Here is a 56,695-nt window from a genome sequence, read left to right as displayed (position 1 = left end):
TTCTGGAAGATGGGCAGGCCCTGCGAGAACAGGCCAAGGCTCCACAACACCAGCGGCGGATTGAGCGATACTGACGCAAAGGAGTTGCAGGTGACGCCATATGGCCTGCCATCCGCGGCCATTGCCGTGACGATCGTGACGCCGGTTGCGAATGTGCCCAGCGCACTGCGTAAATCCCGAGGATCGATCGGTGAGTTGCCGCTGGCAAATTCATTGGCCGGATCGGCCGGATGCTTGGGTACATCAGACATCCGGTGAACCTCAGAGCGTCAGATTTTCGGACGGCAAGCCCAGCGCCACACGTCCATAGTTGGTCCCCGCCGCGTCGAAATTGAAGGCAAGGTGTGAATTGACCGCATGGGCGTCGCGGAACTGCCGCTGCAACGTACCTGCCGTGAAAAGGCTGCGCGCCCCGCTCGCGGCAAACAGCAGCGACACCGCCTCGCTGCAGAGATTGACCGAGAAAGCACCATCGCGCCGCAGCCTGGTCTTGGCGGCGATAGCGGGGATATGGCCGCTCCGTGCGTCCGCCATCGCGCCGATGCAGTTCGATCGCATGATCAGGCGCGCCGCGTCGATCTTGGCGGAAGCCTCCGCGATCTTGATCTGTGTGCTCTGCATGTCGCCAAGCTTGGCGCGATTGGAGGTCGAAACGCGGTGGCGCGCGATCTCGACATAGTCGTCGAGACAAGCCTGTGCATTGCCGAGGGCGACGCCTGACAGGACATATGGAAACAGCGCGAACACCGGCAGCGCGTAGAGCGGGTTCGGATTGACCGAACTGCCAGGCGTCGGCCCGCCCGTGAGATCGCTCACCGCGATCGACATCGCATTTGCGACAAAGGCTCCCTCAACCTCGACCTCGTTCGATCCGGTCCCACGCAGGCCGGTCGCGTTCCAGATGTCCTTGATCCTGTAGTCTCGCCGGTTGAGCAGGAAAATCCGATATTCGACTCCATCGGCCTCGTCATCGGAGGAGACCACGCTGCCAAGCATATTCCATTCGCAGGATTCGACACCCGACGAGAACGGCCAGCATCCGGTCAACACGTAGCCGCCGTCGACCTTCCGCGCCCGGCCGGCGGGGAATATGAAGGAGGACGCAATCAGGGTATTCAGTTCCTTGCTCCAGACCACATCCTGCGCCTGTGGATCGAACATCCCAAGCATCCAGTGGTGGCTCGCAAGATTGGCGAAATTCCACGCTGCGGAAGCATCGCCCTGCCCCAGCGCATCGGCACAATCGATCAGCGCGACATAGTCGAGCTCCGCGCCGCCGACGCGCCTCGGCTGCAGAATCCGGAACAGGCCGGCGTTATGCAGGTCGTACTCGGTCTCCGCCGGCAGACGCCGTAATTCCTCGGTCCGTGCCGCCCGCTCGCGAAGTGCCGGAATGAGGGCCCTGGCGCGCGCGACCATGGCCACATAGTCTTCTGCTTGCCGCTCGATAGGCGAGCTTCCATCGGGCCTGCGGCCGTCCGTTGCCATTGGCGTTTTCCCGCTCGGCCTTTCTGATCCCAAAGTGGCCAAGACTGTCGGCAGTTTATCCCTTGAACACCAGGGATCAAGACGCCTCACCGCATCCCGTCGTGAACGAACTGCCGCCTGGAATCAAAATAAGCCCGGCGGCCAGAACGGCCACCGGGCTTATTCGGAACTTCTCGCGGACCTGCAGGGTCTAACCTCCCGCGGGCCCCCATTCCGCCAGCTCGCTTCCAGCATCACCCCATGGTTTTACGCCAGTACAGGGTGTGCGGCCACGCCCAGGGAGCCTGCGGCTGATACAGCCGATACCCCGCACGGATGAAGTTGTTGGCGGAGGCGATATTGTCTGTCGTATCAGAAACGATCGAATGCCATCCATTGCGGCGTGCGCGAGTCTCCAGGGCGCGCATAAGGCGCAGTTGAAGACGCCGGCCAAAGTGCTCCCTCAATACGCCCACCCGGCAAAAGTAGCCGGCGTTGTCGACATGTGTCGAAGGAACAAGTCCAGCAAACGCCACCGGCTCCGCTCCGTCGAAGGCAAACCACCAGTGTCCCTGATCGAACTGAGGAACGCGCGCCCGGTCGAAGAACGTCTGCTGATGCAGTTCGGCAAGCGTGTCCGCGACGTCTTCATCCTGGCCGTCGACCTCGCGAATTCGATACATCGGTTGGTTCCCTCCAATCACTTGTCATTCACTTGGCGAGGGTCGCCTTGATGCCCAGCCAGATTGCCCCAAGCAACCCGGTGGCGATGACCGTGATCACCGCCTTGAAAGTATAGCTCTGAGCCTGCTCCACGCTCCGGCGCCAGCGCCGAAGGTGCTGGAAATCGGCCCGCAGTTCGCAACGATCCTCCTCTTCGATGCCGAAGGAAGTCAGGATTGTCGCAACCGTCTTCAGGACTACGGCGTCGATGTCCTCGTGATGGATTCTCTGTTGTTCGGCCAGCGTCTCGATCACGATGGCCCGGATGTCCGCTTCATGCATCTCGGTCATCGCTTGATGATGCGCGCTACGTTTTCGAATCCGCGCTTTGCAAAGTAAAACGAAACCACGAGATTCGAAGTGACCGCAGCAAATCCTGCCAACGGGTCGGTCGTGCCAAGGCCAAGAACTTTATCCCAGACCAACAATTTTCCGAAATAGACGACCACGCAATATGCGATCAGCTTGTCGGGCTCATACCAGTGCCCGATCTCTGCCGTTTCAGGATGGACAATGACGCGCTCTATTCGGTGGACGAGTTCTAGCTGGCCGTCGCCGCCGTTCTCGATCGCCTGCGGGGCCTTGCCCCAGCCGCGGTCGAGAATGGCGTTGGCGGCGGAGACGCGTGCGGCCGGGGTCGCATCTTTGCTGCGCATGATGCCCACCAGGACGTTCAGCGCCGTCCTGGTATGACTGCGGGCCTGCGAGCGGATCTCGGTAAGGGTTTTTGCCACTTAAGTCTCATGCAGATCGGGTGGTTCGTATCGCTTCGCTTGCGTGCGACGGCATATTGAATTTGCGGCAGATCGCTCGGAGACAGCGATCATTTCGGCGCGAACCTTATCCCCTTGACTGTCGGGGACCGCATGCGGCGGCGGCACGTTGGCGCCGCGCCGCGGGCCGGCGCGTTCGCGCGCGCCGGCTGATCGATGGTGAAAGTGGTTCGGACGACGGACGGCGCGGTTGCGACGCGCGGCGTCGGGCATACAGATGTGGCGTCGTGACGCGCGGCCGTCGTCCGATTCGAAAAACGGAAAAGAAAAAGCCCGCGGCGGATTTCTCCGCGCGGGCTTCACAATGTCTGCGATGATGTCCTTATGCCTCTGATTTGCCCGACGTGTCAATGTCCGAGTTGACGTGGCACAAAGTCAGCGATCCGGCTGCGCATCATCGGTGGTCACATGCCGCGACAACAAAATGCCCGCAGCGTTATTTCCGCTGCGGGCATTCACTAACTCGACGATGATGTCCTTATGCTCCTGATTTGCCCGACGCGTCAATGTTTCTGGAGCGTACTTCCTGCATGACCGCGGAAAGCGAAACCAGCCTCGAGGCTCATTGCGGGACTGTAGAGTTGGCAGGGTGCGCGGGCCGCGGTCCGGGCGGAGCAGGCTCGATCGGCGGCTTCGGCTCCGTCGGCATGACCGTGGCGCCGGCCGCTCGCGCAGCTTCCCCTGTTGTGGAGTAATTGGCCGTCGCAGCCGGCTGTACCTTCGGCTTGCTCCATGGACCGTGATCGACCACCAATATGCCGAGCACGCCGGCTGCTGCTACCGCCAGTGCTACCAAGAGCGGCGCCCCGCCGTTCCGGTCCGAACGATTTCCGATCAAGGACTCTTCTCCATCGAATGCGTCTGGCCTGATGAACAAATCCTCCCGGGCTCCGAGGTTCCGCGCCCGCCAGAGCGAACGGACTGTCCGCAGGTGGAACAAATTGGCCGCTGATGCATTTGGTGGACTAGCGGCCGAAGATGACCCTTCGGCGCAGTGTGCGCAGCCAGACCAGATCTCGTGAGGTTCGAGCCGTGAACTTCGAAACACCCGAATCCCCGCTGCAGCCCAGCCTTGGCGAACGCGCGATCGATACCGCAACCGATGTATCGCGCACGATCACGGAAGTGTCCGATGGACTTCGGGCTGCGATCGACCGGCTCAGCGACGCGATCAAGACCTCGCGTCAACCCGGCGGCACGCTTTCCACGATCAGTGCGATCACCCGCGAAGCGCCGCTAACGAGCCTGTGCGTCGCATTCCTGTTCGGCGTCGCGGTAGCACGGCGGCGTTGAGTGCACCGATCAGCTACGGCTATCGGCACCTCCCTCGATAAATATTTTCTGGCCGCATCCACCTTGCGCGGATTCCAATGGTGGCAGCAATGTGGCACAGTGATTCGGTGGGTTGTTCGCCCACAGGTCAGTGGCGTTGCGTCTCTTTGGGCGAGAGGGGATTCAATGCTGCGCACATTCCGGCCAACGCCGACCTGCACGCGATTCAAGACCGGCATCGAAATGCCATGCATGAAGTGCGGCGCGCAGATGCGCCTCGCTTCGATCGAGCCGCGAGATCAGGTTTACGACGTGCTGACCTATCGCTGCACGCCGTGCGACTCCGGCGAGAGCTTCCTGCAGGCCCGCTAAACGGTAGGCTGCGGGCACAAGCTTGCATCAGCCGCTCAGCACCGCCATGCCGGCCTGGGTCAGAACGGGACTCTCGTCCTGTAGCTCGACCAGACCGAGCTCGCTCAGGACACGCAGGTCCTCGTCGCTGACAGGGGATATCTTCAGGCGGCGAGCCTGGATGTCCCGCAGCGCCCAGCGGAGCGCAATGGCTCGTTCGAGAGAGAAATCTGCGAACGGGTTATCTGCCATTCGCGTCGACCATTCCGGCATTCTCGTTTCCCGCTTCTCGGATGCGGCGGCGATGGTTGCGATAACGCGACAGGCGCCTTCGCGTTCCCTCGTCCCTTCGTCGATGGGAAATCGCTGCCGCTAATAGCGATACGGGTCAATGTCCAACAGCGGAAACGCGCTGAACACGCCCGGCGGGTTGGTCGCCGTCGCCGGATGCAGGTAGGACTTGTCGAGTTCGGCGAAGCTGGTCACGCCGAGCAGGCCGAGGCAGCGGATCACCTCGTCTTCCAGCAATTCCAGCATGCGGGCGACGCCCCTCTCGCCATCGGCGGCCAGCGCCCAGCATTGCAGGCGACCGATGCCGACGAGATCGGCGCCCAAGGCGATCGCCTTCACGATGTCAGTGCCGCGGCAGAACGAGCCATCCACCATGATCTTGGCGCGCCCCCTCACCGCCTCGACGATTTCCGGCAGGACGTGCATCGCACCGCGGCCGTGATCGAGCTGACGGCCTCCATGGTTGGACACGTAAATCCAGTCAACGCCGTGATCGAGTGCGATGACTGCGTCCTCCGCGGTAGCGATCCCCTTGACGACCAGCGGGATCCTGAACTTGTCCTTGATCAACTTCACTGTTCGCCATTCCAGCCCTTTCTGGAAGTCGCCGCCGGTGGCGCGAATACGGCTTTCCCGGACGTACCGCTTGGCAATGTCGCGCTCGCGACGGCTGTAATGGGCGGTGTCGACGGTGAGGCAGAACGCGGAATAGCCGTTGGCAACACTGCGGCTGACGACGTCCTCCACGAAGGCATCATCCCCGCGGACATAGAGCTGGAAAATGCGCAGCGCGTCGGGCGCGGCCTTCGCGGTATTCTCGAGCCCGGGCTCGGACACCGAGCTCAGCATGTGCGCCGCGCCGAATGCGCCGGCACCGCGGGCGACCGCCGCTCCCGCCGCAGGATCGAAGATCTCGAGCGCACCGACCGGCGCAAGCATGACCGGCAATCGCAATTTGCGCCCGAACACCTCCGTCGAAGCATCGACGTGAACGACATTACGCAGCACGCGCGGCCGGAACGCGATCTCATCCAGCGACATCCGGTTGCGCCGCAGCGTGGTCTCGGTCTCAGCGGCGCCGACGATGTAATCCCAGGCATTCTGGTTCAGCCTGGCGCGGGCTTTGCGGACAAATTCGTGCAGGTTCTGGTATTCTTCGCCGCTGGCCCCGAGTTCGACATTGCGCGTCGGCCGGATGGAGGTCCCGTCATTCATGGTGGTTTCTCTCCCGTTTTGGCCGGCACATTAGCCGCAGATGAGCGGCAAAAGCTACCGCCTTGAAGGGATAAACCCCGGACGCGAACGAAAGGCTGCCATTCGCTTACGACGACCCGTCTGCCGACAGCAAAGAACTCCAGCGCTCAACCGCCCGAAAAGCGGTTTCTATATTCGGTCGGCGATACGCCGAGATGCCTCAGGAAGGCGCGCCGCATCCGCTCGTCGTCACCGAAGCCGGCACGTTTTGCGACCTCCACGACACCGTGTATCTGCCGGCTCTCCAGCAGCAGCCGGGCGGTTTCGACGCGGAGGGCCTCGACGCCGCTTGCCGGGGTCATGCCGGTGCGGCTGGCATAGGTGCGTGCGAAGGTGCGCGGCGTCATGCCGGCCTTCGCGGCCAACGTCTCTACCCGGAGATCGCTGGCGATGTTTTCGATGATCCAGGCGTGCAGCGCGCTGAAGCGCCCTTCGACGTCGGAAGCCTGCGCCGCAAGCACTGTCGAGAATTGGCTCTGACCGCCCGGCCGCTTCAGGAACACCACCAGTCGCCGGGCGACGTCGAGCGCAATCGTATGGCCGAAATCCTCTTCGATCATGGCGAGCGCGAGGTCGATGCCGGCGCTGACGCCAGCCGATGACCAGACATGCCCATCCTTGACGAAGATCGCATTGGGTTCGACGCGGACATTTGGAAAGGTGTCCTGCAGCCGCGGGCAATAGCGCCAGTGCGTCGCAGCGCGCTTGCCGTCCAGCACACCGGTCCAGGCGAGCGCGAAAGCTCCGAGACAGACCGAGGCGATCCGGCGTACCTGCGGGAGCGCCTGCGAAATCCATTTCATCAGGCGAGCGTCCTTGCGGATCTCCCAAATGCCGGGGCCGCCCGGAATCACCAGCGTGTCGATCTGGTGCGGTCGCACGCTGCTGATCGGAGCCGTGTCGATCATCATCCCCACATCCGTCGAAACCAGTCCGCCCGAGGTGGACAGATAGGAAAGCGAATATCCGGGGCCCGGTAATTCGATCGCCTCCAATTCGGCGAACACCTGCGCCGGTCCGGACATGTCGAGCAGCGTCACGCCGGGGAAAGCGACAATCGCAATCCGCCGCATCGCGGCCTGCGGGCGCGGGGGGGGCCGTCGGGATTTGGCAGATTTCGAGGGCATATTGTCCTTTAAGCCATTCGAGCCTCGCCTGTATAGCTGTCTATGGACAGTGGAGTTCTGCCATGGTGCGAAAGCTCGGCAGCCAATACCAGGCGATCAGCTCGCCCTGGACCGGTTATGCAGTCTACAGTTTTCCGGATGCGTCCTGCATCGGAGCTTCCGACCGCCAGCCGCTGATGGATGCCATGAATGGCATCATCGCCGTAAACTGGAAGGCGACCGAACCGCACTGGACAGCAAGCTCCTCCCCCTTCGACGGCAAGTATAGCCTCATCCTTGTGTTTGACAGCTTGGGACTGGCGGCCTTTTCCGTCTATCGCATGCTGCAGATGTCATGCGGACCTGCGGTGTATCGCAGCGGCACCGAGGTACTTCCGGCCCATCAGGGGCGCGGTCTGTACGGCTTCTTCACCCAGGAAGTGCTGACGCGCGCAAGCTCTGCCGCAAAGGGGATTGGCGGCCTGTTCTACGGATGGCGGACACGCAATCCAATCGTCTGGGCGGCCAATGCCAAGATCTGCGAGAAAGTGACACCCTCGCTGCTCGACGACATCAGGGATTCCGCGCTGCAGGCAGCCTGCGTCGAGATGTGCGCAACGCTCTATCCCGGCAAACCACTCGAGGTGCCGGAAATGATCATGCGCGGCGCCTACGGCCACATTAAGCACCACCGGCAGGCTTACCGTGGCACCGCATCACTGGTCGATGCGGCGATGTCCCGCACGATTCCGGATTCAGCGGACGCGTTATTCTCGGTTGGATATGCGAGGGTGTGATGTCGATGCTGGGTCAGCAGACCGCATACGCCCAGACGGCCTCTCGGCTCGGTGACCGCGCCTATTGGGCCTGGGCGACGGTAGCTGTCGCCTACGCCATCGCCTTCCTGCAGCGCGTCTCGCCGCAATCGGTCAATCTGAGCCTGATGCATGACTTCGGCACCGATGCCGCCGGCGTCGCGATGCTCGCCTCCGGCTACTTCTGGGGCTACACGCTGATGCAGATTCCGGCCGGCCTTCTGGTCGACCGTTACGGCGTCAAGCGCGTGGTGCTGGCCAGCATGGTCGCTTCGTCGCTGGGCAGTGCAGCCTTTGCGCTGGCACCGAACCTGCTTGATGTCTTCGCCGCGCGCCTGATCGTCGCCTGCGGCGATGCGCTGGTGTTCACCGCGCTGTTGAAGCTGGTCGCGCAGAATTTCTCCGACGAGCGGTTCGGCATCATGTCGGGCATCTCGCAGGTATCAGGCTATGTCGGAGGCGTGATCGCCACGACGCCGCTTGCAGCCGCCGTGACGGGCTTCGGGTGGCGCGCCTGCTTTCTGTTCATCGCCGCGATCGGCCTCGCCAATCTGGTTGCCGCCAAGTTTGCACTGAGGCCAAATCCGGTGTCATCCAGCAACAAGACGCTGAAGAGCGTCATCGGCGCCGCGCGGCAATCGTTGTCGCATGTGGCTAATTGGGGATGCGCCATGACCTTTGCGTCCCACTTCGCAGTGGTGACGACGCTGTCGGGCGTATGGGGCATTCCGATGGTGGCGCACTTTTTCAACATCTCGCCGACCGCCGCCGGAACGCCGCTACTTGCCTTCATGGTCGGCAACGCCATCGGCTCCATCTTCCTCGGTCACGCGGCTGACCGCGCGGCGGCACTCGACACAGCACTGATCCGGATTTGCGTGCTGCGCATGATCCTCATCGCGATGCTGCTGCCGCCGGCCGCCAAGGCATTCGGTCTTGTTTACGTTACCGTGGTGTTCACCACGCTCGGCCTGGTCGCCGGCGGGACAGTCCCCCTCGTGCTCAAATGCACCAAGCGGCTTTACACCGCCGATCTCATCGGGGTCGGTGCATCCGTAAATACGACGGCGGCCGGGATCTTTGCCGGCATCGCGCAACCGATCATCGGGTTCGCCATGCTTGTCGCGAGCCAGTTCGCCGGAACCGATACCGCACACGGTGCAGGTGCGATCGGTGACGCCGGCTACGGCACCTTGATCGCAATTCTGCTGCTCATGTCGCTGCCCGGAATTGCCGGACCGCTGTTGATGAGAAGCAAACTGATAGTTCAGTAGTCGCGTTAACCGTATAGGGGGCGTTATGGAGCGTTTGTTCTTGAGACGAGGAGAGGTCGCGTCGAAATTCGCGGTGAGTAGCTGGCAAAGCGTGATGTTCGCCGAGTTCGAGGCCCAGATGAGCAGCGAAGCGAGGCCGTTCCCCTGCGTGTTCGGCGTAGCCGGTTATCGCCAGGATCAGCTCCGCTACCTGTTCCTCGATCCCTACGATGTCGAAGTGCTCGGAGAACAGCTAGCGCATTATGCCTCGGAGGCCCGCTCGTTCGGCCCCAACACTTCACTGATCATGTTTACGCGGCCGCGCCCGGTACAAACGCTTGACGCCTATTATCGCAAGATGTGGTCGACGCTCGACCAGCTTGCGCGGCTGGACAAGTCTCCCTGGCCAACCGACATCCCCGAACAGTTGGACGATCCGATGTGGGAATTCTCCTTCGCCGGCGAACCGATCTTCGTGGTGTGCACCACGCCCGCGCATGTGATGCGCCAGAGCCGCCGCTCCAGCGCGTTCATGCTGACCTTCCAGCCGCGATGGGTGTTCGAGAAGATCCTGGGAACGGAAAAAGCGGCCAATGCGGCATTCGCGGAAGTGCGCAAGCGGCTCATTCCCTACGACAGCACAAGTCCCTCGCCTCTGCTCGGACGCTACGGCGCGACCGACGGGCGCGAGTACCAGCAATATTTCCTGCAAGACGACAACCATTCTGTCGGGGGCTGCCCCTTCGCCAAGCTCGCGCAGAACAAGTCGGCTCACACTGGCAACACGGAGCAAGCGGCATGACCAGGATTGTGACAGGTCAGAAGACCGAATTCGCGATCGATCCGGCGATCCTCAACCTGCTTCCGGAGCAGGGCTCGATCGAACTGCAGCATGACGTTGCGGGCAAGGTCCATAGCTTCCACACCCATCCGGTCGACGAGATCCTGATGATCATCAGCGGCAGGCTCAATTTCACCTGGGATGGCGGTCAGCGCATCGTCAGCGCCGGTGACACCATCTTCCTCCCGGCCGGCACGGTCCACCAATCGGAAGCGCTCGAAGGCGGTGCGGTCTATGCAATCGCGACCCAGCCACCCGCCAATATGGCGCGAAACTGATCGTTTCGCTCGATGGAGCTCCGAGCTATCTACTGCAGCTCCGCAACACAACTTGGATTGTTAATCCACTTATTAAGAGAGGAAGAATTTATGGCATATCCAGGCAAACGCGACGGCTTGGCGAAGAAGGTTGAAACCGCAGCCCAAGAGGCCGAACGCCTCGGTCTGACCACGGCCACCTTGATACTCCGGATGGCGCGTCTCGAGATCGATCGGGCCGAGCACAAGGAAGCGGACGAGAGGCCAAACAACAAACTCCACAGCAAGCCGAACTGAAGCTATAGCTTGGCTGGTTTGCGGAGCCGAGACCGGTAAAAGAATAGAGATCGCCGGCGGAGCGTGCCCAGACCGATCCGCCAGACGATGGTCCGCTCAGTCCGTATTCCCCGTCTTCCCGAACGCTCCAGCTTCCTTCAGCGCCGCGATACGGCCGTCGTCATAGCCGAGCGTGTCGCGCAGCACCTCCCTCGTGTGCTGGCCAAGCAGCGGCGCGGCGACTGGATCGACCGTCGGCGTAACGCTCATCCCGATCGGCGTCTCGATATTGGGAACGAAGCCCGCGGTCGGATGCGGAATCCTGCTGAGGCGATCGCGGTCGCGCACTTCCGGCGCATTGAACCCCTGCTCGACCGTGCGCAGATAGCCGACGGGAATATTGGCCTTCTTCATCTTCGCCATCCAGTTTTCGAGCCGGTCGGTGGCAAAGATGCCGGCAATGATCGCGCGCAGCTTCTCCTTGTTTGCGGTTCGGTCCTTGCGGTGTGCAAAATCGGGATGGGTGATGAGATCCGGCCGGTCGAACACTTCGGTGACGAGGCGGCGGTACAGCCGATCGTTGGCGCAGGCCATGTAGAGCGGACCATCGGCGGCCTGGTAGAGACCGACCGTTGGCGAACCGTTCGGCGAATTGCCGAAGCGACCGGGATTCTGGCCGCTGATCAGATAGGCCATACCATAAAATCCAGTCATGGCTACCGCCATGTCGATCAGCGCGATCTCGACATGCTGGCCGCGGCCAAGCCGGTCGCGTGCCAGCAATGCAAGCAGGATCGCATTGCAGGCCGACATGCCGGTTGCCATGTCGACGATCGGCGGCCCGGTCCTTACCGGCTCGCCGTCGGGAAAACCGTTCAGCGACATGAAGCCGCTTTCGGCCTGCGTGATCGGATCGAACCCCGGCCGCAAGGCGAGTTCGCCTTTGCGGCCATAGGCCGAGATCGAGCAATAGATCAGCCGCGGATTGCTCGGCGCGACCGAAGCATAGTCGAGGCCGAACTTCTTCATCACGCCGCCGGAAAAATTCTCCACCACGACATCCGCCTTGGCGATGAGCTCGCGCACCACCTCGCGTGCGGCGAGATTGGTGAAGTCGAGCGCAATACCACGCTTGTTGCGGTTGAGGCTGAGATACGCCGCGCTCTCGCCGCCGATTTCCGCATGTTCATAGGCGCGCGTGTCGTCGCCGCCATCCGGGTTTTCGATCTTGATGACCTCGGCGCCGAAGTCGGCAAGCGTCTGCGTACAGGCGGGACCGGCGACCACACGGGTGAAATCGATAACCAGCAGACCATCGAGGGCGGTCGGTTCGCCCTTTGCGCGCAGCGCGCGCTCGGGCAGTTGTGGTCCAACGGTCATGGTTGGGCGCTTCCTTTTATTATTGTCGGTTAATGGGCAAACGCCCACCGTTGTCGCCAGAAGCGACGTCACCACTTTCTAGCGGAAGCACCAAGGTGAGGCCAAACCCGGATTTTGCAGGGCGGGATATCAGGCTGACATGGCTACCGGCCCAGATCGGCGATATTCCGCAGCAAGAAAGAGCACCACGCCCGAACGAGGCTCACTGTTGCTTTTCCCAGAACTGCAACAGTCCCTGCGAGGCCGAGCCGCCGATCACGCAGGGGATGCCAATAGCGACCTGCCCGAGCGCCGCAGCCGAGACGCATCCGAGTGAAAGCGCGCCGACGCCAACCTGGCCCCAGAAGTCCAGATTGCGCCGGCTATCGGATCCCTTGGCCTTGAGTTCGTCGACGGCACCAAGGGCATCCTTGCGCAGTGCCGCGATCTCCACCGTATCGGCCGCGTCGACGACCTCCGCGAGCGGCGCCTTGATGGGCGGCTTCTGCCGCGCCAGTTCGTTACGAAGAAATTCACGCAGGCTGGCGTCGCGGATCGCATAGCTCGCCAGCGTATAACGCGCCATGCTGCCGACGGTGAGCTTGTCGACCGTATCGCGGCTCCTGCTCCACGGCAGCATCTCGATGATGCGCTGGATCGGAACATGAGAGCCGGTGGCAAAATAATATCCCCACAGCGTATCCAGGAGATCCTGATTGGTGGCAAAGGTCAGCTTCGTGTTCAGCTTCCTCTCCTCGTTGGCGAACGGATTGCGCGCGAACGCGACGCGTAGCTTGTCCATCATCCCGGGCGTCGCCTCCTCGAGCGGAATATCGTTGAGTGTCGGCAGCCTGCCGGAAAGGTAGCTGTCGATCATCACCCTGCGCCCCGGCATGCGCGGCGCGAGCCTGCGCAGAATATTCCGCCAGTCAGCCAGCCCGGAATAGGCAACGGCGCGCACGATCACCCATTCATCTTCCGGCGCGACGGGGAAGAAACTCGCAACCAGTTGCTCGGCCTTTTCCGGATTGGAGCCGATCGCGCCGGCGATGAAGCCGAGATAGATGCCGGCATTTTCCGGCTCCTTGAAGCTTTGCGAATGGAAGAGAATGCGCACCGCGGCCGGCACATGGGCGTAATCCGGCTTGGCGCGATAATTGTAAATCCACTGCTGGACCACGGCGAGCGAGGCGCGCGGGTCAATGTCCGGCGTCTTCTCCGCATGCGCCGATTGCATCAGCAACAGGGAGCTTACGACGAGAACTGCGTAACGCATCCGGCACTCCTGGCGAGCGTTGATGCATCACCGCACCAACATCTCGGACTTTGTGCTGCAAAGCATGATGCGGCCATTGCGACAATTCTGAGAACGCGCAGGTTAAATAAGCGCGCTTAAATTATGGCGGGCGGCCGATTCCGGCCTGCAACTCACCCCAGATGCGACATCCTTTTGCCCGGCGCCGGCAATTCGATATCGCCGGTCAATGGGAGACCGTAAGGGAAGTGAAGCTCGAGCGCATCACGCTGCGTTGGCGGCCGTCGAAGCCGCGCATGACCGGCTTGTCACTTGTCGCCACTGCAGTTCTGTTGAACGCGGTCGCATCACTTGCCGCAGAGAGCGTGCCGGTGCCGACTGCGACGATCATCGTCGAAGGCAACCGCCGGGTCGAGGCCGATACCGTGCGCTCCTACTTCCATCCAGGGCCAGACGGCCGGCTTGATGAAGCCGCGCGCAATGAAGCCCTGAAGGCGCTGGTCGCAACGGGTCTGTTCGAGAAGGTCTCGATCGAGCCCGCCGGCGATCGCCTGACCGTGCATGTGACGGAAGCTCCAACCCTCGACCGCGTCGCCTTTGAGGGCAACAGGAAGATCAAGGATGCCGATCTGGCCGCCGCGATCGAATCGAAGCCGCGCGGCAGCCTGCAGCGCTCAACGGTACAGGGCGACATCGGCCGTATCATCGAAGCCTACCGCCATGTCGGACGCGACGATGTCCGCGTCGCGCCCGAGATCATCGACCGCGGCAACGGCCGCGTCGATCTCGTTTATGTGATCACAGAGGGTACCAAAACGCCCGTACGCCGGATCAGTTTTGTCGGCAATCGGGCCTTCGGCGCACGCCAGCTCAATGCCGTGATCAAGACGTCGGCCACCAATATGCTCAGTTTTCTGACCGGCGGCGACGTCTACGATCCCGACCGCATCGCGCAGGACCAGCAGCAGTTGCGTCTCTACTATCGCAGCAAGGGCTATGCCGATGCCACCGTCCGCTCGGCAACGGCCGAATACGATCCAGCGGCCAAGGGATTTGCAGTCACTTTCGCGATCGATGAAGGCCCGTTGTATCACTTTGGAGATATCAGCGTCGCCTGCAATATTCCCGGGCTCGATCCGCAAAAGCTGCGCGGCGTCGCACTCGCCCACGTCGGCGCGGTGTTTGACGGCAATGCGCTTGACAAGAGCACCGAGCTGCTGGCCATCGAGATGGCCAAGCTCGGCTATCCCTTTGCGCAGGCTGTGCCGCGCATCGCCCGCGATGCCGCCGCACAACGAATCGACGTCGCATTCGTCATCGACCAGGGCCCGCGCACCTATGTCGAGCGTATCGAGATCCATGGCAACACGCACACCCGCGACTACGTGATCCGGCGCGAGTTCGACATCGCCGAGGGCGATCCTTATAACAAGACGCTGATCGATCGCGCGGAGCGGCGGTTGAAGAACTTGAACTACTTCAAGACCGTCAAGATCACCAATCGGCCCGGCTCGACGCCCGATCGCGTCGTCCTCGATGTCGAGACCGTGGAGCAGGCGACCGGCGAGTTCAACATCTCCGGCGGCTACTCGAGCACTGACGGCGCGCTGGTCGAGGTCAAGGTGGGCGATCGCAATTTCTATGGGACCGGAAAGAACGTTCAGGCCTCTGTGACCTATGGCCAATATGCCCGCGGCATCGACCTCGCGGCATCGGAGCCTTATTTCCTTGGCACCAAGGTATCGGCCGGGATCGAGCTGTTCGGCCGGCAGAGCGAGGCGAACAGCTACCAGTCCTACAACAGCACGACCTATGGCTCGACGCTGCAATTCGGCACGCCAATCACCGAGCAGCTCGGCGTGCAATGGCGCTATTCGATCTACAATCAGGACATCTCGCTTGGCCCGACCAATTCCGGCTTGACCCCTTCCCTTGCAGTCCAGCAGGCGGCCGCTAACGGACCGGCCTGGGTCTCCGCCGTTGGCTCCACCTCGACCTACAGTACGCTCGATAACGCCAAGAGCCCGACCAGTGGATTCAGGTCGCAACTCAGCCAGGATCTGGCCGGCCTCGGCGGCGACGTGAAGTTCCTGCGGACCAGCGAAGACGCGCGCTATTATCAATCACTCACGGGCGACCTCGTCGGCATGGTGCGCGCTCAGGGTGGCTATGTCACCGGCTGGGGCGGTCAGCAGGTGCCGCTGATGAACAGCTTTTTCGGCGGCCCGACCATGGTCCGGGGCTTTGCCACCAACGGCTTCGGCCCACGCGATCTGACGCCCGGCACCACCATGGATAATATCGGCGGCAGTGCCTATTGGGCGACGACGGCGGAACTGCAAAGCGGAATTCCCGGCGTGCCGGACGAGTACGGCCTCAAGGCATCGGCCTTTGTCGATGCCGGAAGTGTGTTCCGTTATACTGGTCCGACCAGCGTGGGCGGCACCGCGCTGCAGGTCGCCGGCAAAAACGTCGTGCGCTCCTCGGTCGGCATGGGCCTTACTTGGGCCTCCCCGTTCGGCGCCCTCACCGTCGACTATGCGGTGCCATTGACCAAAGCCGCCTATGACGTGGTGCAGCCGCTCCGCTTCAGCGCTGGAGGCTTTTGATGGGAACGGGATGCGGCGTCGCAAAGCCGTAGATCAGCGCCAGCCGGTCGAGACATTCCTTGAGCCGCCGCGCAAAGTAATCGTTCCAGCGCTGGGTCCGCAGTCCCCGCCGCTCGCCGACCTGCTCCATGGTCATGCCGAGGATCAGGACCTCATGCACCAGGGCCGAACCATCGGCGCCGAGCTCGCGCTCGACCCGGTTGAGCCGCGATACCGCCCTGCGCTGGGCCTCCGTGATCGGCTCGCGCCGCGTGCCGCCATCGACATACTCTCTGGTGGTATCGACCGCGCGCGGTCCACGCTCGGCCTTCTCCCAATCACCCTGGAACGCGCGGCCGCCCTGCAACTGGGCGTCATCGATCTGACGATGCGAATGCAGGCGTCCGAGCGGATCGTTGCGGATCGAGCGCAGCGCAACGACTTTGTCCCCGGGCTCGAGCGCAAGGGGATCGTCGACCTCAACGGTGGCGACCTCGGCGTTGTACGGCAGATCCTGTGCGCGGCGGTCATGCGCTCTCGCGGGGTGATACGGTTTCTTGCGTTTGGCGCGCGGCATGGCTTGGCTCCTTCAAGACAGAATTCGACCGGGGACCATCTCACCAGTGGCAAGATGTGTCGTTTGCAAGATGGATGAGGTAGGAGGCGCGTACGCCGCTATGCCGGCTCGCCCAGGGACAGCGGTGTGGTGCTCGGTGACGGCTCCGTCTCGAGCTCCGGATTGCGGCTCAAGTGGAAATGAGGCGTGCAGTAGCTTGAGCCTGGCCGCCTCCGATGACCGCAGAAGGTGATCGGTTCGCCATCGCTGTCACCGCCATAGGGATATCGGCAATCTTCATATTCAAGCTCCACCAGCGAAAGGTGGCGCGGCTCGATCTCGGCGCAGCGAAGCTGAACCTGCGGCGCCTTCTCGAACACGGGCATCGGCCAATTGAATTCGATCGACCTTGGCTCGCGCGGCTCGTTCGACCGGATCAACTGCGGCACCGGCGTCAGCCGCGGCGGTGCTGGCGGCGAGCTATCTGACATCGTCAAACCGAGCCGCCTGGCACGGCCGATCGCGGCGCTTCTCGTATAATCGGTGTTGAATCTGGCGTTGATCGCCTTGGCGATCTTCGCAAAGCTCATGCCTTGGGCAATATATTCCCGCAGCGCGTCCGAATGTTCGGGCGCCCAGCCTGTCAGTTCCATTGTTGATTCTTGTCCTTCCCTTCGGCGCCCGACGCCTCACCATCAATTTCTGATATTCCGAAATGAAAGTCAAGCTTGATTTCTGATTATCCGAATTGCTATGCTTTCTGGGGATTCGAAAGAGGGATGCGCCATGCTGGACACCAGATTGATCGAGCGGGGCCTGCAGAAGCCGGGCAAGACCAAGGGTGGGCTCGCGCACGCGATGGGTGTTCGCCCCGGCGCTGTTTCCGAAATCCTTTCCGGGATACGCCAGATCAAGGCATCCGAGATTGCGCCGATCATGGAATATCTCGAGCTCAACTCGGTGCCGGTCATGGGCCGGGTCGGCGCCGGAGCCTCGATCGAGCCGGAATATGAGCAAGTGCCGCCGGAAGGACTCGGTGAAGTCGAGTTGCCCTTCCCGATCGCGGAAGAAACCATTGCATTTGAGGTATCGGGCGATTCGATGCTGCCGAAATACGAGAATGGCGACATCATTGTCGTCTATCGCGAGCAGCGACACCCCCTCTCGAGCTTCTATGGCGAAGAAGCGGCGGTTCGTTTGAAGACCGGCGAGCGCTATCTGAAGACGATCGAGCGTGGAAAATCGCTGACACTGGTCAACCTCACGAGCTTCAACGCCAAGCCGATCAACGGGGTGAAGCTCGAATGGATCGGCGAGATCTGCGTGACCCTGCCGCGAGGCCAGATCGAGCGGTTGCGCAGCAAGGCGGCCGCGCGGTCCCGCAAAGCCGCCAAGGCGCACGGTCCTCGGACGCCGGAGAAATAGGCAAGGCCCCGACTTCTGATTTTCAGAAATTACACTTGACAAATTTCCGATTTTCGGAAATTATGCGGCCATCCGACTCCTGTCGAGAGAGGTGGCCGGTTTGGCCGACATGCAGTATTTCGTCGTGATGATCGATTACGGCCGGCGCGGCCGCGAGGCCGTGGTTGATCCCGAAATCACAAGGCGCGGGGTCATCGCGCGGGTTGTATCGGGCGAATACAGGAACATCAGTTTCATTCACGAAATCTCCGATTCGGCTGTCGAGGACGTGACGGCCGATATCCTCGCCGAGGCTGCCCTCCCCGGCATCAGCGCGGCCGAAGCCGACCTGCAAGCGAGCGTCTTCGACCATCGCCGCGATCTGCGCAAGCACGAGCAAGCATGATCGGCCCTTTACATGAATCGCGGTGAATCACATTTCAATTTCGAAAACGTGATCGTCGGCGGCTTTAATTCATCAGCAGCGGATCAAATATTCTCGGCGAAACGTCTATTCGGAGTGGCGGCGGGGCGCGATGGATTCGCGATTCGCTGCTCCGAACTTGGGAAGTTTTGCTCTCAATGAATCCATGTGTGAAGGCTGAGGTCGCGGCGCGCGACGGCGATCTACGCATCTTCCTTCTGCTCGGCATCGCGACTTGGTCCCTGTTCCTGGATCACATTCCGCACAACGCCGTCAGCGTGTTGACCTTGCGGAACTTTGGATTCAGCGGGGCGACCGAGCTGTTTGTATTTGTCATCGGCTATGCCGCGGCGATCATGTACGGGAAGATCGTTGTGGAACGCGGCTTCGTCGTTGGGGCGACGCGTGTCTTCAAGCGGGTATGGCAGCTCTACGCAGCCTATATGGTGCTGTTCGTCGTCTACGTCGACCTGATCGGATATGTCGCGGCTCAATCCGCAGCACCCGATCTGTTCGCGGAATTCAATATCACCGACTTCATCGAGCATCCGATTCGCGTAATCGTCCGCGGCCTGCTGCTGCAGGCCAAACCGCTCAACCTGGACGTATTGCAGCTCTTCATCGTCCTCATGGCGTTCCTTCCCGCCGTGCTGTTCGGCATGATGCGCTGGCCGCGCCTGACCATGCTTGGATCCATTGCGCTCTATCTGTTGGCGCGGCACTTCGACTGGAACCTGACCGCTTTTCCGGACGGGGGCTGGTATCTCAATCCGTTCTGCTGGCAATTGCTGTTCGTGCTGGGCGCCTGGTTCGCGGTCGGTGGTGCAGGAGACGCGCACGTGGTTCGCGCGATGCAGAAGCTTCCGGCCTTGCGCGTCACCGCGTTGATCTACCTGCTCGTCGCCCTGACGATCATGTCGGCTGGGAAATCGCCTGCGCTGGCGGAGATGATACCCAGTTCGGTGCTCGATGCCTTTCCGGCCAACGACAAGGAGAACCTTGCTCCCTATCGGGTGCTGCACCTGCTCGCACTGGCGTTCTTTTTCACCATGCTGATACCTCGCGACTGGTACGGACTTCAAATGCAGGCCATGCAGCCCCTCATCAAATGCGGCGAGCAATGGCTCGCGGTGTTCTGCTCCGGCATCTTCCTTTCATTTGCCGGGCACCTGGTTCTGATCACGGGCCCCAAGTCGCTGGCGATGCAGGTGGTCGTCAGCGTCGCCGGCATTCTCGGCATGACATGTGTCGCCTATTATGTGTCCTGGTCCCAGCGGCAGGACCACAAATCCGCGGTCGGCGCGCGATCCTGAAACCGCTTCAGGGGTCGTGCAGCGCTAGCGCTGCATCTGCATGATCTGGTCCATCGGCATCATATTCTGATTGAGGTTCGCCATGATCCATAGCGAGCCGCCAATCACCAGGAAAACGATGAGCACGCCGAAGGCAAGCGCCATCACGTTGTTGGTGTTGTCAGGCCCGGTCGTGATGTGGAGGAAGAAGACGAGATGCACGCCCATCTGGGCGATCGCCAGCACGATGATGGCAACGGGAATGCTCGGCTGCCAGACCAGGTCGGTGCCGGCAACAAAGAACGAGGTCGCCGTCAACAGGAGTGCAAGGCCAAGGCCGGTGACATAGCCGAGTACGCGCAGGCCGACGCCGCCCTCGCCTTCGTCGCCCGGTGCCAGATCGATACGGTGCTGTTCCAAAGCTTGATCGCTCATGGCTTGCTCCCGAGCAGGTAGACCACCGAAAATACCGCGACCCAGATGATATCGAGGGCGTGCCAGAACAGCGCAAAGCACATGATGCGTCGCCCAATGTCGGCCCGAAAGCCCTTGGCGACCACCTGCGCCATCATCGTCAGCAGCCAGAGGATGCCGGCAGAGACATGCAGGCCATGGCAACCGACGAGGCTGAAGAAGGCGGTCAGAAACGCGCTGCGCGTCGGCCCCGCACCGCGTGCGACCAGGTCCGCAAACTCGCGCGCCTCAAGGTACAGGAAGGCCAGGCCGAGAACGCAAGTCGCCGCCATGCCCACCTGGAACCAGAACCTGTTTCGAATATCGGCCGCGATGTTGGCGAGCCCGCAGGTGAAACTTGACAGCAACAGGAAGACGGTCTCGACCGCGACTCTCCTGAGATCGAACAGTTCGGCCCCCTTCGGCCCCCCTGCGGTCTGGTCAACCAGGACCGCATAGGTCGCGAAGAAGCACGAGAACATGACGATGTCGCTGAGCAGGAATATCCAGAAACCGAAGCCTGTGACGATCCGCTTCGGCGCCGGTCCCGCGTGCGCGACCGCGGCATGCGCGATCCCGCGCAGACGGTGCGGATCGGCTTGAGCATATGCCAGCGTCGTGTCGGCCATGGCTCAGGCTCCCGCCAAGCTGGTCAGGGCGCGCCGCTCTTCGATATTGGCGCGGTCGATGCGCGCCACCTCCTTCGCCGCGATGACGTATTCGTCATGGTCCCGCCATGCGAATGCGACGAAGGTGGCGAAGGCGCCGATCACACCGGCCGCGACCATCCACCAGATGTGCCAGATCAACGCAAAGCCCATGATGGTCGCGAAGAAGGCGCACACGAAGCCGGTCGGGGAATTGCGCGGCATCTCGATGTCCTTGTAGTCGAGCTCGCGCTTCTCGAGACCCTGCTGCTTGGCATGCGCCTTCAATGACCAGTAAGCGTCCTCCCCGGTCACATCAGGTGGAATCGCGAAATTGAATACCGGCGGCGGCGAGGCCGTTGCCCATTCCAGCGATCGCCCGTCCCACGGATCGCCGGTGCGGTCGCGCAGCTCTTCGCGACGATGAATGCTGACGGTGAGCTGCATGATCTGGAAGATGATCCCGATCAGGATAATGACGGCGCCAACCCCTGCGATCAGGAGCCACGGGCGCCATTCCGGGACATCGTAATGCTGCATTCGCCGCGTCATGCCGAGAAAGCCGAGCGCATAGAGCGGCATGAACGCGACGTAGAACCCGATCAGCCAGCACCAGAACGCCGCTTTGCCGAGCCCCTCATGCAGGCGGAAGCCGAACGCCTTCGGAAACCAATATGCATAGCCCGCGAAAGCGCCGAACAGCACGCCACCGATGATCACGTTGTGAAAGTGAGCGACCAGGAACAGGCTGTTGTGAAGCAGGAAGTCCGCGGGCGGCACGGCGACCAGCACCCCGGTGAGGCCGCCGAGGATGAACGTCACCATGAAGCCGATCGCCCACAGCATCGGCGTGTCGAACCGCACCCGTCCACCATACATCGTGAACAGCCAGTTGTAGATCTTCACGCCGGTCGGCACCGCGATGATCATGCTGGCGATCCCGAAGATCGCATTGACATAGGGACCGGCGCCCATGGTGAAGAAATGGTGCAGCCACACCATGAAGGAGATGACGCAGATCGCCATGGTGGCGAGCACCATAGACCGATAGCCGAACAGCGGCTTGCCCGAAAACGTCGAGACCACCTCAGAGAAGATTCCGAACGCAGGCAGCACAAGGATGTAGACCTCGGGGTGACCCCACGCCCAGATCAGGTTCATGAACATCATCACGTTGCCGCCGGCCTCATTGGTGAAGAAATGGAAGCCGAAATAGCGGTCGAGAATCAGCATCGCCAGCGTTGCCGTCAGGATCGGAAACGCCGCCACGATCAACAAACTCGAGGCGAGCGTGGTCCAGCAGAACATTGGCATGCGCAAATATGTCATGCCCCTGGTGCGCAGCTTCAGCACCGTGGTAACGAGATTGATGCCGGCAACCAGCGTGCCGACGCCGGAGATCTGAAGCGCCCAGAGGTAATAGTCGACGCCGACACCCGGCGAATAAGTGAGTCCCGACAGCGGCGGATAAGGCAGCCATCCGGTGCGCGCGAACTCACCGACCACGAGCGAGATGTTGACCAGCAGCGCGCCTGTTGCAGTGAGCCAGAAGCCGACGGAATTCAAGGTCGGAAACGCCACGTCGCGCACGCCGAGCTGCAGCGGCACCACCAGATTCATCAGCCCGATCACGAACGGCATCGCCACGAAGAAGATCATGATCGTGCCATGCGCGGAGAAAATCTGGTTGTAGTGCTCGGGCGGCAGATAGCCTTGCGACTGGAAGGCAACTGCCTGCTGGGACCGCATCATCAGCGCGTCGGAGAAACCGCGCAGCAGCATCACCATCGCGAGCAAGGTGTACATGACGCCGATCCGCTTGTGATCGACGCTGGTGATCCATTCGCGCCAGAGATATGGCAGGTGGCCGGCAAGGACGACCCAGGCGAGGACCCCGAGGATGACGAGCGCGACCACGCCCGAGGCGATCATCGGAATCGGCTGATCGATCGGAATGGCGGACCAGTTCAGCTTACCGAACATCTTGGCCTCCGATATGCGACTGCGCGCTTTCCGACGTCAGCTTCGGTCCCGGGCCCGGGGGGATCTCCTGGGTCACGATGGCGTGGAACAGCCGCGGATCCTCGAGCCGATAGGTGGATGTCACGGTCTCGACCGATTGCTGGGCGAGCTTTCCGTAGCTTTCCGCGTTCAAGACACGATCGGTCTGGGCGGTGCGTGCCACCCAGTCAGGAAACTGGAGCTGCGGTACGACCTGGACGTCGAACTTCATGTCGGGAAAGCCATCCCCGCTGAAATGGGACGACAGGCCCTGAAGGGTGCCCTGATTGTCGGCACGCAGCTTCAGCCGCGTCACCATCCCGTTCATCGTGTAGATCATGCTGCCAAGCTGCGGGATGAAGAACGCGTTCATCACGCTGCCGGAGGTCAGTTCAAGATCAAGGGGAGAGCCGACCGGCACCGTCAGCGTGTTGACGGTCGCGATCCCCTGGTCCGGATAGATGAAGAGCCACTTCCAATCGAGCGACACGACCTGGATGCGGACCGGCGCGCCGGTCCCATCAATGGGCCGGGCAGGATCGAGCTGATGCGATCCGATCCAGGCGACCCCTCCGAGCAGAATGATCGTCAGCGTCGGGATCGACCACACCACGAGCTCGAGGCGGCCGGAATAAGCCCAATGAGGCTGATAGGTCGCCCGTGGATTGGACTCTCGAAACCAGAATGCAAAGGCAAAGATTGCCGCGATCGTCGGCAGGACGATCGCGAGCATGATCCCGACCGAGTCGATCAGAATCGTCTTCTGCGCAGCGGCGATCGGACCTTGCGGATCGAAGATGTTCATCGCGAAGCCGTGACGGTGTTGTTGCTACAGCGGGGTGGCGGAACGACACTTCAGCGGACAAGATCGGCTCGGTCGGAAGCCAGGCAACGGCGCCCGGGTCCCGACGGGAAGACTGATACAGTGACTTTAGAGGTTCATCCCCGGATTGTCCGATCAAATTTCTCACCCGCCCCGCGGCCATCAGCGGGCTCGATCGTTCATTTTTGAAAAAAAGGCGGCGCAGTTTGCTGTCGCAGCATCTGGGCTCGTTCCGGGCATCTGCGTCGCCCGCGCCCCACGGACGTCCTCAATCTCCCGGAAATGCGCGTCTCAAGCGCGCCTCGCTTTGGCGGAGCATAGCCGGATCCAGCTTTCCTTGTCGGGATGCGTCCAGCGCGCAGGCAAAGATTCGATAAAATTGCGCGCCGTCGAATGCGACCAGGAGCATGTCGACGCCGGCATTGAGCGCCTCGACGACGGCATCGCAGACATTGTGCTGGTAAATCGCTCCCATCACCAGGTCATCTGTCATCACGATGCCCTGGTAGTTCCACTTGTTTCGGATGATCCCGTCGATGACGCGCTTTGAGTGCGAGGCCGCGTGATCCGGATCGATCGCGGTGAGAGTCACATGGCCGACCATGAGCTGCGCCTTTGAGTGCGTCAGCACATCCCGGAACGGACGCCAGTCGGATGCTTCCAGTTCGTCCACTGATGTTCCGAGCTCCGCACTGAAGTGATGGGTATCGGCACGCACCCGGCCCAAGCCGGGAAAATGCTTTACGGTTGCGCCGACGCCGAACGCTTCGAGGCCGCGAACATAGGCCTGCGCGATCTCGCCGACGATGGCGGGATCGGCTGAGATTGCCCGGCGGCCGATCAGCGTATTGAAATCAAATCGGTTACGCCCCGACTCGGGCCGCAGGTCGAGCACCGGGGCAAAATTGAGATTGACCCCGAGCGCCGCCAATTCCTGTCCGTGAATACGGCCGAATTCTTCGGCCTTCGCCTTCCGCAGGTCCGGCGTCATCTCCGCCAATGTGGCCAGCGCCGGCAGTTTGGTCAGTGGCGGCGACAGATGAGAAACGATGCCGCCTTCCTGGTCGGCCGCGACGATCAGGGGCGGGAGCCCTGCAGCACGCCGCTTGTCCTGAAGCGTTGCGATCTCGACTTTCAACGCCTCCGCCGACTTTCGCCGCAGATTGTGCTTGCTGACATAGATGCCGCCGATCAGCCCCTCCTCCGCCAGCACCGTCACCGCTGAGACCGACGAATAGCCGACCATGAAGTGCGGCCCAAGGCTGCGCGCCTGCGCAGCGTCGGCCCGCAGCACCTCGCGCTTGCGCAGCTCGAACGTAAGATGCGCGCCCAGCATCAGAAGCGGCGGCAGGCACCACACCAGGACCAGCAGTCTTCTCGAAAGCCCTCGCCGCCAGGAGCCGCGAAGCAGCAGGACGACGACCAGCACGCCGCTCATGACCACGAGCCCGATGTTTCCCGTCCCACGGAGCACAGCGAGATAGGGCTCGTTCTTGTTGGCGGCGACAAGGGCGAGCACCAGCCCGATGAACCAGAGCCCGATGATAACGACACGATTTCGAAATTTCATGGTTGGCGACGCCGCGTGTGAAACGAGAGACCTCGCCCCTATCAAATGCGCACACGCCGCGCGAGCACTTAAACAGGCCTGCACGGAAACTGCACAAAACTCCTGAAGTCGTGCAGACGACCATTTCGAGATTTGCACAACGTCAGTTCAAGGTCCGCCGCGTTCGACATCCGCAAAGGAATTGACATGACGAGTCTCGCTTCGCCGGCCGCCGATATCCGGCCCGTCCAAAGCTTATCCCTGTCGGCCAAGCTCGCGATCGCGGTCGCGCTGGCTGCACTTGCCGACTTCCTGTTCTACGGCGAGCGAGTCGGAATATCGGTTACTGTTTTCGCCCTCGCGCTGGCCTGCGGTTCGCTGCTTGCCAACATCGCCAAGCTGGACAAGCGTCGAGCGATGCTCGGCGGCCTCCTCGTGATCGCCGGCCTTGTGCCGACCGTGGAGGAAGTAAATGCGGCGTCACTTGCAATCATCTTGCTCGCGCTCGGCGCTGGTCTCCTGCTCACGACCAACCCTGGTCTCACCGGCTTTGGCGAACGGGCGGCGGCGCTTTGCGACCTCTTCCTGGTCAGTCCTTTCAGGTTCTTTGTGGACGCACTCGGGATGTTCAACCTCCCGGCGCTGACCAGCGGCTTCATCCTGTGGTTCGTACCGGCCTTGCTCGGAACAGTATTCCTCGCCTTATTCGTCGCTGCCAATCCTGTGCTCGAAAAATGGATCAGCCTGATCAACCCCGGCAGCGCCGCTTCGCATCTGAGCGTCGCGCGGGCGCTGTTCTGGATCGTGGCAATATCCCTTGTCTGGCCGTTTATCCATGTCAGATGGCGACGCAAATCGGGCTCGGTCACTGCCGCGGCAGAATCCCCCACGCCGGCCGCGGACACATCTTCCGATGTCGTCGACTTCCTCGGCGCACCGACCATCCTGCGTTCGCTGATCCTGTTCAATCTGCTGTTCGCGGTTCAGACGATCCTGGACGCGGTTTATCTCTGGGGCAATGCGGCGCTCCCGGCCGGCGTCACCTATGCCTCATATGCCCATCGCGGGGCCTATCCGCTGATTGTCACGGCCCTGCTGGCAGCGGGCTTCGTTCTCGTCGCAATTCGGCCTGGTGGTCCGGCCGAAGGGTCCAAGGTGATACGGCCCCTGGTCTATTTGTGGGTGGCGCAGAACGTCCTGCTGGTCGCTTCCGCCATCTACCGGCTCGACCTCTATGTGCAGATCTATCTTCTGACCTATTGGCGCGTGGCCGCTTTCATCTGGATGCTGCTGGTCGCCATCGGACTTCTATTGATCGTCGCCCGCATCATGCTGGACCGTTCCAACGCCTGGCTGATAGCAGCAAACCTGGTCACGTTGACGGCCGTGCTCTATGTCTGCTCGCTCGTCAACTTCGCTGCAATCATTGCCGACTACAATGTCACCCACAGCCGGGACGTGTCCGGCAAGGGCTTGCAGCTCGACATAAACTACCTGGCTCAGCTCGGGCCGCAGGCGCTGCCCGCGATCGAGAAGGTCCTCCAGCTTCGCACCAGCGATCCGTGCCTTGTTTTCCGCCGGGATTCGCTTGTAGAACAGCAGCGGCAGGATATGGCGTCCTGGCGTTCCTGGGGTTTTCGAAGCTGGCGCCTGCAGCGCTATCTCGATGGCGAACAGAAGAACAAGGTCACGGGTTGACGAGCGGGCTGGAGAGACGTTTGACGCACCGTATTCTTATCGTCGACGACGACCTGCACATCCGCGAAGTCATCCGCGTCGCCCTCAAGAAAGCCGGCATGAACGTTGTCGAGGCGCGCGACGGCAAGGAGGCGCTCGCCCGATTTGCGAGCGACCGGCCTAACCTCATCGTTCTCGACATCGGGATGCCAGAACTCGACGGGCTCGACGTCTGCCGGGAGGTACGAAAGACTTCCGACGTACCGATCCTGTTCCTGTCGGCGCGCGACGACGAGATCGATCGCGTGCTGGGCCTCGAGATCGGCGGCGACGACTACGTGACAAAACCGTTCAGCCCGCGCGAGCTCGTCGCCCGCGTCAACGTCATCCTGCGGCGCATGAACTCGCGCAGCGGCGACGCCAAAGCCGGCACCACGGTTCTCACGCAAGGTAGACTGACCGTCGATCCAGAGCAGCACGTTGCATCATTTGCCGGCACAGCGCTCCGGCTGACCGCAATCGAGTTCGGAATCCTGCGTGCCTTCCTGACGCGGCCGACGGCCGTCTTCAACCGCGAGCAGCTTATGCGCGCGGCCTACCAGCTCAACATCCAGGTGTCCGACCGCACCATCGACAGCCACATCCGCAACATCCGCGCTAAGCTCGCCGCGCTGAATTGCGACAACGTCATCGAGACCATTCACGGCGTCGGCTTCAAGCTCGGGCGATGCGAGCCGCAGGCATGAGTGGTCCGAATGCGCCAGACAAATGGCGGCCATCGCTCGGCCTGGTCATCTTCACCGTGCTGGCGACCGTCGCCATACTGCCTCTGGTCGGCCTGTTCTTCTTCCGCCTCTATGACAACCAGCTCATTCGCCAGACCCAGGCCGAGCTGATCGCCCAGAGCCGCGTCCTGGCGGCAATCTTCGCACAGGAGGTGCAGGCGCGGCTTGACCGTGGGATTCCTCTCGGCGCCGAGGTCCCGCCCGGCGTCTTGCCCGATCCTGGCGATCAGGTCACGCCGATCCGTCCTGCGCTCGATCTGGCCGGCAATGATCTGTTGCGAAGGCGGCCCGCCGCCTTGCCCGCGAGCGCGCCGGCCGACCAGGCCTATGTCGAGATCGGCGCGCGACTGCTGCCGATCGTCCGCGAGACGCAGAAGGTGACGCTTGCCGGATTCAGGATCCTCGATCCGCAGGGCGTCGTGATCGCCGGACGTCAGGAAGTCGGACAGTCGCTCGCCCATATCGAAGAAATCGCCGCGGCCCTGCATGGCGAATATCGGGCCGCGCTGCGGATCCGCGTGCCGGACAAGCCTCCGCCGCCGATCTATTCCATCAGCCGCGGCGTCGGCGTACACGTGTTTTCCGCGATGCCGGTGATCGTCAACAACCGCGTGGCCGGCGTGATCTATACGACCCGGACGCCGAGCAACATTTTCGACCATCTCTATCAGGAACGCGTCAAGTTCGTGCTTGCCGCGCTCGCCGTGATCCTTGCGACGATGGCGATCGGGCTGTTTTTCTCCCGCACCATCACCCAGCCCATGCACGAACTGATCGGCCGCGCCGCGCGCATCGGCAAAGGCGATCGCACCGCATTCCGCCCGTTGCGGCACTACGGCACGCGCGAATTCGCACAGCTCTCGCACAGCTTCTTTGGCATGGCCGAACAGTTGGCGCGGCGTTCGGACTACATCGCGACGTTCTCGGCACACCTCACGCACGAATTGAAATCGCCGCTCACCTCGATCAAGGGTGCGGCAGAGCTGCTTTTGGATTCCCTGGACGGCAAATCGGATGGCCTGACCCGCGCCGAGCAGAAGACCTTCGTGTCGAATATTCTTGGCGACACCGAACGCCTCGAAACGATGGCTCAGCGGCTACGCGAACTGGCGCGTGCCGAAACCGTGCCGCAGAACGAGCGCACCGAACTGGCGCCCGTGATCGGCGATCTCAAGGGCCGGTTCCCGGCTTGCGTTATCACGGCGGCAGGCAGTCTCGACCGGCCGATCGGGATGTCGGGCGAAAAGGCGCTGATCGTCCTCTCACACCTCGCCGACAACGCCGTACGGCACAACGCCAGGACTATACGGCTTGACGCCGTGGACGAGCGTACGGCCGTCAAACTGATCGTGAGCAATGATGGCGATCCGATCTCGGAAGCCAACCGGGAACGGATCTTCGACGCCTTCTTCACCACCCGCCGCGATGCCGGCGGCACCGGCATGGGCCTTGCGATCGTGCGCGCCGTGATGACAAGTCACGGCGGCTCGATCCGGCTCCTGCCGACCAGTGAAGGCGTGACCTTCGAACTCAGGTTTCCCGCCGCTTGAACCCTACCATCACACCCGCTCGATGATGATCGCGGGCGCCATGCCGCCGGCGGCACACATCGTCACCAGACCACGCTTGAGGTCGCGCCGCTCCAATTCGTCCAGCAGCGTACCGATCAGGATCGAGCCGGTGGCGCCGATGGGATGACCGAGCGCGATCGCGCCGCCATTGACGTTGACCTTCTCGCGATCGAGCTTGAGATCGCGGATGAACTTCTCCGCGACTACGGCAAAGGCTTCGTTGATCTCGAACAGGTCGATGTCGTCAAGCGTCAGCCCGGCCTTGGCCAGCACCTTGCGCGCCGCCGGCACCGGCGCGTTCAGCATCAGGGTCGGCGAGTCCCCCATATTGGCCATCGCGACCACGCGTGCGCGCGGCTTCAGTCCGTGCTTCCTGGCGTAGTCGGGCGACGCCAGCAGGATCGCGGCGGAGCCATCGACCACGCCGGACGAATTTCCCGCGTGGTGGACAAAGTCGATGTCGAGATCGGGATATTTTTCCAGGATCAGCTTGCGATAGGTCGTGCCCTTGTCGTCGAGCGCGTAGTCGGCGATGGCTGGGAAGGCCGGCTTCAGCGCCGCGAGCCCTTCCAGCGTGGTCTGCGGCCGCGGATATTCCTCCTTGTCGAGCGCGAGCGTGCCATCTTCGCGATAGACCGGAACCAGGCTTTTGTCGAAATGGCCGCCCTTGATTGCGGCCGCCGCTCGCTTCTGGCTCTCCAGTCCGACCGCATCGACATCCTGCCGCATGATGCCCTCGAGCGTCGCCACCGCGTCGGCGCAAACGCCCTGGTGCGATTGCGGATGCCTTGCGCGCAGGCGAAGATTGCCGGCGTCCATCATAAGCGGCCCCTCGCCGCGCCGGCCTTCCATCGACATCACCTCGGTGCCGCCGGCGATCACGAGATCCTCGGAGCCCGACATGATCGAAGCGGCGGCCATGTTGACGCTGGTGATGCCGGACCCGCAGAAGCGATCGAGCGTCACGCCACTCGCCTTCACGTCATAGCCGGCGTCGAGCGCCGACATGCGGCCGAGATCGCCGCTCTGCGCGCCGCGCTGGGAACTGGTGCCCCAGATGATGTCGTCGACATCAGCGGTATCGATGCCGGTGCGATCGGCCAGCGCCCGCAGCACGGTGGCGCCGAGCTGCTGCGGATGAATGCCTGACAGCGCGCCCTTGCCGGCCTTGCCAATGCCTCGCGGCGTCCTGCATGCATCGATGATCAGCGCGTCAACCATGGTGTGTTCCTCAGACAATGTTGCTTCGGCGCATTTGCAGCCGATCATCCGGCAAAGTCAATTCGCGCCCGCGCAAGCCGCGCTCTCCGGTTGTGGCGCCTCGCGGCTTCAGCCTGCGCGCCGTTCTTGACGATCAATTTCGTTTATGCGCAGCTACCTCCAACAACAATACGTCCCAGGGAGGATCTATGGTCGCGATCGGGCGGACCCTTGTCGGCTGCGCTTTTTTGGCTGCATCGACAGTTCTGGCGCAGGCCGCCGAACCGCTTCACCTGCGGGTGGCGGATTCGTTTCCGAAGGGCCACTATCTCGTCAAGCTCGTCCTCGAGCCTTGGATGGAGGAGGTCAAGAAGCGCACCAACAACGCGGTGACCTTCGACCACTATCCGGCGCAGCAGCTCGGCAAGGCCGCCGACATGCTGAAGCTGACGCAGACCGGTGTTGCCGATATCGGCTATGTTGCGCCGGCCTATGTCTCCGACAAGATGCCGGTGTCCGAAGTCGCGATGCTGCCGGGCGCGTTCGAGCATTCCTGCCAGGGGACGCTGGCCTATTGGAAGCTGGCGCGGAACGGTGTCATTGCGCAGCAGGATTATACCGCCAACAATATCCGCCTGCTGCTCGCGGTCAGCCTGCCGCAATATCGCATTTTCACCGTCAAGCAGCCGGTCAAGGATGTCGGCGATGTCACCGGCCTGAAGCTGCGTTCCACCGGCGGCGCGCAGGATCTTACGCTGCGCGCGATTGGCGCCGTGCCGGTGCGCATGGCAGCGCCCGATGCCTATGAATCGCTATCGCGGGGCACCATGGACGGGCTGTTGTTCCCGCTCGAAAGCGTGGTCGCCTATGGTGCCGACAAGCTCGTGAAATACTCGACCGATGGACTGGGCTTTGCCAGTTTCATCGTCGCCTATTCGATCAGCGAAACCGCCTGGAAGAAGCTTTCGCCCGAGGTGCAGAAGGCGATGGTCGATGTCGCCGAGGAAATCATCCCCTCCGCCTGCCAGCAGGTCCAGAAATCGGACGACGAGACCAAGAAATCGATGGAAGCCACAGGCGTCAAGTTCGAGACGCTGTCACCTGACGCCAATGCGAAATTCAAGGACCTGATGAAGGGCGTCGCCGAGACCTGGTCCGAAGGCCTCGACGCGCGCGGCAAGCGCGGCAGTGACGCGCTGAAGGAGTTTGACGCGGCGGTGGCGGCCATTCCGGCCAAGTAAACTGTTCAAGTGAACTGGGGGAGCTAATTTTGCTTGACGGAATATTGAAGGCGCTAGCGACGATCGAGAAGATCGCCTCCACCGTGGCGGCGGCGTTCATGTTCGCCATCATGATCATCGTGTTCAGCGATGTCATCATGCGCTACGCGTTCAACAAGCCCTTCTCCTGGGCCTATGACCTGATCTCGCTCTACCTGATGGCAGGCATCTTCTTCCTGGTGCTGTCGGAAGCCTATGCCAGCCATGCCCATGTCAGCGTCGATATCCTGCAGCAGAAGTTTTCGCCGGCGATGATCCGCGTCTCCGAGATCGTCACCTGCATCGTCGGGATCGTCGTGTTTTCCCTGATCGCCTATCTCGGCTTCCTGCGTGCCGTCGACAGCTTCCAGTCAGCCGACGTCATGGCGGGCGCCATTCCGTGGCCGATGTGGCCGTCGATTGCGCTCGTTCCTTTCGGGGCCGGGCTGATCACGTTGCGCCTTGCGCTGCACCTGATCGGCCACCTCCTCTCGCTGGCCACCGGCCGCGCCCTGATCGCGCTGCCGTCGTCGCATGCCACGGGGGAGACCTTCGAATGATACTCACGCTTGCAATGGTCGTGCTGTTCGTGCTGCTCGCGATCGGCACGCCGGTTGGCTTCGCGATGGCCGGTTCAGGAGTGCTCGGCCTCTATCTGATCGGCGGCATGCCGATGCTGTCGGGCATCCTGCAGACCGCGCCCCTATCGGCGGTGACCTCTTACGAGCTCATCACCATCCCGATGTTCCTGCTGATGGCGGAATTCGTGCTCGTCAGCGGGATCGCCGACGATCTGTTCAAGGCGACGGCCGCCTGGGTCGGACGGGTTCCGGGCGGGCTCGGCATGGCGACCGCGCTCGCCGGCGCCGGCTTCGGCGCGATCTGCGGCACCAGCACCGCTTCTGCCGCGACCTTGTCGGCGACCAGCCTACCGGCGATGCTGAAGCAGGGATACGAGCCCAGGATGGCGGCCGGCGTGGTAGCGATCTCGGGCACGCTGGCGATGCTGATCCCGCCGTCGGTGGCGCTGGTGATCTACGGCCTGCTCGCGGAAGTGAATATCGGCGCGCTCCTGATCGGCGGCGTAATCCCCGGCATCCTCGTCACCTTCACCATCATGGCGACGGTGTGGTTCCTGGCCTGGCAGGATCCGTCGCGCGCGCCGTCAGCGCCATCGGTCTCGCTCGCGGAAAAATTCCGGATGCTGCGGGTGGTCGGCCCGATGCTGCTCTTGTTCGGCATGGTGACGGGCGTGATCTATACCGGCGTCGCGACGCCGACTGAAGCCTCCGCGCTCGGCGCCTTCGGCGCTTTCGTGCTCGCGCTCTGGAAGCGCAAGATCAACTGGAAGAGCCTGCGGGCCGCGCTGCTGCGCTCGGCGCATGGCACCTGCATGATCGCGATGATCCTGTTTGGCGCGTCGATCTTCGGCTACTTCTTTACGTTGACGCAGGTGACGCAGAGCCTGGTCGCCTGGGTCGGCGGCCTGCAGGTGCCGCCGTGGCTGATCCTCACCATCATCCTGTTCGGCTATATCGTGCTCGGCTCCTTCATGGACCAGATCGCGATTCTCGTGTTGACGGTGCCGATCGTGCTGCCGCTGATCAAGTCACTCGGCTACGATCCGCTCTGGTTCGGCGTCATCAAGATCGTCACCGCCGAGGTCGGCATGATCACGCCGCCGGTCGGGCTGAACTGCTTCGTGGTGGCCCGCTATTCAGGGCGCCCGGTCGCCGAGGTGTTTCACGGCGTCCTGCCGCATTTCATCGCCCATCTGATCGCGATCGCGATCCTGGTGATCTGGCCGATGATCATCCTGTGGCTGCCGATGAAGATGGGCTACTAGAGCGTTTTCGAGCGAAGTGGACACCGGTTCGCATAGCAATCAAGTTTACGCAGATTGCGTAGACTTATCTGCGCAGAAAACGCGTCAAAACGAGAATCTAGAGCTTCGGTTCTGATTCGATCAGAACCGAAGCTCTAGCGTAAAGAAACAAAAGGGAGAGGAAACAAAATGAACGTTCGTCTGCGGAGACGCTTCGTCCTTGCTGCGCTACTGGCCGCCGCCGCGACGTCTCCAAGCGCCGCTCAAGAAAAAATCACGTTGCGCCTCTCCGACAGCCTGCCTAACGGCCATGTCATTCACGAGCTGGTCGGCAAACCGTTCTCCGAGCTCGTGACCAAGATGACCAACGGCCAGGTCACCTTCCAACACTTCCCTGCCGAGCAGCTCGGCAAGGCCAAGGACATGGCGCAGCTCACCGTCGCCGGCGTCGCCGACGTTTCGTATGTGGTGCCGTCCTATTCGTCGGACAAATATCCGCTGACCGCGGTCGCCGAGCTGCCCGGCATCTTCGAGACGGAATGCCAGGGGTCGATCGCGTTCTACAAGGTCTCCCACAATGGCGGCATCCTCGAAACCAAGGAATTCGCGCCGAACCAGCTCCGCCCGCTGGTGACGATCGCACTGCCCGCCTATCAGATCCAGCTCGCCAACAGCCGCGAGATCAAGGCTGCAAAGGACCTAGAAGGCCTGAAGATCCGCACCACCGGTGGCGCAATGGACCTGATGACGCGCTCGATCGGCGCCGTGCCGGTGCGGATGGCGGCGCCCGAAATCTATGAATCGCTTACCCGCGGCACGCTCGACGGCTTGATCTTCTCCTACCAGAGCTCGGTTTCCTACGATTTCGGCAAGATCCTGAAATCCGGCACCGAAGGGCTCAACTTCGGCACCGCGATCTTCACCTATTCGATGGGCGAAGCCAAGTTCCGCTCGTTGCCCGAGAACGTGCGCAAGGCGCTGGTGGAGGCCGGCGAACAGACGACGCGCGAAGGCTGCAAACGGTTCGAGGACGGCGAGAAGGCCGCAACCGAGAAGATCAAGTCGCAGGGCATGAAGGTCATAAACTTCGGCGCTGACGACAAGAAACAGTTCGACACCGCCTTCAAGGCCGTCGCCGAGGACTGGGTGAAGGACATCAACAAGCGCGGCAAGCCGGGCACCGAGGTGTTCAAGGCGTTCACCGAAGCTTTGGCTGCAGGCCGTTGACCGGGCGCGCTCAAGACCGTGCGCCGAAGCCGGCGGGTCCCCTCGCCGGTTTCAAGGTGATCGACCTCACCAGCGTCATGATGGGGCCCTACGCGACCATGATCCTTGGCGACTACGGCGCCGACGTGATCAAGGTCGAAAGTCCCGATGGCGACGTGATGCGCCATGCCGCGCCGATGCGCCATCCCCGGATGGGCGCGATGTACCTGCAGGGCAACCGCAACAAGCGCTCCATCGTGCTCGATCTCAAGAAGCCGGGCGGGCGTGAGGCGCTGTTACGCCTGGCATCGACGGCCGACGTCTTCGTTCATAACGTCCGGCCGGCCGCCATGGCGCGGCTCAAGCTCGGCGCCGAAGATCTGCTCGCGACTAATCCGCGGCTGGTCTACGCAAGCCTGCACGGCTTCGGCGAGACCGGCCCCTATGCCGGGCGCCGGCCTATGACGATCTGATCCAGGGACTGACGGCGCTGCCGGCACTGACCGGCAAGATCACCGGTGAGCCGCGCTACTCGCCGGCCACGATGGCTGACCGCATCGTCGGCCTGAACGCCATCCATGCGATCCTCGCCGCCTTGATCCATCGCGACCGCACCGGCGAAGGCCAGGCGATCGAAATCCCGATGTTCGAGACCATGGCGCAGTTCGTGCTCGGCGACCACATGGCCGGCCGCAGTTTCGAGCCGCCGATCGGCCCGCCCGGCTATTCGCGATTGCTGTCGCCGGACCGCCGCCCCTACCAGACCAGCGACGGCTATATCTGCGCGCTGGTCTATTCCGACAAGCAGTGGAACGCGTTCTTCCGCAAGATCGGCCTGGAGAACGAAGCCAATCGCGATCCCCGGCTGAACGGCATCTCGGCGCGGACCCGCAACTATGATTTCGTCTACGACTGGTTTTCAAAGGTGATGAAGACCCGCAGCACCGCCGAATGGATGCGCCAGTTCGAAGAGGCCGACATTCCGCACGCCCCGCTGCACGATCTCGACAGCCTGATCGAGGATCCGCATCTCGCCGCGGTCGGGCTGATCCAGTCGATCGAGCATCCGACCGAAGGAACGCTCCGCGTCGCCGGCCCCGCCGCGACCTGGAGCAAGACCCCGCCCTCGATCCGCAATCATCCGCCGCAGCTCGGCGAGCACGGCGAGGAGATCCTGCGCGAAGCAGGATTTACGGAGGACGAGATCGCCCGGCTTGCCGCCGAGCGAGCGCTGATCAACCCAGATTCGTAGATTTGTAGGGTGGGCAAAGCGAAGCGTGCCCACCTTTCTTGCACCGACCGTAAATGGTGGGCACGCTCCGCTTTGCCCACTCTACGCACCTCATTCCCGCCGCAGCGCCAGAATCTTCTCCGCGGCGCGCAGATGCGGCTTGTCCAACATCTTGCCATCCATCTTCGCCACGGCGGACGGATTGCCCGCGAATGCGGCGACAACGCGCTCTGACCACGCGATCTCCTCATCGGTCGGCATGAAGGCGGCATTGACGACGTCGACATGCTTTGGATGGATCACCGCCTTCGCCAGGAAACCATCCTGCCGCGCCGTGATGCATTCCTCACGCAGCGCCTCGAGATCGTTGATGTCGGTCGCGATTGTATCGATGGCGACCACGCCGGCGGCGGCCGCGCTGATCAGGCAGAGATCGCGCGCCAGCCAGAACGGGCTATGAAAGCGGCCGTTGGTGCGGTTGCGCGAGGCCCCGAGCGAGGCGGCGAGGTCTTCGGCGCCCCACATCATGCCCCACAGCCGCGGGCTCATATTCTCGAAGTCGAGCAGTTTCAGCACCGCGCGCGCCGTCTCGGTCGCAACCGTCACGATGCGCGTCGAACCTTGCGCGATGCCGGATGCCGCCTCGAACGCATCAAGGTAAAGCGCGAGCTTGTTGACGTCGGCGGCCCCGGCACATTTCGGCAGGACGACGCCGTCGGGTTTCCGCGGCATGATAGCCGCGAGATCGCCTAGCGTCATGTCGGTATCGAGCGCGTTGACGCGGACATACATCTTCTGATCGGGATTGCGCGAATTCAGCATCTCGCGCGTGATGCCGCGCGCCGCCACTTTCTGCTCCGGCGCAATGGAATCTTCGAGATCGAGGATCAGCGCGTCGGCGGCCGTTTTCTTCGCGCTTTCGAATTTCCGGACACTGTCACCGGGAACGAACAGGAACGATCGCATTGCCTCACGCCTTCGGTTTGCAGAGCATCAGCCCCGTACGGCGACAGCTCGCCACCACCTCGCCGCGCTGGTTGGTCATGATGTGCTCGAATTCCACGAGCCCCTGGGTCGGCCGCGACTTGCTTGGGCGCTTCGAGACGATCTTGGTGTGCGCCCGCAGCGTATCGCCATGAAACACCGGCTTGGGAAACTTCACATCCGTCATGCCCAAATTGCCGACCGTGGTACCGAGCGTCGTATCATAGACGCTCATGCCGATCATGATGCCGAGCGTATAGAGGCTGTTGAACAGCCGCTGGCCATATTCGGTCTTCTCGGCGAAATGGGCATCGAGATGCAGCGGCTGCGGGTTCATGGTCAACAGACTGAACATCGTATTGTCCATCTCGGTCACGGTCCGGCTGAATTCATGATGGAATTCCTGCCCGACCTCAAACTCCTCGAAATATAGTCCAGCCATCAGCGTCCCCGATAGTTTGGCGTTCGCTTCTCGATGAACGCGTTCAACCCTTCCTGACAATCTTCCGTCGTCGCGACAAGCGAAAAACTCTCGGCCGCGTTCTCGATCGCGCGGCGGTAGTCCGCATCCACCGCACGCATGAAGGCATCGCGGCCGATCTTCATCACGATCGGCGACTTGGCGGCGAGCTTTCGGGCGACCTCGCGGGCGCGATCGAGCGCGGTCCCCTTCGGCACGACTTCGCTCAAAAGGCCCATGCGGAACGCGGTTGCCGCATCAAAGGGCTCGCCGAGAAACAGTGGCCCGAACGCCTGGTGCTTTCCGACCAGCCGCGGCAAATGCACGAAGTGCAGCGCCGGTATCAGCCCGACATCGATCTCCGGATAGCCGAAGGTCGAAGCGTCGCCGGCAATGATCATGTCACAGGATATGGCAATGGTCATGCCGCCGGCCCGCGCGGCACCATCGATAGCCGCAATCGTCGGCTTGCCCATCCGGTACTGGATGTCGTTGAGGGCGAAGTAGAGGCGCTCGAGAAAGCCCTTGGTCTCGATCGCCGGCTTGCCGCGCACGATGTCGAGATCGAGTCCGGCACAAAATACCTTGTGAGCACTGCCGATGATCACGGCGCGCACGGCTGCATCGTCCTTGGCTGTCTGCAATGCGGCCAGCAGCGCATCGATCAGGGACAGGCTCAGCGCGTTGACCGGCGGGCGATCCAGCACGATCTCGGCAATACCGTCGGCAACCGAGTAGCGGACGAGTTTGCTCATGATGCACCACCTCCATTTGGCCGCCACTGGCGCACCGCACCGGCTCCGATCAACTCATCGATGGCCGCACTGTCGAAGCCAGCCTCTGTCAGGACCTCGACGCTGTCCTGACCGATATCCGGCGCGGGACACAAATCGTCCTCTGAACGACTTGCGATCCCCGGCGTTCGCGGCGTGTAGACCGGGCCGACGCCGGGCGTGTCCTGGCAGACCGCGGCTTTGGTCGCCTCGACGTGAGCATTCCTCAACCATTCGCCGGGATTGTGGATGCGTTCCGCGATGATATCGGCCGCATGCAGGCGCGTCAGCCACGCCTCGGCCGTTTGGGTCAAGAAGACCTCCCGTAGCTGCGGGATCAGCGCGTCGGCTGAATCGGCACGCCTGGCGAAATCGGCAAAGCGCGGATCGGTGGCGAGGTCGTCGCGTCCGATCGCTGTGCATAGGCGTTTGTACTGCGCTTCGTTCACCAGCGTCACCATCATCCAGCCGTCCTTGGCCTGGTAGGTGCCTGCGGGAACGTTGAGCGCGCGCGGTGCGCCACCCTCCAGAATGAACTCAGCAACCTTGTGGCCCAGCAGCGCCGCCGTCGACTGGCAGAGATTAACGTCGATCCAGCGCCCCGTACCCACGATCGCCCGCGCGAACAGCGTGGTGGCGATGGCCTGGAAGGCATAGACGCCGGTGACGATGTCGGAGATCGTCGTGCCGACCCGATGCGGCACCCCGTCCGTGCCGGCATTGACCGAGACGAGACCCGAAAAGGCCTGCGCCACGGAATCCGACCCGGGACGTTTCGCGTAAGGCCCGGTTTGCCCGAAGCCGCTGACCGAGAGATAGACCAGGCCAGGATTGTCGCGTGACAGCGATTCATAACCAAGCCCGAGCCGTGCGGCCACGCCGGGCCGGAAGCCTTCGATCAGGACGTCGGCGTCCTTTGCCAGCTTCTGGGCAATCGTGATCCCATCCTTGTGCTTCAGATCGAGGCACAGGCTGCGCTTGCCGCGGTTATAGACCGCCGACAGCGTGGTGTGGTTGCCATAGGTCGTCCCGAGATAGCGCGACCAGTCGCCCTCAGGCGGCTCGACCTTGATGACATCGGCGCCATAGACGCCGAGCAGCATCGCGCAATAGGGCGACGCAATGCCCTGTCCGAAATCGAGCACGCGAAGGCCGCGATAGGGCGCCTCGTGTGTCGGCGCCAGCCTGCTTTCAACCGCCATTCATCCTCCCCATGGGGGCCGAAGGCTACAGCGCCAGATAGCGCCGCCGAATGTTGTCGTTGGCCTTCAGCTCTTCGATGGGAGATGTGTAGACGATTTGGCCCTTGTCGATAACCGTCGCGTGGCTCGCAAGGCCAAGGCAAAAATGCATGTTTTGCTCGGCGATCAACACCGTGGCGCCGGTCGCGCGAAGCTGCCGCAACAGTTCGCCTATTCGTTGCACGATGATCGGTGCCAGCCCCTCGCTCGGCTCGTCCAGGAGCAGCAGCGCCGGATTGCCCATCAGCGTCCGCGCAATCGCCAGCATCTGCTGTTCGCCGCCGGACAGCCGTCCCGCGATCCGATAGCGCAGCGGCTCGAGCGATGGGAACACGTCATAGATGCGCCGGATCGACCATTCGTCCTCGCCATTCGGCCCCTTCTTCTGGCCGATGACGAGATTGTCTTCCACGGTGTGCTCCGGGAAGATCTGGCGGTCCTCCGGGACAAAGCCGAGCCCGGCACGGGCGATGCGATGCGGCCTCATCCCGGAGACGGTCCTGCCGTTCAGCGTCACCTTGCCGCGACGCGCCGGCGCGAGTCCCATGATCGCCTTCATAGTGGTGGACTTGCCGGCCCCGTTGCGGCCAAGCAGCGCCATGGTCTCGCCCTGCCGCACCGAGAGGCCGACGCCGAACAAGATCTGGCTGGTGCCATAGTAGACGTCGAGGTCCTCGACCTGCACGACTGGCAAAGCGCTCATGTCACGGCCTCGGCATGTTCCTCGGTGCCCAGATAGGCTTCGATCACCGCCTCGTTGCGCCTGATGGCATCAGGTGTGCCAGTCGCAAGGATGCGGCCGTAGCAGAGCACGACGATCCTGGGCGCGATCTTGAACACGATGTCCATGTCGTGCTCGATAAAGACGACCGTGATCTTCTGCGCCTCCCAGAGCTCCCGGACCTTGTCGATCATCCGCCAGCGCTCTTCAGTGCCCATGCCGGCGGTCGGCTCATCCAGCAGCAGCACCTTTGGATCGAGCACCAGCGCCAGCGCGATATCCAGCAGTTTCTGGTCGCCATGCGACAGTGTCGCGGCGGTGCGGTGGCGCTTGTTGGCAAGGCCGAGCAATTCCATCGCGTGCTCGGCACGATCCCGAGTTTCGGCAAGCGGGAAGCGCCGGTGCAGCACGGTCGAGCGACGCTGATCCGCGCAGACGGCGGCGAGCATGGTCTCCTGCACTGTCAGCGACGGGAAGATGCTGGCAACCTGGAACGCCCGCCCGATACCGTGCCGCACGATGTCGGGCGGCGACTTGCCGGCGAGATCGACACCATCGAGCAGGACCTCGCCGGAGTCCGGCCTGAGCGCGCCTGTGATCAGGTTGAAGAACGTGCTCTTGCCGGCACCATTCGGACCGATCACGGCCGTCAGCGAGCCATCGGCAAAATCCAGCGAAACGTTGTCCGTCGCTTTCACGCCGCCGAACGACTTTGAGAGGCCGCGAATATCCAGCATGGCTAGCCGCGCTCCCCTGGCCCGTCGCGCCGCTGCGTATACCACTCAAGCACATAGTCCATCAGCCCCTTGCGCAGACCGATGGCGAAGAACAGGATCACGGCGCCGAGCACGATGCCATGATATTCCGTGTAGCGGGTGACGGTATCGTTGAGGATCAGCAGCAGCACCGTGCCGACCATCGGCCCCAGGAACGTGGTGACGCCGCCGAGCATGTTGATGAAGATGCCCTCGCCCGAAATCGTCCAGTAGGCGAATTCGGGATAGGCGCCCGAGACGAACAGCGCCATGACCATGCCGCCGGTCGAGGCAAACAGCGCCGCCAGCACGAAGATCGTCAGCTTGGCGCGCCAGACATCGATGCCGATGAAGCTCGCCCGTCGGGCGTTGTCGCGGATCACGCGCAGCGTATAGCCGAACGGCGATTGCGCGATCTGGCGCATCAAGAGCAGGCCGAGCACCAGCAGCGCGCAGCTTGTGATGTAAAGATGCACATGATTGGCAAGATCGATGCCGAAGAACACCGGGCGCGGGATGCCGCCGCGCAAGCCCTGATCGCCGCCGGTCAGCGACGCCCAGGTCAGGATCGTCGAGTGGATCAGCATCTGGAATGCCAGCGTGACGAACGCGAAATAGATCTCCTTCAGCCGGACGCAGATCGCCCCGATGATTGCAGCGAAGACAGCGGTGATCGCGAGCGTCGCCACAAAGGCCACCGGTATCGGCACGGCGGTGCGCTGCATCAGCAGGCCGAAGCCATAGGCGCCGAGCCCGAAGAACATGCCGTGCCCGAACGAGATCATGCCGGTGTAGCCGACAAGCAGATTGAGCGAAGTCGCGAACAGGCCGAAAGCCGAGCAGCGGATCACGAAATCGAGCAGCGCCTTGCTGCCGAAGAAGAACGGCAGTGCTGCCAGTACAGCAAAAGCGACCAGTGCGATCAGAATGTCGCGATAACGCGAGCGAAACGAGCGCGTTTCGATGCTTGGCGCACCCAAGGTTTCCGACGCGCGACCAGCCTGCAGCTCGGTCATGCGACCTCCTTGCCGAACAGGCCGGTCGGCCGCGACACCAGGACGATCACCATGAACAGGTACATCAAGCCTTCGGTGAACAGGGGAAAGCCGAGCGAGCCGAACGAGCGGATCAGGCCGATGAGCAATGCCCCGATCAGCGCGCCCAGGATCGAGCCCATGCCGCCGATCACAGTAACGATGAAGGATTCGATCAGCACCGAAAAGCCCATCCCCGGCGTCAGCGAACGCACCGGCGCCGCCAGCGCCCCGGCAAGCCCGGCGAGCATGCCACCGAGCGCGAACACGCCGCCATAGAGCAGGCCGGTATTGATGCCGAGTGCGGACACCATGCCCGGATTGTGGGCGGCCGCGCGGATCACCTTGCCGATCCGGGTGCGGGCAAGCCCAAGGCCGAGCACCAAGGCGGCGGCCAGCGCGACCCCGATCAGCAGCAGGTAATAGGGCGGCACGACGCCACCTGCGATGAACAGCGGCGGCACCTGGAAAGCCGCCGGCATACCCATCGACTTGAATTCAGGCCCCCACACCATGCGTACGACATCGTCGAAGATCAGCACGAAGGCGTAGCAGACCAGCAATTGCATCAGCACGTCGGCGCCATAGACGCGGCTCATGAACACGCGCTCGAAGATCAGGCCGAGGATCGCCGTGCCCGCCGCGCCGCAAAACATCGCCAGCGCAAAGCTGTCAGAGAATTGGTAGGCCGTCATCGCGAAATAGGCGCCGAACATATAGAAGGCGCCGTGACTGAAATTGACGACCTTGAGCACGCCGAAGATCAGCGTCAGCCCGACGGCGACGAGAAACAGCAGCATACCGATGATGAGGCCGCTGGTGGTTTGCGTCACCAGACAGGCCGGACTGGCAAGGCAGCCAGCGAGCGCGTCTATATCCAATGCAGCATTTCCATCCCAGCGCGCGAGACCGCCGGCGCGCAAACTTAAGCGGTGCATGAGTGGAAGCGGCCCGCCCGCCTCCACTCACAGATCGGTCAGGTGTAACCCTTGCTCTTCTTCCACTCGGCTTCGAGCTCGAAGATGGTCTTCCAATCGCCAGCCTTCACTTCCGGCACATAGGGTTCCTGCGGGATCGTGGTGCCCCAGCCGATGGCGTAGCCAACCAGGGTGTTGTCCTCCGCGCGCATCGTCACGGTGCCGTCGGCGCCGAACGGGCATTTGATCGTCAGCCCGCGCAACGCTTCCGCGACCTTCTTGCCGTCGGTCGAGTTGGCCGTCTTCACGGCTTCAGTGAGCAGCATCACCGCGGTCGCGTTCTGCCACGACCAGTTGGTGGGATACTCGTTGTACTTCGCCCGGTAGGCGTCGCCCCATGCGGCGTTCTCCGGCGTCTTCGGGAACGTCTTGATGTAGCGGTTGCCGGAGTGAATGCCCTTCGGCAGATTCTTCACCACCGTGAGCGCGGTGTAGTCCGCCATGTTGACGGCGAAGACTTCCATCTGCGTAAACAGCGCGTAGATGTTGGCCTGGTCGATATAGGACGTCAGATCGCCGCCCCACAGGCAGGTATACAGCGCCTGCGGCTTGGCCTGCAGGATCTTCGTCACCACTTCGGTGTAGTCAGGCTGGAACAGCTTTGGCCAGGACTCGCTGATGATCTCGACATCGGGCGCAAAGCGCTTGAGATAGAGCGCGAATTCGCCTGTCGTATCGCGGCCATAGGCATAATCCGGCGAGCAGGTCGCCCATTTCTTCAAGCCCTTGGCCTTCGCGATCGCAGCCGCATAGCTGCCGCCGACGATGGAATCGTGAATGCCCTGCCGGACGCAGCGGAACGCGTTGGGAATGTGCTGCTTCGGATCGGCCGTCAGCGACGAGGCTTCCGAGCAGGTATGGATGCAGAGCACGCCGAGGTCGCGCGCCACTTCGTGCACTGCGAACGATCCGGACGAGGCCTCGCCGTCGAACAGCATCTCGCAGCCGTCGGTGTTGACGAGTTCGCGCGCGACGCGGGCTGCTTCCTGCGGCTGGCCCTTGGAGTCGCGGATCACCATCTCGATCTGCCGGCCGGCCAGGCCGCCCGCGGCGTTGACCTTCTCGACCTCCAGCAGCACGGCGTTGCGCGAGGAGGTGCCGAGCTGCGCAACGCGGCCCGACAGAATCGTCGGCATGCCGATCTTGATGGTCTTGGCCTGCGCGCGCGCCACCCATGGCGCAGCTGATATCACCGCACCGGCGCCCATCAGCGCCAGAGTCGCACGGCGGCTGATGCCCGGTTGACGGGTTCTCTTCATTCTCCCCTCCCAGTCGGGTTGTCGTTCCCTATTCCCTTGCCGGAGATCATCTCGTCTCCGTGGACACAAGGATTTCAGAGCAAGGGGGGTGACGTCAAGCCAAAGATGAATTACGAGTCATAGTTCATCCGGGAAGGAAACGAGGCCGAAACGGTCCTTTGAGCGGCAGATGATCAACCTATCGAGCTTCATCGCCTTTCATGCCAAGCGGACGCCTGATCGGTGTGCGCTGAAATATCGCGACGTTGACATTTCCTACGGCAAATTCGACGAGCGCATCCGCCGGGTGGCCGGCTGGCTCGCCTCCCGCAGCATCGCTCCCGGTGACGTCGTCGCGGTTCTGATGAAGAACAGCGCTGCCTTTCTCGAACTGGTGTTTGCGATCAGCCACATCGGCGCGGTGTTCCTGCCGATCAATTATCGCCTCTCCGTCGATGAGGTCGGCTACATCGTCGACAATTCCGGCGCGCGCATCCTGATCGCGGACGAAGAACTCGACGCGATCACGGCGGTTCATGCGCCGATCGTGCTGCTCGATGAGGCCGCGCAATCGACCGCAACGCGGCTCGCAGGCGATATCGCGCCCGCGCCGATGCATGTCCGCCGACCGCAGGACCTGATGCGGCTGATGTACACGTCAGGCACCACCGACCGCCCCAAGGGCGTGATGCTCAGTTACGAGAACATGTACTGGAAGTCGGCCGACCAGTCGCTGGTGCTCGGCCTCAATGCGGATACCCGCCTCCTTGTCGTCGGCCCGCTCTACCACGTCGGCGCGCTCGATCTGCCTGGAATCGCGGTGCTCTGGCACGGCGGAATGCTCTCGGTCCATCGTGAGTTCAGGCCCGAACAGGCACTCGCTGCGATCGAAGCGGAGAAGCTGAACGCGGCGTGGTTTGCCCCTGTGATGACCACCGCGATCCTCACCTGCCCCACTCGCGACCGCTACGATGTTTCCAGTCTGCAATGGGCGATCGGCGGCGGCGAGAAAACGCCGGAGGTGCGCATCCGCGCCTTCTCCGACTACTTCAGGAATGCCCGCTACATCGACGCCTATGGTCTGACCGAGAGCGTCGGCGGTGACACTTTCATGGAGCCGGGCCGCGAGATCGATAAGATCGGCTCGACCGGCCGTGCCATCGCCCATGTCGAAATTGAGATCCGTGACGATCGAGGCGATCGGCTTCCGCCCGGCGAGAACGGCGAGATCTGCCTGCGCGGACCGAAGATCACGAAAGGATACTGGCGGGACCCGGAGAAGACCGCCGCCGCCTTCTTCGGCGACTGGTTCCGCACCGGCGATGTCGGCTATCTCGACGAGGAGGGCTTCCTTTATCTCACCGACCGCAAGAAGGATTTGATCATTTCCGGCGGCGAGAACATCGCCTCCTCCGAGGTGGAGCGCGTCATCTATGAGATGCCCGAGGTTCGCGAGGTCGCCGTCATCGGCCTGCGCGATGAGCGCTGGGGCGAGAAGCCGGTCGCGATCGTCGTGCTGGCGGAAGGAGCTGCGCTGGATCTTCCCGCCCTCACCGACCACTGCCGCGCGCGGCTCGCCGGCTTCAAGGTGCCGAAACAACTGATCATCCGCGACAGCCTGCCGCGCAATCCTTCCGGCAAGGTACTCAAGCGTGTGCTGCGCGCCGAACTGGAGACCGCTACATGACCCAAGCACCGCACGCTGCGCCCATCAAGATCACCAAGCTGAACCGGGTCGAGCGCAACGCCTGGACCAAGCAAAAGATCTTCGACGCGGCGACCAAGGTGGTCGGCAAATATGGCTACGCCGAAGCCTCCGTTGCCCGCATCACCGAAGAAGCCGGCGTCGCGCAAGGCACCTTCTACAATCATTTCGAGAGCCGCCAGGAACTGCTCGAGCAGCTACTGCCGAAGATCGGACTGGACATGGTGCGCTTCATCTATGCGCGTACCGGCACTGAGCAGACGGCGCGGGAGGAGATCGAGCGCTTCAGTGCCTTCTTCGATTTCATCCTCGAAGTGCCGGAATTCCTGCGCATCCTCAACGAAGCCGAGTTCTTTGCGCCGATCGGCTACCAGAAACATTTCGACAATATCTCAACCGCCTATGTACGCATCCTCGGCCGCGCGCGCCAAGCCGGAGAGATCATCGATTTCAGCGACGAGGAATTCGAGGCGATCGTGCAGATGCTGATGGGCGCGCGCGGCTATCTCAGCCGCCGCTATTCCTACGCCGGCGGCAAGGTCACTGCCCCGCCTGATCATGTGATTTCCGCCTATCGGAAGCTCGTCACCCGAGGGCTGTTCAACAGAGCAAGTGAGGATGACGGTCATGAGCGCTGACGGCCTCGTTCTCGTCACCGGCGGCAGCCGCGGCATCGGCGCCGCCACCGCCACGCTGCTTGCCGACCAGGGCCAGCGCGTCGTCATCGTCGACATCGCGCCGGAACCGCTGGTGGGGACGGATGCGATCCTCTGGCCGGCCCCCTTCGATGTTGCGAGCGAAGCGACGGTCACAGCCGGCGTTGCCGACATCGAGGCCGCGCACGGTCCGATCACCGGCCTCGTCAATGCCGCCGGCGTGTTCGGCAAGATGCATCGGATCGAGCGCGTGCGGATGGAGCAATGGGACCGCGAGGTCAATATCGACCTGCGCGGCACCTTTATGGTCGCCCGCAGCGTCGGCGTACGGATGGCCGCGCGGCGAAATGGCGCGATCGTCAATGTCGCCTCCGTCGCCGGCATGACCTCCGGTCCGATTCACGCCTATACCGCGGCGAAGGCCGGCGTCATCCAGATCACGCAGACGCTTGCAGCCGAGTGGGGCCGGGCCGGCGTGCGCGTCAACGCCGTGTCGCCGGGCTTTACCCGCACGGCGATGCTGGAAGCCGGTATCGCCTCGGGCGCGCTCGACAAGGAACTGCTGTCGCGGCCATCAGCCATGAACCGGCTAGTCGAGCCGTTCGAAGTGGCGGAGGCGATCGCCTGGCTGCTTTCACCAAGGAGCAGCGGCGTCACCGGCATCAACCTGCCGATCGATGCCGGCTTTATCGCCGGCAGCACGTGGGCCGCCTATGGCGGGCTGCCGGAAGCGCCGGAAGCATGAGGACAAGAGCATGAACATCGAAATGCCGCGCAAGAAACTCGACCTGGCTTCCGCCATCGCTGAAGGCGACATCCGCGTGCTGCTGATGGTGCTGGTGCACATGACCGGCGACGAGCGCTGGCTGGAACCGCCGTACAAGCCCAAGCGCGACGTGCGCCTGATCCCCGATCCGGATGCCGGCGTGCCGAAGGAAATCCAGGACGAGGTCCGCGCCGCAGTCCTGAAGCTCTATGAGCACGGCGAGCCGAAACCTGTCATCACCGATCCCGGCAACGAGTTGATGCTGAAGATGATGAGTGCGACGCTCGGCGAGAACGTCGCACCGGAATATGCACCGCTGATGCGTGAGGAAATGGGCTTCATCCCGCGTGACGCGCGCTGGGCCAAACGTCCATCGAACGAGAAGCTCGCGGAGCAGCACGTCCTGATCGTCGGCGCCGGCGTATGTGCGATTGCGCTCGGCGTCGCGCTGGACCGGCTCGGCATCCCCTACACCATCGTCGAGAAAGAGGACGAGATCGGCGGCACCTGGTACGTCAACCGCTATCCCGGTTGCGGCGTCGATACGCCGAACCACTCCTACTCCTTCTCTTTCGGCGAACGAAACCAGTGGACGCGCTATTTCGCGCCGCGCCAGGAACTGCTCGACTATCTCTTGAAAGTGGTGCGCGAACACGGCATCCGACGCCATGTTCGTCTCAACACCGAGCTGATTGCGTCCCGCTGGGACGAGAACAAGCGGCGCTGGATTTCGACTCTCAAGACCGAGACCGGCGAAGAGACCTTCGAGTCGACGGCTCTGGTCAGCGCCATCGGCCAGCTCAACGACCCAGCCCCGGCTCGCTTCAAGGGCGAGGAAAACTTCCAGGGCCTCGCCGTGCATTCGGCGCTCTGGTCCGACGATATCAATCTCGACGGCAAGCGCGTCGCTGTGATCGGTACCGGGGCCACGGCGATGCAACTCGTGCCCGCGATCGCCGACCGCGTATCGTCGGTCACGGTCTATCAGCGCACCGCGCAATGGGCGCGGCCGGTCAAGGGCTACTCCGACCCCATCACCGAAGGCGCGCGATGGCTGCTCGCGTACCTGCCCTTCTATGTGCAGTGGTACCGCTTCAACATGTTCTGGCGCTATGGCGACGGCCTGCTGCCGTTCCTGCGCAAGGATCCGAACTGGCCGCATCCGGCACGCGCCGTCAACAAGGGCAACGACCGGCATCGGCAGGAGCTGACGGATTTCATCCTGTCCGAGCTCAAGGATCGCCCCGACCTGATCGAAAAATGCGTGCCGACCTATCCGCCTTATGGCAAGCGCATCCTGCTCGACAACAACTGGTTCAAGACGCTGACCAAACCGAACGTCGAGCTGGTCACCGACCCAGTCGGTCATTTTACGCGCGAGGGCATCGTCACGGCGGATGGCAAGCAGCGCGCGCACGATATCATCGTCGTCTCCACCGGCTTCAGGGTTTCGGAGATGGCGGCGCGGCTCAACATCACTGGGCGCGGCGGCAACAATCTCAGGAACGTATGGGCCAACGACAACCCGACAGCCTATCTCGGTTTGACCGTGCCAAACTTCCCAAACCTGTTCTTGATGCTTGGCCCCAACTCAGGACCTGCGCATGGCGGCAGCGTGATTTTCCAGTCGGAATGCCAGAGCCGCTACATCTCGGCTTGCCTGGTCGAGATGATCGAGAAAGGCATCGCCGCCATCGATGTCAGTCAGGAAGCGCATGATCAATATGTCCGCAAGGTCGATGCCGAACACGAGCAGTTGATCTGGACCCATCCGGGCATGACGACCTATTATCGCAACAGCCGGGGCCGCGTATTTTCGGCCATGCCCTGGCGCTTCGTCGACTATTGGGCGATGACCCATGATCCCGATCTGAGCCAGTATCGACAAACGAAACGTGCAGACGCCTGAGCGCCACCACGATCAGGGAGGGCCAAGCATGGAAAGGCCGCGCGTACGCATCTACACCGACTACAAGAGCCCTTACGCCTTCGTGGCCAACAAGCGCCTGTTCGAGCTCGAAGAACAGCATGGCGTCGAGCTGGAGTGGCTGCCCTATACGCTGCGGATCCCGGAATTCATGGGGACGGTGGAAGAGCGCACCCCGCATTTCTGGCGCAAGGTGCGTTACGCCTACATGGACGCCCGGCGTTTCGCCAACGCGCAAGGCCTGACGATGAAGGGACCGCGGCGGATCTACGACGCGTTCTATTCCAGCGCCGGCATGCTATTCGCCCAGCGCCATGGGCTGTTCCGGCCGTATCACGACACGGTCTTTCGCCGGTTTTGGAACCATGATCTGGAGATCGACGAACTATCTGATATCGCTGGCGTGATCGCCTCGATCGGTGGCCGGGCGAAGGATTTCGAGGAATATGTTCATGGGCCCGCGCGAGCAGAGCACGATCGGATCATCGAGGAAGCGGAGGCACTTGGTGTGTTCGGCGTCCCGACCATGGTGTTCAATGGTGAGCTGTTCTGGGGCGGCGATCGCATCGACATGCTGATCGAGCGCATCAAGGAGCCGGCCTCCATCGCAACAGCGCTTGGCAGCCGACATAGGAAATGATCCTGCGCTTCATGGTTCCCTCGCCTCGGGGAACCGCGACTTCACTTGACAGTCTCCAATATCTGCCGCAGCATTTTGTTGATGCACCTGTCGGGGTGCTGGAGCTTGGCTCCCGGCCTTGCAGGGATTGCCGACCGATCATGTGGTCGGGCGGCAAGCAGAGGATACGGACAGATGTCCGTCGGGCCACTCTTGGAGAGGAGCATGACGCCACCGGGACAGTCCTGTGACCTTGCTCAGCGGCAAGGTCTCGGCGCAGTTGAGGTGAACAGCAGCTGCTAGCCGCGTTGCGCCGTCGACAATCTGAACATATCCACCGGATGGAAGCGCAAAGGCCACGCGCTTTACGATCCAGAGTTATCCTGGTGTCTACCAGAATCCTTCGCTAAAACGAAGATGCAGGGCCCCGCGATGCTCCAATGCACCGGGGCCCATTAATTTGCAGCCAAATGCACCCAGCAACCGGTGCGCTCGAGTAACGGCTGCAAAACGTCGCGGTCGGTCATGACTCCCTCTATTCCTCGCGCAACGGCCGGAAAAACTCGCGCACCTCCCGCACGTACAACTCGGGCTGCTCGAAGGCGGCGAAGTGACCGCCCTTTGGCATCTCGCTCCAATGGCGGATATTGGTGTAGCTCGCCTCCATCCACTTTCGAACCGGCGTGACGATCTCCTTGGGAAAGACGGCGACGCCGGTCGGCACGGTGACCTTGTGCACGGTTCGCCGTTTCGATCCGAAGCTTTCCCAATAGAGCCGCGCCGAGGAAGCCGCTGTGGCGGGCACCCAATACAGCATGACATTGTCGAGCAGTTCGTCGCGGGACAGGATGTTCTCGGGATGCCCGTCGCAGTCGGTCCAGGCCCAGAATTTCTCGAGGATCCACGCGGCCTGACCGCTCGGTGAATCCGTGAGCCCATAGCCGAGCGTTTGCGGCCGGGTCGACTGCTGCTTGGAATAGCCGGAATCCCAGTCAGCGTAATATTTGATACCGCTCAGCGCCCGCGTCTCTTCCGGCGTCGGCTGTCCCTCGACATTGGGCCGCGTCGCCATCGCGAGCGTGATATGAATGCCCGCGCAATGCGCAGCGTCTTGCGCGCCCAGCGCGGTCGTGACGGCCGAGCCCCAATCACCGCCTTGCGCGCCGTATCGCGCATAGCCAAGGCGCTCCATCAGCGCGGCCCAGGCCGAGGCAATGCGATCGACGCCCCAGCCGGTTGTGCGCGGCTTGGCGGAGAAGCCGAAGCCCGGCAATGACGGACAGATCACGTGAAACGCGTCGGCCGCACGGCCACCGTGGGCGGTCGGATCGGTGAGCGGTTCGATCACCTTGTGGAATTCAACGACCGATCCCGGCCAGCCATGGGTGATGATCAGCGGCAACGCGTTCGCATGCGGCGAGCGGACGTGCAGGAAATGGATGCCGAGCCCGTCGATCTCTGTCGTGAACTGCGCAAAGCGATTGAGGCGCGCTTCGCGGCTGCGCCAGTCATATTCGTCGGCCCAGTAGCGGCAGACCTCCTGGATCCAGTTCAGCGGAGCGCCCTGGCTCCAGTCTTCGACCAGCTCGGCCTCGGGCCACCGCGTCCGGCGCAATCTTGATTTGAGATCCTCGAGCACATCGTCACCGACCGATATCCGATAGGGTTGTATCGCTGTGCTCATGGCCTGCTCCTCCAAACGACACGCTCAATATCGGAGGAAAAGCAGGCTATACGCAAGTCGCACGGACAGGCAGCGGCCCTCCCCTCGGCGATTGCGCTTCGGGATCCGGGCAGGCGATCTCGACGCGGCATCCCGCGCCGGGATGAATGGTCAGCCGGAAGCCGTGCAGCTTGACGATCGCAGCCACCAGATTGAGGCCGAGGCCGACGCCAGGCGTGTTGCGCATCTTGTCGGACCGATAGAACCGTCGCAGCACCGCGTCGCGCTCCTCTGCCGTGATCCCGCTGCCGGTATCGACAATGCGGATCACGGTTTCATTGGCGTTGCGCAACAGTTCGATGTCGACCTTGCCGCCTTCCGGCGTGAACTTGATGGCGTTGTCGACGAGATTGGTGACGGCCTCGATCAACAGGTCCCGGTCGCCGCGTACGTTGAGCTCGTGCTCGGCGTGGACAGTCAGCGCGATATTCTTGTTCTCCGCGATCGGCTCGTAGATGTCGCAGACCTCCCGCAACATCTCATGCAGCGGCACGATGCCGAAGCCGGCCGACCGCCGGCTGTTCTCGATCTCGGCAAGCCGCAACAGTGCGGTGATGATCGTCAGCGACTGATCGATCCCTGCGATCGCCTTGTCCGCGACCGTCTGAAGCTGCTCCAGCGACGTTGCATGGGTGCGGCCGCGCTCGAGCGTCAGTCTTGCGCGCGTCAGCGGCGTCCTGAGATCGTGGGCGATATCGTTGCCGACGCCGGCCAGCGCGTTGATCATCGTTTCCATCTCGTCGAGCATGCCGTTGACGATGACCGCGAGCTTCGAGAACGGCTCGCTGCCCTCGCTATATGGCAGCCGTTCACGCAGATCGCCCGCGATAATGCGCTGAACGCGCTGGTTGACCTCCTCGACCTGCCGCTGCGCCCGCACGCTCAGCCAGGCACCGGCCAGAAGACAGATGATGAATGCCGGCAACAATCCGAACGCGAGCGCTTCGCCGACGACATGGGAGATTTCCTTGGTCTCATCGACATTGCGTGCAATCACCAGGACGTTGCCGTTTGGCATGCGCTTTGCGATGGCGCGAACTGAGTGATCGTGATTCGGCGGGTCCACCTTCGCCGCCGTGACGCTCTGCGCCGGGGCGTCGATCTTGAGACCGGCCGGAAGACGCTCCATGTTGCCGGCCAACCTCCGCCCGTCCGATCCAAACACCCCTGCAAACTGAACGCCGCGCGAATCCTGCCGCAGATGATCTTCGATCGCGTTGAGCTGGCGCTCCATCGGCAGCGTCGCCATGAAGGCGATCTGACGGCTGAGCATGCGGTCGGTCCGCTCGATCAGATAATTGTCGATCTTCACATAGATGAAACCGAACAGCGCGATCATGAAAACGGCAAGGACGCCGGCCACCGCAAGTGCCCAGCGAAAGCTGTTCGACCGAATGAATTGCCACTGGCCCATCGCGTTCGGATGTCTCTGCATGACGTCAACGGCCATCGATCGGAGCCCGCGCAATATCTCAGGAGGCCGCACGAAGAATGAAGCCGGCACCTCGGACATTCTGGATCATCGGAGTCTCGTCCGGCCCGTCCACCTTGTGGCGCAAGCGGCCCATATGCACGTCGACCAGGTTTGTCGCCGGGACGAATTTGTAGTTCCAGACTTCTTCAAGCAGCATGGCGCGCGTCAGCAACTGGTCGCTGCGCCGCATCATGTATTCGAGCAGGCGAAATTCGCGCGGCAACAGATCGATCACCCGCTCGCCGCGCTTGGCGCTACGCTCGATCAGGTCGAGTTCGAGCTGCCCCACGCGCAGCAAGGTCTCGCGCGATTCCATCGGCCGGCGCAGCAGCGCCTCTATCCGCGCGATCAGTTCCACGACTGCGAAAGGCTTGGTGAGATAATCATCGCCGCCCATGCGCAGGCCCCGCACCCGGTCATCCACCGCGCCGAGCGCACTTAGCACCAGCACCGGCGTGCGAACCTGCTCCTTCCGCAAGGTCTCGATCACGCTGAGCCCATCCATTCCGGGCAACAGGCGGTCGACAATCATGGCGTCAGGCCTCAGGTTGCGCGCCTTGTCGAGGCCTTCTCGACCATTGGCCGACCATTCGACCTCGAACCCGCGTTCGGCGAGTTCGGCCGTGATCTCCTCGGCGGTCTCGCCGTCATCTTCGATCAAGAGCACTTTCGTCATCAATCCGTTCTCGACAACCACCATGCCGGAGGCCCAACTGCCAACCGGGCCGCCAGGAACCGGGCGACGCCGCCAGCCCACTTCAAGTCAGGGAGTGCGCCCACTCAGCGGCCGCCTGGTCACCGCCCTGGAGGGCAAGCGCGGTGGGGCCGCTCTTCAACCAACATAGGCTTGGCGGCGGAACCACGCCATTAAATTGCATTTTAGGGAGGGATTTTGCTGCCGATCCGGGCGGACCGGGTGGAGCGATATCAGGAAACAGCCTGGGTCCTGAGAGTCACGCGGTTGCCGTCGGCCAGGTCGACCGACGGATTGAGGATCACTCTGTCGCCCGCCTTGACACCGCTGTTGATCTCCACTTGCTGGCCGAGGTCACGCACGACATTGACCTTGTGCAGGTGCACCACCCCGTTCTCGACCACGGCGACCTGCAGGCCGCCTTGATTGAAGATGATCGCATCCGCAGACACTTTGAAGCTCGGCGTCTTGCGCGGGATGCGCAGTTCAATCGTGCAGTAGATGCCGGGCGTAAGGGCACCGTCCGGGTTCGGGATATCGATCTCGGTCAACAGCGTTCGCGAACCCGGTTGCAGCGCATCGGCGATCCGCGTCACCTTGCCGGGGAAGGTGCGGTCGGGCAGTTCCGGAACGTGCACGATGGCATCGATCCCCGCACGCACTCCGAACGCCGCATCCTGCGGAACAAACACCTGGGTACGGATGACATTGCTCTGCATGATCGTGAACATGAACGTGCCGCTGGTCGCATCCGCCTGCAGCAGGCTGCCGACATCGACATTGCGCTGGGTGATCACCCCGTCAAACGGGGCAACGACGTGCTGGTAGATCTTCTGCTGATGCAACACTTGCACCTGCGCTTCCTCAGCGACCACATTGGCCTGCGCGACCGAGACCGCGGCCTCCTGCGCCTTCAACGTCTGGGAGTCGATCGTTCCCTGCTGCGCGGTGAGCCAGCCCTTCTCCACCAGCGGCTTATCGCGGTCCCACGTCACCTTGGCCAGTTCCCTGTTGGCCTGCGCCTGCTGCAGCGCCGACCTGAGCTGCCCGAGCGTCGCCTCGGCCTGCGCGATTTGATGGTCGAGTTCCGGCGCAACGATCTCCGCCAGCAATTGCCCTTCCTTGACATGATCACCGATATCAACCTCGCGCTTGGCGATATAGCCGCTGGCGCGCGCGAAGATGTTGGCCGAGGCAAAAGCCGAGGTGGTTGCCGGCAGGTTCACGACGTCGATCCCGTCGCTGGGCTCGACGGTCGCCACACGAACGCCCGGGACGAGATCGCGACGTTGCTCGGCGGTGGCCATAGTCTGGCGGTACTGTGCGTAGTGGCTCCAGGCTCCGGACGCCAGCGCGGCCGCCCCGATCAGCCCCAGGGCCACGCCCGCAGTCCGGCCAATCCAGCGCCTCGAACGGCCATGCCGCACCGGCGCCGGATCGCGCTCACGATCCACTTCGGGCGTCGGCTCAACCTTCAAAGGCCGATTGAAATTCATTCCAGCACCTCGTCGAAAACGCCATGATGTTTCTTGCCGTCGTTACCCTTGCGCAGCATGGCAAACAGATAGGGCACCACCAGCAACGTCGTCGGCGTCGCAAACAGCAAGCCGCCGATCACCGCGCGCGCAAGCGCGGCATTCTGCTCTTCGCCGGCGGCTCCGATCGCCATCGGGATCATGCCCACGATCATTGCGGCCGCGGTCATCAGCACCGGCCGGATTCTGGTATGCCCGGCCTCGATCGCGGCCTCGAAGGCAGTCTTTCCGGCGAGCTGCTGCTCGCGGGCGAAAGTCACCAGCAGGATCGAGTTGGCTGACGCCACCCCCACCGCCATGATCGCTCCCATCAGCGACGGCACGTTCAAGGTCGTGCCGGTCACGAACAGCATGGTGAGGATGCCGCAGAGCGTCGCGGGCAAAGCCAGGATGACGACGAAGGGATCACCGAAGTTCTGATAGTTCACCACCATCAGCATGTAGACAAAGACCGCGGCAAACAGCAGGCCGATGCCGAGATTGATGAACGAGCTGTTCATGCTGTCGATCTGGCCGATCACCTGGATCGAATTGCCGGGCTTGAGCTGCTTCTGCAGATCCCCGACAATATGGCTGATCTGGCTCGCGACGCTGCCGAGGTCACGGCCTTGCGTGCTGGCATAGATCTCGTAGACCGGCTGAATATTGGCCTGGTTGGCGTTGGTCGGGACGCTGCCGCGTCTGAACGTGGCGACGTTGCTGAGCAGGCCGGGCACGGGTGTGTCGGTCAGCGACGCCAGCGACGTCGAAACCGGCGTGTTGCCGAGATCGCTGACGGACGAAATCCTGCTCTCGGGCGTCTGTACTGCGAAGTAGTATGGAATGCCGGAACTGGGGTCGGTCCAGAAGTTCGGCTGCACCTGCTCGGACGAACTCAGGCTGACATTGAGATTGGTGGCGATCGTGTTGGCGTTCAGGCCGAGTTGGGCTGCGCGGGTGCGATCGATATCGGCATAGAACGCGGGCGCGTTCACTTCCTGCTGCAGATGCGCATCCACCACGCCGGGGATATCGGCGAGACGCTGCCGCAGTTCCTGTGCGACGCGCAGATTATTGTCCTTGTCGTAGCCGACCGAGCGGACGTCGATCTGCGCCGGCAGTCCGAAATTGAGGATCTGCGTCACGATATCCGCCGCTTGGAAGTAGAACGTGTCCTCCGGGAAGGCCTTGGGCAACTCCTCGCGCAGCTTGCGCACATAGGCGGCAGTCGGGGCGTGGCCTTCCTTGAGCGCCACAAGGATCACGCCGTCGTTGACGCCGATGGTCGAGCCATCGCTGAAGGCAAGATTATACGGCCGTGCCGGCAGCCCGATATTGTCGACGATCAATTCGCGCTGATCGGCCGGGATGATTTCGCGGATTTTGTTCTCGACCTGCTGAAAGACGCGCTCCGTCGCCTCGATCCTGGTTCCGGCTGGCGCACGGACGTGAAGCTGGATCTGTCCGCCATCGATCGCCGGGAAGAAGTCGCGGCCGACCATCGGAAACAAGACGGCGGCCAGCAGCAAGACAAGTCCCATGCCAATCGGGATGATCAGGCGATGGCTCAAGAGCTCGGTAAGCCAGCGCGAATAGGCATGGCGTATGGCCTCAAAACCGCGTTCGAACGCCGCATGGAAGCGGGCGAAC

At 62.5% G+C, this 56,695-nt stretch carries 55 protein-coding genes and 1 pseudogene (1 of these 56 cut by a window edge); 24 read left to right on the top strand and 32 right to left on the bottom strand.

Annotation, left to right across the window (positions count from 1 at the left end; translation table 11 throughout):
- The 5 genes from CWO89_RS02480 to CWO89_RS47520 form a co-directional block, all read right to left on the bottom strand.
- Positions 1–251, bottom strand: the start of a protein-coding gene (locus CWO89_RS02480; protein ID WP_130577087.1) for a flavin reductase family protein. 298 nt of this gene lie to the left of the window's left edge; 251 of the gene's 549 nt are visible here — the first part of the coding sequence; it begins with the start codon at positions 249–251; its stop codon lies off the left edge, out of view.
- Between the two features lie 10 nt (positions 252–261).
- Positions 262–1,488 (bottom strand): acyl-CoA dehydrogenase family protein, encoded by a 1,227-nt coding sequence (locus tag CWO89_RS02475; RefSeq protein ID WP_130577086.1) that lies wholly within the window; start codon positions 1,486–1,488, stop codon positions 262–264.
- A gap of 233 nt (positions 1,489–1,721) precedes the next feature.
- Positions 1,722–2,150: a GNAT family N-acetyltransferase gene (locus tag CWO89_RS02470; protein WP_130577085.1), complete on the bottom strand. Its 429-nt coding sequence runs from the start codon at positions 2,148–2,150 to the stop codon at positions 1,722–1,724.
- 28 nt (positions 2,151–2,178) lie between these two features.
- Entirely contained in the window at positions 2,179–2,472 is a 294-nt protein-coding gene (locus CWO89_RS02465) for a hypothetical protein (protein ID WP_502702881.1), read from the bottom strand.
- 5 nt (positions 2,473–2,477) lie between these two features.
- Complete coding sequence (locus tag CWO89_RS47520; protein ID WP_245475651.1) at positions 2,478–2,855, bottom strand: hypothetical protein; 378 nt, start codon at positions 2,853–2,855, stop codon at positions 2,478–2,480.
- A gap of 1,140 nt (positions 2,856–3,995) precedes the next feature.
- Between CWO89_RS47520 and CWO89_RS02450 the strand changes: the two genes are divergently transcribed.
- Positions 3,996–4,256: a hypothetical protein gene (locus CWO89_RS02450; RefSeq protein WP_130577081.1), complete on the top strand. Its 261-nt coding sequence runs from the start codon at positions 3,996–3,998 to the stop codon at positions 4,254–4,256.
- 165 nt (positions 4,257–4,421) lie between these two features.
- Positions 4,422–4,607 (top strand): hypothetical protein, encoded by a 186-nt coding sequence (locus CWO89_RS02445; RefSeq protein ID WP_028164894.1) that lies wholly within the window; start codon positions 4,422–4,424, stop codon positions 4,605–4,607.
- Positions 4,608–4,634: 27 nt separating this feature from the next.
- On the opposite strand, the gene CWO89_RS02440 is transcribed toward CWO89_RS02445, so the two are convergent.
- The 3 genes from CWO89_RS02440 to CWO89_RS02430 all read right to left on the bottom strand — a co-directional run bounded on the left by CWO89_RS02440 (position 4,635) and on the right by CWO89_RS02430 (position 7,258).
- Positions 4,635–4,859, bottom strand: coding sequence for a hypothetical protein (locus CWO89_RS02440; RefSeq protein WP_245474541.1), 225 nt, complete (start codon positions 4,857–4,859; stop codon positions 4,635–4,637).
- 99 nt (positions 4,860–4,958) lie between these two features.
- Complete coding sequence (locus tag CWO89_RS02435; RefSeq protein WP_130577080.1) at positions 4,959–6,092, bottom strand: alpha-hydroxy acid oxidase; 1,134 nt, start codon at positions 6,090–6,092, stop codon at positions 4,959–4,961.
- A gap of 146 nt (positions 6,093–6,238) precedes the next feature.
- Positions 6,239–7,258: a GlxA family transcriptional regulator gene (locus tag CWO89_RS02430; protein ID WP_130577079.1), complete on the bottom strand. Its 1,020-nt coding sequence runs from the start codon at positions 7,256–7,258 to the stop codon at positions 6,239–6,241.
- Between the two features lie 62 nt (positions 7,259–7,320).
- On the opposite strand from CWO89_RS02430, the gene CWO89_RS02425 reads away from it, so the two are divergent.
- From CWO89_RS02425 to CWO89_RS02405, 5 genes are all read left to right on the top strand, one after another.
- A complete protein-coding gene (locus tag CWO89_RS02425) occupies positions 7,321–8,034 on the top strand; it encodes a hypothetical protein (protein WP_130577078.1) in 714 nt (237 codons plus the stop codon).
- Complete coding sequence (locus CWO89_RS02420) at positions 8,034–9,326, top strand: MFS transporter (protein ID WP_130577077.1); 1,293 nt, start codon at positions 8,034–8,036, stop codon at positions 9,324–9,326. The genes CWO89_RS02425 and CWO89_RS02420 overlap by 1 nt, the downstream gene beginning before the upstream one ends.
- Before the next feature lie 40 nt (positions 9,327–9,366).
- On the top strand, positions 9,367–10,107 hold the full coding sequence (locus CWO89_RS02415; protein ID WP_245475649.1) for a YqcI/YcgG family protein: 741 nt from the start codon (positions 9,367–9,369) through the stop codon (positions 10,105–10,107).
- A complete protein-coding gene (locus CWO89_RS02410; protein WP_130223626.1) occupies positions 10,104–10,424 on the top strand; it encodes a cupin domain-containing protein in 321 nt (106 codons plus the stop codon). Before CWO89_RS02415 ends, CWO89_RS02410 begins: the two co-directional genes overlap by 4 nt.
- Before the next feature lie 90 nt (positions 10,425–10,514).
- Positions 10,515–10,700 carry a hypothetical protein gene (locus CWO89_RS02405; protein ID WP_130577075.1) on the top strand — a complete coding sequence of 62 codons (186 nt, stop codon included), beginning with the start codon at positions 10,515–10,517 and terminating at the stop codon, positions 10,698–10,700.
- A gap of 96 nt (positions 10,701–10,796) precedes the next feature.
- Here CWO89_RS02405 and CWO89_RS02400 read toward each other — a convergent pair whose 3' ends face one another.
- Both CWO89_RS02400 and CWO89_RS02395 read right to left on the bottom strand, forming a co-directional pair.
- On the bottom strand, positions 10,797–12,059 hold the full coding sequence (locus tag CWO89_RS02400; protein ID WP_130577074.1) for a CaiB/BaiF CoA transferase family protein: 1,263 nt from the start codon (positions 12,057–12,059) through the stop codon (positions 10,797–10,799).
- A gap of 202 nt (positions 12,060–12,261) precedes the next feature.
- Positions 12,262–13,314, bottom strand: a complete 1,053-nt coding sequence (locus CWO89_RS02395; RefSeq protein ID WP_130577073.1) for a hypothetical protein — start codon at positions 13,312–13,314, stop codon at positions 12,262–12,264.
- A 227-nt stretch (positions 13,315–13,541) separates the two neighbouring features.
- Here CWO89_RS02395 and bamA point away from each other — a divergent pair, with 227 nt between their 5' ends.
- Positions 13,542–15,902 (top strand): outer membrane protein assembly factor BamA, encoded by a 2,361-nt coding sequence (bamA, locus tag CWO89_RS02390; protein ID WP_463698994.1) that lies wholly within the window; start codon positions 13,542–13,544, stop codon positions 15,900–15,902.
- Here the strand turns inward: bamA and CWO89_RS02385 are convergent.
- Positions 15,883–16,458 carry a hypothetical protein gene (locus tag CWO89_RS02385; RefSeq protein WP_130577072.1) on the bottom strand — a complete coding sequence of 192 codons (576 nt, stop codon included), beginning with the start codon at positions 16,456–16,458 and terminating at the stop codon, positions 15,883–15,885. The genes bamA and CWO89_RS02385 overlap by 20 nt on opposite strands.
- A 98-nt stretch (positions 16,459–16,556) precedes the next feature.
- Complete coding sequence (locus tag CWO89_RS02380) at positions 16,557–17,090, bottom strand: GcrA family cell cycle regulator (RefSeq protein WP_130577071.1); 534 nt, start codon at positions 17,088–17,090, stop codon at positions 16,557–16,559.
- Positions 17,091–17,223: 133 nt separating this feature from the next.
- Between CWO89_RS02380 and CWO89_RS02375 the strand changes: the two genes are divergently transcribed.
- The 3 genes from CWO89_RS02375 to CWO89_RS02365 all read left to right on the top strand — a co-directional run bounded on the left by CWO89_RS02375 (position 17,224) and on the right by CWO89_RS02365 (position 19,578).
- The gene (locus CWO89_RS02375) at positions 17,224–17,862 is read left to right on the top strand and encodes a S24 family peptidase (RefSeq protein WP_130577070.1); all 639 of its coding nucleotides are present in this window, start codon (positions 17,224–17,226) and stop codon (positions 17,860–17,862) included.
- A gap of 109 nt (positions 17,863–17,971) precedes the next feature.
- On the top strand, positions 17,972–18,247 hold the full coding sequence (locus CWO89_RS02370) for a hypothetical protein (RefSeq protein ID WP_130577102.1): 276 nt from the start codon (positions 17,972–17,974) through the stop codon (positions 18,245–18,247).
- 176 nt (positions 18,248–18,423) lie between these two features.
- Positions 18,424–19,578, top strand: a complete 1,155-nt coding sequence (locus tag CWO89_RS02365; RefSeq protein ID WP_130577069.1) for an OpgC domain-containing protein — start codon at positions 18,424–18,426, stop codon at positions 19,576–19,578.
- Between the two features lie 24 nt (positions 19,579–19,602).
- Here CWO89_RS02365 and cyoD read toward each other — a convergent pair whose 3' ends face one another.
- The 5 genes from cyoD to CWO89_RS02340 form a co-directional block, all read right to left on the bottom strand.
- Complete coding sequence (cyoD, locus tag CWO89_RS02360; RefSeq protein ID WP_130577068.1) at positions 19,603–19,992, bottom strand: cytochrome o ubiquinol oxidase subunit IV; 390 nt, start codon at positions 19,990–19,992, stop codon at positions 19,603–19,605.
- Positions 19,989–20,639: a cytochrome (ubi)quinol oxidase subunit III gene (locus tag CWO89_RS02355; RefSeq protein ID WP_130577067.1), complete on the bottom strand. Its 651-nt coding sequence runs from the start codon at positions 20,637–20,639 to the stop codon at positions 19,989–19,991. Before CWO89_RS02355 ends, cyoD begins: the two co-directional genes overlap by 4 nt.
- A gap of 3 nt (positions 20,640–20,642) precedes the next feature.
- A complete protein-coding gene (gene cyoB / locus CWO89_RS02350) occupies positions 20,643–22,640 on the bottom strand; it encodes a cytochrome o ubiquinol oxidase subunit I (RefSeq protein ID WP_130577066.1) in 1,998 nt (665 codons plus the stop codon).
- On the bottom strand, positions 22,630–23,463 hold the full coding sequence (gene cyoA, locus CWO89_RS02345) for a ubiquinol oxidase subunit II (protein ID WP_130577065.1): 834 nt from the start codon (positions 23,461–23,463) through the stop codon (positions 22,630–22,632). The genes cyoB and cyoA overlap by 11 nt, the downstream gene beginning before the upstream one ends.
- Positions 23,464–23,749: 286 nt before the next feature.
- Complete coding sequence (locus CWO89_RS02340; RefSeq protein ID WP_130577064.1) at positions 23,750–25,051, bottom strand: glycoside hydrolase family 3 N-terminal domain-containing protein; 1,302 nt, start codon at positions 25,049–25,051, stop codon at positions 23,750–23,752.
- Positions 25,052–25,237: 186 nt separating this feature from the next.
- Here CWO89_RS02340 and CWO89_RS02335 point away from each other — a divergent pair, with 186 nt between their 5' ends.
- From CWO89_RS02335 to CWO89_RS02325, 3 genes are read left to right on the top strand one after another with little or no spacing between them, the layout of a single operon-like run.
- The gene (locus CWO89_RS02335) at positions 25,238–26,728 is read left to right on the top strand and encodes a DUF4153 domain-containing protein (RefSeq protein ID WP_130577063.1); all 1,491 of its coding nucleotides are present in this window, start codon (positions 25,238–25,240) and stop codon (positions 26,726–26,728) included.
- Positions 26,729–26,748: 20 nt separating this feature from the next.
- The gene (locus CWO89_RS02330) at positions 26,749–27,453 is read left to right on the top strand and encodes a response regulator transcription factor (protein ID WP_130577062.1); all 705 of its coding nucleotides are present in this window, start codon (positions 26,749–26,751) and stop codon (positions 27,451–27,453) included.
- Positions 27,450–29,042 carry an ATP-binding protein gene (locus CWO89_RS02325; RefSeq protein ID WP_130577061.1) on the top strand — a complete coding sequence of 531 codons (1,593 nt, stop codon included), beginning with the start codon at positions 27,450–27,452 and terminating at the stop codon, positions 29,040–29,042. The genes CWO89_RS02330 and CWO89_RS02325 overlap by 4 nt, the downstream gene beginning before the upstream one ends.
- A 9-nt stretch (positions 29,043–29,051) precedes the next feature.
- Here the strand turns inward: CWO89_RS02325 and CWO89_RS02320 are convergent, their stop codons facing one another.
- Positions 29,052–30,284 (bottom strand): acetyl-CoA C-acetyltransferase, encoded by a 1,233-nt coding sequence (locus CWO89_RS02320; RefSeq protein ID WP_130577060.1) that lies wholly within the window; start codon positions 30,282–30,284, stop codon positions 29,052–29,054.
- Positions 30,285–30,472: 188 nt separating this feature from the next.
- Here CWO89_RS02320 and CWO89_RS02315 point away from each other — a divergent pair, with 188 nt between their 5' ends.
- The 5 genes and pseudogenes from CWO89_RS02315 (at position 30,473) to CWO89_RS02295 (ending at position 35,805) form a co-directional block, all read left to right on the top strand.
- Positions 30,473–31,504 carry a TRAP transporter substrate-binding protein gene (locus CWO89_RS02315; RefSeq protein ID WP_130577059.1) on the top strand — a complete coding sequence of 344 codons (1,032 nt, stop codon included), beginning with the start codon at positions 30,473–30,475 and terminating at the stop codon, positions 31,502–31,504.
- A 29-nt stretch (positions 31,505–31,533) separates the two neighbouring features.
- A complete protein-coding gene (locus CWO89_RS02310) occupies positions 31,534–32,082 on the top strand; it encodes a TRAP transporter small permease (RefSeq protein WP_130577058.1) in 549 nt (182 codons plus the stop codon).
- Complete coding sequence (locus CWO89_RS02305) at positions 32,079–33,368, top strand: TRAP transporter large permease (RefSeq protein WP_130577057.1); 1,290 nt, start codon at positions 32,079–32,081, stop codon at positions 33,366–33,368. Before CWO89_RS02310 ends, CWO89_RS02305 begins: the two co-directional genes overlap by 4 nt.
- Before the next feature lie 168 nt (positions 33,369–33,536).
- Complete coding sequence (locus tag CWO89_RS02300) at positions 33,537–34,574, top strand: TRAP transporter substrate-binding protein (protein ID WP_130577056.1); 1,038 nt, start codon at positions 33,537–33,539, stop codon at positions 34,572–34,574.
- 77 nt (positions 34,575–34,651) lie between these two features.
- Positions 34,652–35,805 (top strand): annotated as a pseudogene (locus tag CWO89_RS02295) (CaiB/BaiF CoA transferase family protein).
- 90 nt (positions 35,806–35,895) lie between these two features.
- On the opposite strand, the gene CWO89_RS02290 reads toward CWO89_RS02295, so the two are convergent.
- From CWO89_RS02290 to CWO89_RS02250, 9 genes are all read right to left on the bottom strand, one after another.
- Entirely contained in the window at positions 35,896–36,750 is an 855-nt protein-coding gene (locus CWO89_RS02290) for an HpcH/HpaI aldolase/citrate lyase family protein (protein WP_130577055.1), read from the bottom strand.
- Positions 36,751–36,754: 4 nt separating this feature from the next.
- Positions 36,755–37,210, bottom strand: coding sequence for a MaoC family dehydratase (locus CWO89_RS02285; protein WP_130577054.1), 456 nt, complete (start codon positions 37,208–37,210; stop codon positions 36,755–36,757).
- Positions 37,210–37,983: an enoyl-CoA hydratase/isomerase family protein gene (locus tag CWO89_RS02280; protein WP_165420960.1), complete on the bottom strand. Its 774-nt coding sequence runs from the start codon at positions 37,981–37,983 to the stop codon at positions 37,210–37,212. Before CWO89_RS02280 ends, CWO89_RS02285 begins: the two co-directional genes overlap by 1 nt.
- Complete coding sequence (locus tag CWO89_RS02275) at positions 37,980–39,203, bottom strand: CaiB/BaiF CoA transferase family protein (protein WP_130577053.1); 1,224 nt, start codon at positions 39,201–39,203, stop codon at positions 37,980–37,982. The genes CWO89_RS02280 and CWO89_RS02275 overlap by 4 nt, the downstream gene beginning before the upstream one ends.
- 25 nt (positions 39,204–39,228) lie before the next feature.
- A complete protein-coding gene (locus tag CWO89_RS02270) occupies positions 39,229–39,945 on the bottom strand; it encodes an ABC transporter ATP-binding protein (protein WP_130577052.1) in 717 nt (238 codons plus the stop codon).
- On the bottom strand, positions 39,942–40,700 hold the full coding sequence (locus CWO89_RS02265) for an ABC transporter ATP-binding protein (protein ID WP_130577051.1): 759 nt from the start codon (positions 40,698–40,700) through the stop codon (positions 39,942–39,944). Before CWO89_RS02265 ends, CWO89_RS02270 begins: the two co-directional genes overlap by 4 nt.
- A 2-nt stretch (positions 40,701–40,702) precedes the next feature.
- Entirely contained in the window at positions 40,703–41,734 is a 1,032-nt protein-coding gene (locus CWO89_RS02260; protein ID WP_130577050.1) for a branched-chain amino acid ABC transporter permease, read from the bottom strand.
- Positions 41,731–42,633: a branched-chain amino acid ABC transporter permease gene (locus tag CWO89_RS02255; RefSeq protein ID WP_130577049.1), complete on the bottom strand. Its 903-nt coding sequence runs from the start codon at positions 42,631–42,633 to the stop codon at positions 41,731–41,733. The genes CWO89_RS02260 and CWO89_RS02255 overlap by 4 nt, the downstream gene beginning before the upstream one ends.
- A gap of 95 nt (positions 42,634–42,728) precedes the next feature.
- Positions 42,729–43,988, bottom strand: coding sequence for an ABC transporter substrate-binding protein (locus tag CWO89_RS02250; protein ID WP_130577048.1), 1,260 nt, complete (start codon positions 43,986–43,988; stop codon positions 42,729–42,731).
- A 169-nt stretch (positions 43,989–44,157) separates the two neighbouring features.
- Here CWO89_RS02250 and CWO89_RS02245 point away from each other — a divergent pair, with 169 nt between their 5' ends.
- From CWO89_RS02245 to CWO89_RS02225, 5 genes are read left to right on the top strand one after another with little or no spacing between them, the layout of a single operon-like run.
- Positions 44,158–45,654, top strand: a complete 1,497-nt coding sequence (locus CWO89_RS02245) for an AMP-binding protein (protein ID WP_130577047.1) — start codon at positions 44,158–44,160, stop codon at positions 45,652–45,654.
- A complete protein-coding gene (locus CWO89_RS02240) occupies positions 45,651–46,310 on the top strand; it encodes a TetR/AcrR family transcriptional regulator (protein WP_130577046.1) in 660 nt (219 codons plus the stop codon). The genes CWO89_RS02245 and CWO89_RS02240 overlap by 4 nt, the downstream gene beginning before the upstream one ends.
- Positions 46,300–47,073 carry an SDR family NAD(P)-dependent oxidoreductase gene (locus CWO89_RS02235; RefSeq protein ID WP_165420959.1) on the top strand — a complete coding sequence of 258 codons (774 nt, stop codon included), beginning with the start codon at positions 46,300–46,302 and terminating at the stop codon, positions 47,071–47,073. The genes CWO89_RS02240 and CWO89_RS02235 overlap by 11 nt, the downstream gene beginning before the upstream one ends.
- A 10-nt stretch (positions 47,074–47,083) precedes the next feature.
- A complete protein-coding gene (locus CWO89_RS02230; RefSeq protein ID WP_130577044.1) occupies positions 47,084–49,003 on the top strand; it encodes a flavin-containing monooxygenase in 1,920 nt (639 codons plus the stop codon).
- 28 nt (positions 49,004–49,031) lie between these two features.
- Entirely contained in the window at positions 49,032–49,661 is a 630-nt protein-coding gene (locus tag CWO89_RS02225) for a 2-hydroxychromene-2-carboxylate isomerase (RefSeq protein WP_130577043.1), read from the top strand.
- A 514-nt stretch (positions 49,662–50,175) separates the two neighbouring features.
- On the opposite strand, the gene CWO89_RS02220 is transcribed toward CWO89_RS02225, so the two are convergent.
- The 5 genes from CWO89_RS02220 to CWO89_RS02200 all read right to left on the bottom strand — a co-directional run.
- On the bottom strand, positions 50,176–51,324 hold the full coding sequence (locus tag CWO89_RS02220; RefSeq protein ID WP_130577042.1) for an epoxide hydrolase family protein: 1,149 nt from the start codon (positions 51,322–51,324) through the stop codon (positions 50,176–50,178).
- A 46-nt stretch (positions 51,325–51,370) separates the two neighbouring features.
- On the bottom strand, positions 51,371–52,813 hold the full coding sequence (locus CWO89_RS02215) for a sensor histidine kinase (RefSeq protein ID WP_349644856.1): 1,443 nt from the start codon (positions 52,811–52,813) through the stop codon (positions 51,371–51,373).
- A gap of 22 nt (positions 52,814–52,835) precedes the next feature.
- Positions 52,836–53,513 (bottom strand): response regulator transcription factor, encoded by a 678-nt coding sequence (locus CWO89_RS02210; protein ID WP_130577041.1) that lies wholly within the window; start codon positions 53,511–53,513, stop codon positions 52,836–52,838.
- Positions 53,514–53,764: 251 nt separating this feature from the next.
- Entirely contained in the window at positions 53,765–55,027 is a 1,263-nt protein-coding gene (locus CWO89_RS02205) for an efflux RND transporter periplasmic adaptor subunit (protein ID WP_130577040.1), read from the bottom strand.
- Positions 55,024–56,695, bottom strand: a 1,672-nt coding sequence (locus CWO89_RS02200; RefSeq protein ID WP_130577039.1) for an efflux RND transporter permease subunit, incomplete at its 5' end; no start/stop codon positions are given. The genes CWO89_RS02200 and CWO89_RS02205, both read right to left, overlap by 4 nt.

Origin of the sequence: Bradyrhizobium sp. Leo170, from assembly GCF_004296405.1 — a bacterium.
GTDB lineage: Bacteria > Pseudomonadota > Alphaproteobacteria > Rhizobiales > Xanthobacteraceae > Bradyrhizobium.
The sequence above is the reverse complement of the archived record's forward strand: the minus strand, read 5'-3'. Positions and strand labels throughout refer to the sequence as shown.

Excerpts from the sequence above, each read along its gene's own strand:
- CWO89_RS02465 (WP_502702881.1), bottom strand. The coding sequence starts at position 2,472 with ATGCATGAAGCGGACATCCGGGCCATCGTGATCGAGACGCTGGCCGAA.
- CWO89_RS02335 (WP_130577063.1), top strand. The coding sequence starts at position 25,238 with ATGACGAGTCTCGCTTCGCCGGCCGCCGATATCCGGCCCGTCCAAAGC.
- CWO89_RS02405 (WP_130577075.1), top strand. The coding sequence starts at position 10,515 with ATGGCATATCCAGGCAAACGCGACGGCTTGGCGAAGAAGGTTGAAACC.
- CWO89_RS02280 (WP_165420960.1), bottom strand. The coding sequence starts at position 37,983 with ATGAGCAAACTCGTCCGCTACTCGGTTGCCGACGGTATTGCCGAGATC.
- CWO89_RS02375 (WP_130577070.1), top strand. The coding sequence starts at position 17,224 with ATGCTGGACACCAGATTGATCGAGCGGGGCCTGCAGAAGCCGGGCAAG.
- CWO89_RS02225 (WP_130577043.1), top strand. The coding sequence starts at position 49,032 with ATGGAAAGGCCGCGCGTACGCATCTACACCGACTACAAGAGCCCTTAC.
- CWO89_RS02435 (WP_130577080.1), bottom strand. The coding sequence starts at position 6,092 with ATGAATGACGGGACCTCCATCCGGCCGACGCGCAATGTCGAACTCGGG.
- CWO89_RS02470 (WP_130577085.1), bottom strand. The coding sequence starts at position 2,150 with ATGTATCGAATTCGCGAGGTCGACGGCCAGGATGAAGACGTCGCGGAC.
- CWO89_RS02210 (WP_130577041.1), bottom strand. The coding sequence starts at position 53,513 with ATGACGAAAGTGCTCTTGATCGAAGATGACGGCGAGACCGCCGAGGAG.
- CWO89_RS02355 (WP_130577067.1), bottom strand. The coding sequence starts at position 20,639 with ATGGCCGACACGACGCTGGCATATGCTCAAGCCGATCCGCACCGTCTG.
- cyoB (WP_130577066.1), bottom strand. The coding sequence starts at position 22,640 with ATGTTCGGTAAGCTGAACTGGTCCGCCATTCCGATCGATCAGCCGATT.
- CWO89_RS02290 (WP_130577055.1), bottom strand. The coding sequence starts at position 36,750 with ATGCGATCGTTCCTGTTCGTTCCCGGTGACAGTGTCCGGAAATTCGAA.
- CWO89_RS02385 (WP_130577072.1), bottom strand. The coding sequence starts at position 16,458 with ATGCCGCGCGCCAAACGCAAGAAACCGTATCACCCCGCGAGAGCGCAT.
- CWO89_RS02220 (WP_130577042.1), bottom strand. The coding sequence starts at position 51,324 with ATGAGCACAGCGATACAACCCTATCGGATATCGGTCGGTGACGATGTG.
- cyoD (WP_130577068.1), bottom strand. The coding sequence starts at position 19,992 with ATGAGCGATCAAGCTTTGGAACAGCACCGTATCGATCTGGCACCGGGC.
- CWO89_RS02230 (WP_130577044.1), top strand. The coding sequence starts at position 47,084 with ATGAACATCGAAATGCCGCGCAAGAAACTCGACCTGGCTTCCGCCATC.
- CWO89_RS02270 (WP_130577052.1), bottom strand. The coding sequence starts at position 39,945 with ATGAGCGCTTTGCCAGTCGTGCAGGTCGAGGACCTCGACGTCTACTAT.
- CWO89_RS02340 (WP_130577064.1), bottom strand. The coding sequence starts at position 25,051 with ATGAAATTTCGAAATCGTGTCGTTATCATCGGGCTCTGGTTCATCGGG.
- CWO89_RS02325 (WP_130577061.1), top strand. The coding sequence starts at position 27,450 with ATGAGTGGTCCGAATGCGCCAGACAAATGGCGGCCATCGCTCGGCCTG.
- cyoA (WP_130577065.1), bottom strand. The coding sequence starts at position 23,463 with ATGAACATCTTCGATCCGCAAGGTCCGATCGCCGCTGCGCAGAAGACG.
- CWO89_RS02395 (WP_130577073.1), bottom strand. The coding sequence starts at position 13,314 with ATGCGTTACGCAGTTCTCGTCGTAAGCTCCCTGTTGCTGATGCAATCG.
- CWO89_RS02430 (WP_130577079.1), bottom strand. The coding sequence starts at position 7,258 with ATGCCCTCGAAATCTGCCAAATCCCGACGGCCCCCCCCGCGCCCGCAG.
- CWO89_RS02475 (WP_130577086.1), bottom strand. The coding sequence starts at position 1,488 with ATGGCAACGGACGGCCGCAGGCCCGATGGAAGCTCGCCTATCGAGCGG.
- CWO89_RS02235 (WP_165420959.1), top strand. The coding sequence starts at position 46,300 with ATGAGCGCTGACGGCCTCGTTCTCGTCACCGGCGGCAGCCGCGGCATC.
- CWO89_RS02245 (WP_130577047.1), top strand. The coding sequence starts at position 44,158 with ATGATCAACCTATCGAGCTTCATCGCCTTTCATGCCAAGCGGACGCCT.
- CWO89_RS02205 (WP_130577040.1), bottom strand. The coding sequence starts at position 55,027 with ATGAATTTCAATCGGCCTTTGAAGGTTGAGCCGACGCCCGAAGTGGAT.
- CWO89_RS02305 (WP_130577057.1), top strand. The coding sequence starts at position 32,079 with ATGATACTCACGCTTGCAATGGTCGTGCTGTTCGTGCTGCTCGCGATC.
- CWO89_RS02425 (WP_130577078.1), top strand. The coding sequence starts at position 7,321 with ATGGTGCGAAAGCTCGGCAGCCAATACCAGGCGATCAGCTCGCCCTGG.
- CWO89_RS02410 (WP_130223626.1), top strand. The coding sequence starts at position 10,104 with ATGACCAGGATTGTGACAGGTCAGAAGACCGAATTCGCGATCGATCCG.
- CWO89_RS02265 (WP_130577051.1), bottom strand. The coding sequence starts at position 40,700 with ATGCTGGATATTCGCGGCCTCTCAAAGTCGTTCGGCGGCGTGAAAGCG.
- CWO89_RS02260 (WP_130577050.1), bottom strand. The coding sequence starts at position 41,734 with ATGACCGAGCTGCAGGCTGGTCGCGCGTCGGAAACCTTGGGTGCGCCA.
- CWO89_RS02285 (WP_130577054.1), bottom strand. The coding sequence starts at position 37,210 with ATGGCTGGACTATATTTCGAGGAGTTTGAGGTCGGGCAGGAATTCCAT.
- CWO89_RS02300 (WP_130577056.1), top strand. The coding sequence starts at position 33,537 with ATGAACGTTCGTCTGCGGAGACGCTTCGTCCTTGCTGCGCTACTGGCC.
- CWO89_RS02400 (WP_130577074.1), bottom strand. The coding sequence starts at position 12,059 with ATGACCGTTGGACCACAACTGCCCGAGCGCGCGCTGCGCGCAAAGGGC.
- CWO89_RS02370 (WP_130577102.1), top strand. The coding sequence starts at position 17,972 with ATGCAGTATTTCGTCGTGATGATCGATTACGGCCGGCGCGGCCGCGAG.
- CWO89_RS02445 (WP_028164894.1), top strand. The coding sequence starts at position 4,422 with ATGCTGCGCACATTCCGGCCAACGCCGACCTGCACGCGATTCAAGACC.
- CWO89_RS02215 (WP_349644856.1), bottom strand. The coding sequence starts at position 52,813 with ATGGCCGTTGACGTCATGCAGAGACATCCGAACGCGATGGGCCAGTGG.
- CWO89_RS02320 (WP_130577060.1), bottom strand. The coding sequence starts at position 30,284 with ATGGTTGACGCGCTGATCATCGATGCATGCAGGACGCCGCGAGGCATT.
- CWO89_RS02275 (WP_130577053.1), bottom strand. The coding sequence starts at position 39,203 with ATGGCGGTTGAAAGCAGGCTGGCGCCGACACACGAGGCGCCCTATCGC.
- CWO89_RS02380 (WP_130577071.1), bottom strand. The coding sequence starts at position 17,090 with ATGGAACTGACAGGCTGGGCGCCCGAACATTCGGACGCGCTGCGGGAA.
- CWO89_RS02250 (WP_130577048.1), bottom strand. The coding sequence starts at position 43,988 with ATGAAGAGAACCCGTCAACCGGGCATCAGCCGCCGTGCGACTCTGGCG.
- CWO89_RS02365 (WP_130577069.1), top strand. The coding sequence starts at position 18,424 with ATGAATCCATGTGTGAAGGCTGAGGTCGCGGCGCGCGACGGCGATCTA.
- CWO89_RS02420 (WP_130577077.1), top strand. The coding sequence starts at position 8,034 with ATGTCGATGCTGGGTCAGCAGACCGCATACGCCCAGACGGCCTCTCGG.
- CWO89_RS02315 (WP_130577059.1), top strand. The coding sequence starts at position 30,473 with ATGGTCGCGATCGGGCGGACCCTTGTCGGCTGCGCTTTTTTGGCTGCA.
- CWO89_RS02440 (WP_245474541.1), bottom strand. The coding sequence starts at position 4,859 with ATGCCGGAATGGTCGACGCGAATGGCAGATAACCCGTTCGCAGATTTC.
- CWO89_RS02240 (WP_130577046.1), top strand. The coding sequence starts at position 45,651 with ATGACCCAAGCACCGCACGCTGCGCCCATCAAGATCACCAAGCTGAAC.